General features: G+C 38.9%; 44 protein-coding genes. All 44 read right to left on the bottom strand.

Annotated features, from left to right (window positions below):
• On the bottom strand, positions 1-299 hold a 299-nt coding region (locus tag PHO70_07260; protein MDD5432763.1), incomplete at its 3' end, for an NADH-quinone oxidoreductase subunit C.
• On the bottom strand, positions 296-751 hold the full coding sequence (gene nuoB / locus PHO70_07255; GenBank protein MDD5432762.1) for an NADH-quinone oxidoreductase subunit NuoB: 456 nt from the start codon (positions 749-751) through the stop codon (positions 296-298). The genes nuoB and PHO70_07260, both read right to left, overlap by 4 nt.
• A gap of 5 nt (positions 752-756) precedes the next feature.
• Positions 757-1089: a hypothetical protein gene (locus PHO70_07250; protein ID MDD5432761.1), complete on the bottom strand. Its 333-nt coding sequence runs from the start codon at positions 1087-1089 to the stop codon at positions 757-759.
• Between the two features lie 3 nt (positions 1090-1092).
• Entirely contained in the window at positions 1093-1410 is a 318-nt protein-coding gene (locus PHO70_07245) for an NADH-quinone oxidoreductase subunit K (GenBank protein ID MDD5432760.1), read from the bottom strand.
• The gene (locus PHO70_07240; GenBank protein MDD5432759.1) at positions 1410-1898 is read right to left on the bottom strand and encodes an NADH-quinone oxidoreductase subunit J; all 489 of its coding nucleotides are present in this window, start codon (positions 1896-1898) and stop codon (positions 1410-1412) included. Before PHO70_07240 ends, PHO70_07245 begins: the two co-directional genes overlap by 1 nt.
• Position 1899: 1 nt before the next feature.
• Positions 1900-3333 carry a proton-conducting transporter membrane subunit gene (locus PHO70_07235; protein ID MDD5432758.1) on the bottom strand — a complete coding sequence of 478 codons (1434 nt, stop codon included), beginning with the start codon at positions 3331-3333 and terminating at the stop codon, positions 1900-1902.
• A gap of 22 nt (positions 3334-3355) precedes the next feature.
• The gene (locus PHO70_07230) at positions 3356-5194 is read right to left on the bottom strand and encodes a proton-conducting transporter membrane subunit (protein MDD5432757.1); all 1839 of its coding nucleotides are present in this window, start codon (positions 5192-5194) and stop codon (positions 3356-3358) included.
• Complete coding sequence (locus PHO70_07225; GenBank protein MDD5432756.1) at positions 5191-6636, bottom strand: NADH-quinone oxidoreductase subunit L; 1446 nt, start codon at positions 6634-6636, stop codon at positions 5191-5193. Before PHO70_07225 ends, PHO70_07230 begins: the two co-directional genes overlap by 4 nt.
• Positions 6637-6785: 149 nt before the next feature.
• Positions 6786-8978: a glutamine synthetase III gene (locus PHO70_07220; GenBank protein MDD5432755.1), complete on the bottom strand. Its 2193-nt coding sequence runs from the start codon at positions 8976-8978 to the stop codon at positions 6786-6788.
• Between the two features lie 11 nt (positions 8979-8989).
• Positions 8990-9736 carry a 2,3-diphosphoglycerate-dependent phosphoglycerate mutase gene (gene gpmA / locus PHO70_07215; GenBank protein MDD5432754.1) on the bottom strand — a complete coding sequence of 249 codons (747 nt, stop codon included), beginning with the start codon at positions 9734-9736 and terminating at the stop codon, positions 8990-8992.
• Positions 9737-9829: 93 nt separating this feature from the next.
• The gene (locus PHO70_07210; GenBank protein MDD5432753.1) at positions 9830-11509 is read right to left on the bottom strand and encodes an NAD+ synthase; all 1680 of its coding nucleotides are present in this window, start codon (positions 11507-11509) and stop codon (positions 9830-9832) included.
• Positions 11510-11526: 17 nt separating this feature from the next.
• Positions 11527-12249 carry a GAF and ANTAR domain-containing protein gene (locus PHO70_07205; protein MDD5432752.1) on the bottom strand — a complete coding sequence of 241 codons (723 nt, stop codon included), beginning with the start codon at positions 12247-12249 and terminating at the stop codon, positions 11527-11529.
• A 55-nt stretch (positions 12250-12304) separates the two neighbouring features.
• Positions 12305-13459 (bottom strand): aminotransferase class I/II-fold pyridoxal phosphate-dependent enzyme, encoded by a 1155-nt coding sequence (locus PHO70_07200; protein MDD5432751.1) that lies wholly within the window; start codon positions 13457-13459, stop codon positions 12305-12307.
• A gap of 6 nt (positions 13460-13465) precedes the next feature.
• Positions 13466-13951, bottom strand: coding sequence for an Lrp/AsnC family transcriptional regulator (locus PHO70_07195; GenBank protein ID MDD5432750.1), 486 nt, complete (start codon positions 13949-13951; stop codon positions 13466-13468).
• 28 nt (positions 13952-13979) lie between these two features.
• A complete protein-coding gene (locus tag PHO70_07190) occupies positions 13980-14375 on the bottom strand; it encodes a response regulator (protein ID MDD5432749.1) in 396 nt (131 codons plus the stop codon).
• A 251-nt stretch (positions 14376-14626) separates the two neighbouring features.
• Positions 14627-15961, bottom strand: a complete 1335-nt coding sequence (gdhA, locus tag PHO70_07185; protein ID MDD5432748.1) for an NADP-specific glutamate dehydrogenase — start codon at positions 15959-15961, stop codon at positions 14627-14629.
• A 25-nt stretch (positions 15962-15986) separates the two neighbouring features.
• A complete protein-coding gene (gene gltA / locus PHO70_07180) occupies positions 15987-17408 on the bottom strand; it encodes an NADPH-dependent glutamate synthase (GenBank protein MDD5432747.1) in 1422 nt (473 codons plus the stop codon).
• A 10-nt stretch (positions 17409-17418) separates the two neighbouring features.
• A complete protein-coding gene (locus PHO70_07175; GenBank protein MDD5432746.1) occupies positions 17419-18246 on the bottom strand; it encodes a sulfide/dihydroorotate dehydrogenase-like FAD/NAD-binding protein in 828 nt (275 codons plus the stop codon).
• 206 nt (positions 18247-18452) lie between these two features.
• Entirely contained in the window at positions 18453-19121 is a 669-nt protein-coding gene (gene phoU, locus PHO70_07170; protein MDD5432745.1) for a phosphate signaling complex protein PhoU, read from the bottom strand.
• A 14-nt stretch (positions 19122-19135) separates the two neighbouring features.
• Positions 19136-19891: a phosphate ABC transporter ATP-binding protein PstB gene (pstB, locus tag PHO70_07165; GenBank protein ID MDD5432744.1), complete on the bottom strand. Its 756-nt coding sequence runs from the start codon at positions 19889-19891 to the stop codon at positions 19136-19138.
• Positions 19884-20633 carry a phosphate ABC transporter ATP-binding protein gene (locus PHO70_07160; protein MDD5432743.1) on the bottom strand — a complete coding sequence of 250 codons (750 nt, stop codon included), beginning with the start codon at positions 20631-20633 and terminating at the stop codon, positions 19884-19886. Before PHO70_07160 ends, pstB begins: the two co-directional genes overlap by 8 nt.
• Positions 20634-20642: 9 nt before the next feature.
• Positions 20643-20900, bottom strand: a complete 258-nt coding sequence (locus PHO70_07155; GenBank protein MDD5432742.1) for a GIY-YIG nuclease family protein — start codon at positions 20898-20900, stop codon at positions 20643-20645.
• Between the two features lie 26 nt (positions 20901-20926).
• On the bottom strand, positions 20927-21775 hold the full coding sequence (pstA, locus tag PHO70_07150; protein ID MDD5432741.1) for a phosphate ABC transporter permease PstA: 849 nt from the start codon (positions 21773-21775) through the stop codon (positions 20927-20929).
• 3 nt (positions 21776-21778) lie between these two features.
• A complete protein-coding gene (gene pstC / locus PHO70_07145) occupies positions 21779-22642 on the bottom strand; it encodes a phosphate ABC transporter permease subunit PstC (GenBank protein MDD5432740.1) in 864 nt (287 codons plus the stop codon).
• Between the two features lie 6 nt (positions 22643-22648).
• The gene (locus tag PHO70_07140) at positions 22649-23500 is read right to left on the bottom strand and encodes a phosphate ABC transporter substrate-binding protein (protein MDD5432739.1); all 852 of its coding nucleotides are present in this window, start codon (positions 23498-23500) and stop codon (positions 22649-22651) included.
• Between the two features lie 86 nt (positions 23501-23586).
• Entirely contained in the window at positions 23587-24255 is a 669-nt protein-coding gene (locus PHO70_07135) for a DUF2490 domain-containing protein (protein MDD5432738.1), read from the bottom strand.
• Between the two features lie 66 nt (positions 24256-24321).
• The gene (locus PHO70_07130; protein MDD5432737.1) at positions 24322-24756 is read right to left on the bottom strand and encodes a response regulator; all 435 of its coding nucleotides are present in this window, start codon (positions 24754-24756) and stop codon (positions 24322-24324) included.
• Between the two features lie 32 nt (positions 24757-24788).
• On the bottom strand, positions 24789-24917 hold the full coding sequence (locus PHO70_07125) for a hypothetical protein (GenBank protein ID MDD5432736.1): 129 nt from the start codon (positions 24915-24917) through the stop codon (positions 24789-24791).
• An 81-nt stretch (positions 24918-24998) separates the two neighbouring features.
• The gene (locus PHO70_07120) at positions 24999-25370 is read right to left on the bottom strand and encodes a hypothetical protein (protein MDD5432735.1); all 372 of its coding nucleotides are present in this window, start codon (positions 25368-25370) and stop codon (positions 24999-25001) included.
• Positions 25371-25377: 7 nt separating this feature from the next.
• Positions 25378-25848, bottom strand: a complete 471-nt coding sequence (greA, locus tag PHO70_07115; GenBank protein MDD5432734.1) for a transcription elongation factor GreA — start codon at positions 25846-25848, stop codon at positions 25378-25380.
• A gap of 2 nt (positions 25849-25850) precedes the next feature.
• Positions 25851-27053: an ATP-binding protein gene (locus PHO70_07110; GenBank protein MDD5432733.1), complete on the bottom strand. Its 1203-nt coding sequence runs from the start codon at positions 27051-27053 to the stop codon at positions 25851-25853.
• A 2-nt stretch (positions 27054-27055) separates the two neighbouring features.
• Entirely contained in the window at positions 27056-27751 is a 696-nt protein-coding gene (locus PHO70_07105) for a response regulator transcription factor (protein MDD5432732.1), read from the bottom strand.
• On the bottom strand, positions 27748-28422 hold the full coding sequence (locus tag PHO70_07100) for a hypothetical protein (GenBank protein ID MDD5432731.1): 675 nt from the start codon (positions 28420-28422) through the stop codon (positions 27748-27750). Before PHO70_07100 ends, PHO70_07105 begins: the two co-directional genes overlap by 4 nt.
• Positions 28423-28424: 2 nt before the next feature.
• Positions 28425-30296, bottom strand: coding sequence for a tRNA uridine-5-carboxymethylaminomethyl(34) synthesis enzyme MnmG (gene mnmG / locus PHO70_07095; protein ID MDD5432730.1), 1872 nt, complete (start codon positions 30294-30296; stop codon positions 28425-28427).
• A gap of 10 nt (positions 30297-30306) precedes the next feature.
• Entirely contained in the window at positions 30307-31587 is a 1281-nt protein-coding gene (locus PHO70_07090; protein MDD5432729.1) for an alkaline phosphatase family protein, read from the bottom strand.
• 68 nt (positions 31588-31655) lie between these two features.
• Positions 31656-33950 carry a vitamin B12-dependent ribonucleotide reductase gene (locus PHO70_07085; GenBank protein ID MDD5432728.1) on the bottom strand — a complete coding sequence of 765 codons (2295 nt, stop codon included), beginning with the start codon at positions 33948-33950 and terminating at the stop codon, positions 31656-31658.
• 168 nt (positions 33951-34118) lie between these two features.
• Positions 34119-35141 (bottom strand): LacI family DNA-binding transcriptional regulator, encoded by a 1023-nt coding sequence (locus PHO70_07080; protein MDD5432727.1) that lies wholly within the window; start codon positions 35139-35141, stop codon positions 34119-34121.
• Positions 35142-35165: 24 nt separating this feature from the next.
• The gene (locus tag PHO70_07075; protein ID MDD5432726.1) at positions 35166-36326 is read right to left on the bottom strand and encodes a hypothetical protein; all 1161 of its coding nucleotides are present in this window, start codon (positions 36324-36326) and stop codon (positions 35166-35168) included.
• A 42-nt stretch (positions 36327-36368) separates the two neighbouring features.
• Complete coding sequence (locus PHO70_07070; GenBank protein MDD5432725.1) at positions 36369-37604, bottom strand: ROK family protein; 1236 nt, start codon at positions 37602-37604, stop codon at positions 36369-36371.
• A gap of 145 nt (positions 37605-37749) precedes the next feature.
• The gene (locus PHO70_07065; GenBank protein MDD5432724.1) at positions 37750-39378 is read right to left on the bottom strand and encodes a tetratricopeptide repeat protein; all 1629 of its coding nucleotides are present in this window, start codon (positions 39376-39378) and stop codon (positions 37750-37752) included.
• Positions 39375-40697, bottom strand: coding sequence for a hypothetical protein (locus tag PHO70_07060; GenBank protein ID MDD5432723.1), 1323 nt, complete (start codon positions 40695-40697; stop codon positions 39375-39377). Before PHO70_07060 ends, PHO70_07065 begins: the two co-directional genes overlap by 4 nt.
• Positions 40678-41847: a hypothetical protein gene (locus tag PHO70_07055; protein MDD5432722.1), complete on the bottom strand. Its 1170-nt coding sequence runs from the start codon at positions 41845-41847 to the stop codon at positions 40678-40680. The genes PHO70_07060 and PHO70_07055 overlap by 20 nt, the downstream gene beginning before the upstream one ends.
• 92 nt (positions 41848-41939) lie before the next feature.
• A complete protein-coding gene (locus PHO70_07050; GenBank protein MDD5432721.1) occupies positions 41940-44285 on the bottom strand; it encodes a glycoside hydrolase family 2 TIM barrel-domain containing protein in 2346 nt (781 codons plus the stop codon).
• 1 nt (position 44286) lies between these two features.
• Positions 44287-44907: MFS transporter (locus PHO70_07045; GenBank protein MDD5432720.1), on the bottom strand; the 621-nt coding region annotated here is incomplete at its 5' end.

Genomic DNA, 44907 nt, shown 5'->3' with positions numbered 1-44907 from the left:
TAAGAGATTACACTTTTTAAAATAGGCCTTTCTTTAGGAACACTGGTCTTTAAATTAATCAAAATACCCGTAGTATCGGCTAAATGATAGATAAAACTTAAAACCTCTCCTTCATCAAGCCCGGTAATAGTGCATAAATGCGAAAAGCCTAATTGTTTTGACAAAGTAACAAACACTTCCAGAAAATTCTCCTGTTTAACCTCTATACTAATCCGTCTTGGGCGGACTATCTTTGCGCAAGTTGCAAAATAATCAAATTTCTTTGTTAATTCCTCTATAATTTTTTCACATGGAGTCATTTTCCCTCCTGCTTTGATTCTTTTTCTTCCAAGCTCATCAATAATTTCACAACACCATCAATAATTGCCTTTGGGCTTGCTGGGCATCCGGGTATATACGCGGAAACCGGGATAGCAGCATTAATCCCGGACTTAACATTATAACAGCCCTGAAAAACTCCTCCTGAACAAGAACAAGTGCCCACCGCAACGACAAACTTTGGCTCAGACATCTGTTCGTAAATTCTAACCAATCTATCTTCAATCTGTTTTGTCACAGGGCCTGAACAAACAAGTATATCCGCGTGCCTCGGTGTTCCTTTCAATACAACGCCGAAACGCTCTAAATCGTAACGCGGAGTAAGTGCTGCAATAATCTCAATATCACAGGCATTACAAGCTCCGGTATTAAAATGCAATATCCACGGAGATTTAATCCTTGCCCAGTTGACTATTTTTTTCGCAAACCCCATAAAAGTTATCTCCTAAAAAGAATAGATAAACCGATAAAAGCCCCTAATATATACAAAGAAACCATGATAAATGTTCCAACGGTTGCCAGAGGAACAGTGGCAATAATCAATGTTGCTACATGGGCCAGCGTAAAAAAGAAAGCAAACGGAAAAACATTTGAATAATCAGGCTGCGCCATGTTGTCATAATTATTCTCACCGCAGGCATATGATTTCCCCGTGCCTTCCTTAACCTTCTTGACGCGAAAAGCCAAGCGCGATAATAACGCTGTAAAAATAACTATCACTAAAAAAAGTATTATAAAAGCGACCGGTGGACTAAGTAATATTCTATGCATAAATTAACCTTTTAATTGCCTTATTTTCCTAAGGTCCAATGAATTATGATGGCTGTGTATCCCCAAAACTATGCCAACCGCCACTGTTACCACTACCGCTTCAATAACAATAAGTGTAATTACCATGCTTTGAGCCAGGGCTTCATGCCCCGTAATATATCCTGCCACGATTATCAAAAGCGTAACTGCTTTAATTAAAATTTCTATGCCGATTAAAACCCTTATTAAATTATAAGTAACAAGAATGCAATAAATGCCAATTACAAAAAGCAAAATTGAAACAATCCCAAACATCCAGAATAAACTTAAATGAATGCCCATTATTTCTTAAGCCTTTCTTTAAATAAAATCACAACCCCAAAAACTCCGGTCAATAAGATTATAATCTGCCCCAATAAATCAATCGGCCTTGAATTCCAGATTACCAAACGGGCATCTTTGATTTTCTCGGGAGTTGGAAGTAAAATATCAAGTTTTACATTTATCAAAAGTAATACCACTCCCAATAAAACAACAATTATCGGCAGATACCAATACCTGGCAAATCTTATCTTCATATGCTGGATAGCCTCTTTCCTGGAAAGCGGCTGCGCCATACTGATAGTGCTTACAAATAAAACTGAAATTAATCCGGCACACACAGAAAGCTCAAAGACCGCGGCAAGCGGCGAATTGAGCCTAAATATGACAATAGTCAATAAAACACTAACCAAGGCAAGCCCTATGCCTGCACGGAGCAAACTTCTCGTCATAACCGTCCAGACTGCTGCCAATATCAATGCAACAAGAATAATCAAATTAATTTGCAATCTAACCTCCGAAAATATTGCCAACCGGCAATATAAAAGAATTTAAAACAAACGGAAAAAATAAACCAACGCCTATTACTATTAAAGAAAGCAACACTGCTGCAAATCCCAAGGCAAAACCCTGCTCTTTGATATTAGCAAATTCAACGCCCAATTTTCCAAAAAATACCCTTCTTTGCATGGAAAGAAAATAAGCCAGAGTAACAACGCTTGCTAAAACAGCAATTAACGCGTAAACACGCCTTCCCGACATCCATAACGCAACAATTATTACAAGCTTGCTCCAAAATCCCGACAGCGGAGGAACACCCGCGGTTGAAAGGCTTGCCAAACAAGAACTGACTCCCGTAAGAGGCATACGGGCTGACAACCCAGACATCTTATTCATATCCCTTAAGCCGGTTGCTGATTCTACGCTTGCCGCATTAACAAATAAAAGTGATTTAAAGATTGCGTGATTAAAAAGATGGAACGCTGCCCCTGCAACTCCCAACATCGTCCCGCTTCCCAAACCAAGGACAATGTAACCAACCTGGCTTATACTTGAATAGCTAAGCATTCTTTTAAAATCATTCTGCCCAAGAGCAGCAAAAGCACCAATGACAATTGTAAATGCCCCGACAAATAAAAGTACATTTCTAATAGGAGCTGTAAAACCTGTCACAGTAGTTACTATTCTTATCAGAGTATAAACTCCAACAGTTTTTGTAACTATCCCCGCAAGGAATATTGATACAGGTGCAGGTGCTGATGAATATGTATCAGGGACCCATCCGTGAAAAGGCATAAGCCCTGCCTTAATGAAAACTCCGCTTAAGAATAACCCTATCGCAAGCATCATAATATGGCTGTTTGGAGAGTTTTTAAGTCCGGCGCTTATTGCCGAATATTCAGTTGAGCCTGAAACAAGCAAAAATAATGCAATAGAAGAAAGCAAAAGCGTGGTTGCTATCGTTGAAAGGATAAGATACTTAAAAGCCCCCTCAAAAGCAAAGATATCTTTATGCAAGACAATCAGGATAAATGATGCAACAGCTGTAATCTCAAGAAAAACATACAGGGAGAAAATATCTTTTACCATTACAATACCGTTTAACCCGGCTAAAGCAATAATCAAAACATTGGTAAAATTAAAAAGCGCTCTCTCTTCCGGTATGAGGCGTTTAGCCGCAAGAAGAGAAACAAAAGAAACAATTCCGATACAAAGCAGCATCACCAAAGTCAAATTATCAACCAGAAGATTAAATTTTAAAAATGAGCTGAGTAATTCAAACTGTGCTGACGAAAAACGCAAAGCCGGAAAAAATACAAAAGCTATCTGGAATAAACAAAGTGACACCCCAAACAAGAATGCTAACTTCCTAAGAATTGATTTAAAAGGAAGGTTTAAGATTATAATACTAAGGAATGGAAGTAAAATTAATAATTGATGCATATGTTCTTTTTTTTTAGTTAAATTAACCCGAATACATTAAAAATATAATCACCAAAAACATCCCTACCATGGACCAAACAAGGTAAACCGAATAGTTGCCATTATGCTGGCGCCTGATTTCTTTACTTAAAGTATTAGATACGAACACCGTCAAGTTATCAACCAAAGCATCAAATAATCTGTCTATCCAAAAAGCTACCTTAGAAAAACTGCCCGTAATCTTTAATCCTATATCGTACGGATCAAAAAATCTTTTTTCCGCACGGTTATAAAAAATGGATAAAACAGGTGCATAATGAATGTGGTCTGCTGCTTTAAGAGCACTCCCTCCAGCCTTAACTCCAAAGATATGATTAAGAAAAGCAGCTATTAAAACTACAAAAGTAACTACAACAATCATTATGTTTGTAGGCATACCAGCAAAACTATGCCCTTCTAATCTTTCTACTCCTAATATCGGAGCAATTAATTTATTTATAGGAAACCAATTGCATACTCCGAAGAATATACAAAAAGACGCAATAACAATCATAGGGACAAGCATTCTTAAAGGAGCTTCTTTTACATTCTTATTATTTTCATTAAGTTTTCCTAAATATGCACTGTGCCCGAGCTTCAAGAATGAAGCTGCGGTAAGAAAAGAACCGAGAGCTGCTGCAATATAGAAAATCCAACCTCTTTCTAAAGCTCCGTCATAAATAAGCTCTTTTGAAAAGAAACCGTTAAATGGAGGAACTCCGGAGATTGAGGCTGCAGTAATTAAGAAACAAATAAATGTAAGGGGCATTTTTTTACCTAAGCCGCCGAGTTTATCAAGGATAGTAGTCCCGGCTTGTTTTTCTACTGAACCACCCGTAAGAAAAAGCCCGCTCTTATACATCGCGTGATTGATCATATGAAACAGCCCGCCGATAATCCCCGCGGGAACCGCAGTGCCTATTCCTAAAATCATATATCCAACCTGGCTGATGGCGTGATACGACAAAAGCCTTTTGTAATCCTTCTGAATTAAAGCCATCATTACCGCTAAAAGAATCGTAATTGCCCCTATCGTCATTAAAAGCGTGCTTACCCATGAAGAAGCATTTAATTGAAATAGATCAAGCGAGATACGTGCTAAAAGATAAATCCCTAAAAGCTTTTCCAAAGAAGCTGGCAGAAAAGCCATAAAAGGAAGAGGAGCGTCGTTTGCTGCATCAGGGATCCAAGAATGAAACGGCATTGATCCGGCCTTGGAGATTGCGCCAATCATAAGAAATATAAAAGCAATTGAACCTAAAGTATTTAATGGCAGGTTGATTTTTGACATGGTAAGCGTACCTGCAATAACCCCTGTAAGAATAATTCCGAACATCATACATAAATCGCAAACACCCATAATAATAAAAGCCTTGGTCGCGGTTTTAAATGAAGCCTTACCTCCTATCGCAATCATCCCAAAGAGCGTTAAGAGCAAACCTTCCCAGAAAAACAACAATATAATAAGGTTATCCGCCAGCACTGCGCCGTTTACAAAAGCAACAGTAATCAAAAGATAGGCGTAGAACTGCTTTAAACCTTCTCTTCCCAGCATAAAAACACTTGAATACAAGCTAACTAAGAAAGCAAAGCCTGCTACTGCCAAAATTATAAAAGCGCTAAAATGATAAAGCCTTAAGGAAAAATCAAATCCAGTTCCAAGCCACGGTAAAGAAAAAACGATGTTTTTATTAAATAAGAATATCGTTAATAACAAATTTGCTAATGTTATCAAAAGAGTAACGAATTCTTTTACCCCGCGCAGATTCTTTGGAAGGATAAAAATGAATAAACCTGCAATAAATGGAATTAATATAGGTAAAAGTAAGATATTTATTGTCATTTTACTAACCCTAACATCTGACGCGCCGCAAGAAGAGCAAAGTTATGCGGGTAGAATATTAAAATGCCGCCTAAAAGAGAAAGAAAACCTAATAATGCCACACAAAAAACCATCAACCTGCTCCCCTCTTTTACCCCCGGCAATTGCGCATCCCCTAAGAATACAAGATTAAAAACTCTTAAAAGATATAAAATAGTCAAAAATGCGCCGAACAAGAATACCCCTGAAATTATTAATTGCTTAGCCTGGATTGCCCCATCAAATACAAAATATTTACTAAAGAATCCTCCGAAAGGAGGAACACCCATTACTGAAAAAGCGCAAAACAAGAATGCAAAAGCGGTTATCGGCATTGTTTTAATTAACCCGCCAAGTTTAGTAATGTCTTTGGTCTTTGTATTCTGCTCAACAACGCCTGCACAAAGAAACAACCCTGCTTTTGAAATCCCGTGCATTAAAATATATAACAGCCCCCCGGCAACTCCAACGGTATTTCCCGTTGAAAGCCCAAAGAAAATAAAACCTATCTGGCTGATAGTTGAATAAGCGATAATCCTCTTTAAATCCGTTTCAACAAGAGCTGCCCCGGCTGAAACAAGCGTACTTATTGCCGCAATCACAGGCACTGCAACCGATAAAACCTGGTCAATTGGAAAAGTCACAATAAAAAGACGGGCAAATACATAAACACCGATTTTAACAAGCACTGCGGCGTGCAGTAAAGCTGTTACCGGAGAAGGAGCTACACCTGCGTCGGGAAGCCAGGTATGGAAAGGTAAGGTCGCCGACTTAGAGAAGATTCCGGCTAATATCATAACCATTGCTAAAGTTGAAATAGAATGCAGCTTACCAAAATCTTTTATCACAGAAAGTTCAAATGAACCGGTCTGCTGGAATATGCTGATAAACCCAAGCAACATAAGTAAAGCTCCGAAAACCGTTACAAGAAAAGCTTTGTCTGCCTTAATTACATGGGTCTTCTCTCTAAAGAAACCTATCAAGCGCCAGCTTGTGATACCGGTAATTTCCCAAAAAATATACAATAAGATTAAATTGGCAGAAAAAACCAACCCCATCATTGCCCCTAAGAATAAAACCACCATAGAGTAATACTCATTCTGGTTCTCATAGTGGCTGATATAGCCAAATGAAAACAAAACAATGATAGTACTGATAAATGAAGAAACCATGGCCATAAAAACAGCCAAGGCATCAGCTGTAAAACTGAAATTAAAACCTAAGGGTAACTGCTTAAAAACGGTGATTGTTTTTGATGATAAAACGTAGGGTAAGAGTGACAAAGACAGCAGGAATGATGCGGCGACAAACAAAAGCGCCAGAAAATTCCTCAAACGCAGAGAAACTTTACCGGCTAAAGGCAGAATAAATGCTCCTGCCACTGGAATAAATATAATATATAGAAGCGCTGATTCCGGTTTCATTTTATTAGTTTTATGCTGGCTCTTAACTAGTTTCTTTTCAGATAATTAAGAACTTACGGCTATAAATGAAAACTTCACTCTAATATAAGAGTGAAGTTGATTTAGTATACCAAAAAATAGGCCTATGTCAAGGGGTATTACCAGCTACATTATTTTACAAACAGCATTTCTCTATACTTTGGCAGGTCCCAATGCTCATCAGAGACCACGCATTCCAAAGCATCCGCGTGCTTCCTGATATGCTCCATTAATGGTTTAAGCTGGCCAAAATAGATTTTTGCGCGAGCTTTACCATCTAACTTCCCAGCCTTGCTAAGAAGCTTCATCATCTCTTTAGTATTACGCCTGACATAGTAAATTTTAGAAACTACATCGCTTAAATGCTCCTTCTGATCATTGAGCGCTGCTGCTTCAAACTTCAAACCAGCCTCTTTCTTTAAACGGGTAAGCCTGACTAAGTTACTGGCCAATAAGTTTTCGTACTCGCTGCCAGCGGGAACTATGCTTGCGTTAACCATTTCATTTAAAGTATTTGCTTCTATCTCTAAAACCAGATTATAGGTATGTACCCAGATATGATATCTTGCGACAAGTTCTTCCTTAGAGAAAACTTTATATTTCTCAAATAAGGCGATATTATTTTGTCTTGTCAGGGCTTCTAAAGACTCGGCAGTTGAAGCAACATTAGGAAGACCTCTCTTTTTAGCTTCTTTTACCCACTCCGGAGAATAGTTATTCCCTTCAAAACGGATATCTTTAGTTTCTTTAATAATTTTTGCAATTACCTGCAGCACTTTTGTATTAAAATCCTTGCCTGAACCATTTTTATTAATCATCTCCGCAACAAAATCTAAACTCTCAGCAATAATAGTATTAATTACTGCGATAGGTGTTGAAATATTCTGCGATGAACCGACTGCACGGAATTCAAACTTTGCTCCAGTAAAAGCAAAAGGCGAAGTACGGTTCCTATCAGTTGAATCTTTATTAAACTTAGGCAATCTTGCAATACCTAAATCAATAATATCGCGCTTTGAAACCTTGGTCTTTGCTCCTTTTTCTATTGTATCAAGAATAGAAGTAAGCTGATCACCTAAGAAAACACTCATAATCGCAGGAGGAGCTTCATTGGCGCCTAAACGATGTTCGTTTCCTGCCATAGCGACACTTGCTCTCAAAAGATCAGAATGTAGATACACTGCACGCAACACAGCAGCTAAAATAGCCAAGAACTGTAGATTATCTTCCGGAGTTTCCCCGGGGTTTAGTAAATTATTCCCTTTATCATCAGCTAATGACCAGTTAAGATGTTTCCCGCTTCCGTTAACTCCGGCAAAAGGTTTTTCATGCAAAAGACAAACCAAATTATGTTTAAGCGCTACTTTCTTCATCAAATCCATTAATAATTGGTTATGGTCAGCTGCGATATTAGATTCCTCAAAGATTGGAGCGAATTCATACTGATGAGGGGCTACTTCATTATGCCTTGTCATTACCGGGATACCTAATTTGTAGGCTTCTTCGGCAACTTCAAACATAAAATTAACTACGCGTTCTTTGATTGTGCCGAAATACTGATCTTCTAATTGCTGGCCCTTGGGGGATGGGGCACCGACTAAAGTACGCCCTGCCATAACCAAATCTTGACGTAAATTATAATAATGTTTATCAATCAAAAAATATTCCTGTTCCGGACCACAGGTAGAAAATACTTTTTTAATATCCTTATGGCCGAAAAGCTTTAACAAACCAACTGCTGCCTTATTTAGTGCTTCGTCAGAACGGATGAGTGGTAATTTCTTATCAAGAGCAGCACCATGATATGAGATAAAAATCGTAGGGATACAAAGTGTTTTACCTAATGTGCTTTCAATGATAAATGCGGGGCTTGAAGGATCCCATGCAGTGTATCCTCTTGCTTCGAATGTTGCACGGATACCACCTGAAGGAAAACTTGAAGCATCGGGCTCGCCTTGGATTAACTTCGACCCAGAAAACTTCTCAATCACCTTGCCATTATCTACAAAAGAAATGAAACTATCGTGCTTTTCTGCTGTTAACCCGGTCATCGGCTGGAACCAATGGGTGTAATATGTTGCGCCCTTAGACATCGCCCATTCTTTCATCGCATCGGCAATCTCATTTGCCTGCTGCAAACTGATAATAACACCTTCGGACATCCAGCGTTTAAAAGCCTGAAAAGTGGGTTTAGAGATATACTTTTGCATTGTAGACATGCTAAAAGTATTTTCGCCAAAATAGCTTGAGACTTTTTTAGGAGATTCTTTTTTGTTAAACTCAACTGCTTTAATTTCAAATAACAGCTCTTGTCTTAAGCCCATCTTGCCTCTCCTTATTTAGCTTTCCCCTGATTTGCAACTTTATCCATAGCTTTTTTTATCTCGTCCTGATCGCCTAAATAATAATGTTTAATCGGCTTTAAATTATCGTCCAGCTCGTACACAAGCGGGATCCCGGTTGGAATATTTAATTTTACAATTTCCTCATCAGAAACATTATCAAGGTATTTTACCAATGCGCGCAAACTATTGCCATGAGCTGCGATAATAACTCTCTTACCTTCTTTTATACTTGGTGCAATAACTTCATGCCAATAAGGCAGGAATCTGGCTACGGTATCTTTTAAACATTCTGTATAAGGAACATCTTTTTTATCTAACGACTTATACCTGGGGTCATGCCCGGGGAATCTTGGGTCCTTTGCTTCTAATGCCGGAGGCTGGATATCATAGCTTCTTCTCCAGATTAAAACCTGATCCTCGCCGTATTTTGCCGCCATCTCTGATTTATTCAAACCCTGAAGGCTGCCATAATGCCTTTCATTCAATCTCCAGGAATTATAAACGGGTATCCACATCAAATCCAATTCATCAAGAGCCATCCAAAGCGTCCTAATCGCCCTTTTTAATACAGAAGTATAGGCGATATCAAACACAAAACCTTCTTTTTTTAAAACTACGCCCGCGGCTTTGGCTTCTTCTTTGCCTTTATCGGAAAGATCTACGTCAGTCCAGCCGGTAAAACGGTTTTCTTTATTCCAGGTGCTTTCTCCATGCCTTAGAAGTACTATTTTTTTCATTTTAAACCTTTCTCAATTGATTTTTAATGCTTTTTTTTAACTAAACAAGTTTAGCACAACCACTCTATAATTCAATACAAATCAAAAACTGCTTTAACCTCTATACCTATTAGTAATCGGCATTCTCCTGTCCCTGCCAAACGCCTTAGGGGTGATTTTAATCCCCGGGGGAGATTGCCTGCGCTTATACTCACTATTGTCTACCATAAGCAGAACTTTAGAAACAACTTCTCTATCAAAACCTAAATTGACAATCTTTTCCAGCTCCTTATCTTCTTCCACATAAGCCTTTAAAATTGGATCCAATTCCTCGTATTTAGGAAGAGTATCGCTATCCTTCTGGTTTGGTTTAAGCTCTGCCGTAGGCTCTTTAGTAATCATGCGCTGCGGGATAACGTTGGAGTTTGTATTAATATATGCGGCTAATTTATAAACCAACGTCTTCGGCACATCTTTAATCACGGCAAAACCACCTGCCATATCTCCGTAAAGAGTGGCGTAACCGGTAGACATCTCTGACTTATTTCCAGTAGTTAATACAAGCCAGCCGAATTTATTAGAAAGCGCCATTAAGATATTCCCTCTTATGCGCGCCTGGAGATTCTCCTCTGCAATATTAGGATTTCTCCCTGCAAAATGCGGCTCTAAAATTAATAGGTATGTTTTATATACATCTTCTATAGGGATATCTAAGAATTTAATCCCCAAATTATCCGCTAATTGGACTGCGTCTTGCCTGGAATCCCCGGAAGAATAACGTGAAGGCATAAACACGCCTACCACATTATCTTTTCCCAAGGCTTCTTTTGCCAAAGCCGCAACAATCCCAGAATCAATACCGCCGCTTAAACCAATGACTACTTTTTTAAAACCATTTTTACAAACATAATCGCTTAAACCTAAAACTAAAGCCTTATAAACTTCCGGGACATAATCTAATGTTTTGACAATCTTGTTTTCAATACTCTTTTTATCTTTAAGTGGCAGTGCTGACTGCACAACAACAGCTTTTTTTGCATTATTAAGTTTTGTTTCAGGGACATTCAAATCCAAGACCAATAAATCCTCTTTAAAAGCCTCTGCCCTTGCAATCACCTTGCCCTGGCTACCTACTACCATGCTTTGCCCGTCAAAAACCAATTCATCCTGTGCGCCTACTAAATTATTATAGGCTAAAAAAACTTTATTCAAACGCGCCTGTTTCTTTACAATCTCTTCTCTTTCTTTTACTTTTCCTGCAGAAAACGGCGAAGCATTAATATTAAAAATAATCCCGGCTCCCGCTTTTGCCTGGGAAACTGTAGGGCCGCACATATGCCAGACATCCTCGCAGATGTTAACTCCAAAAACTACTTTTCCAATCCTAAACACCAAAGGCTTATCTCCCGCCTGAAAATAACGCCTCTCATCAAATACCCCATAATTAGGCAGAAGCATTTTATGATATACACCTTTGATTTTTCCTTCAGAAATTATTGCTGCAGCATTATAAAGGCCGTTTTTGCCTTTATCCACGAAACCAACAATCGCAGTCAATCCTTTTGTTCCAACGGCTATCTCTTTTAAAGCCGCTAAATTATCTCTTACAAACTTTTGCTTGTGTAATAGGTCTTCCGGAGGGTATCCTGTGACTGCTAATTCGGGGAAAGAAACAATATCAACTCCCAGCTTGACAGCTCTAGATAAATATTCTTTAATCTTTTCACAATTGCCAAAAAGATCCCCGACTGTGCTATTAATCTGGGCAAGGCCGATCCTTAAATTCGTATTCATTAAAACTCTCCAAACTGCTACTTCTTTTGCTCTCTTACATCCTTTGCCAGAATTATCGCCTCGGCAATCTCACGCATGGATTTACGCGAATCCATGCTTTGTTTCTGGATTAAACGAAAGGCCTCGGAAAATGAAATATTGGCTTCCTGCGCAAGTATATCTTTTGCCCTTTCAATGAGCTTACGGGTGGTTAACGCCTCTTCAGCGCTTACAGCCCTTAAATGCAATTCAGCGTTTTCTATAGCAACTGCCGCCTGGCTTGCCAAAGCAGTAAGCAAATCCAACTCATGTTTCGTAAACTTATGTTTTTTTGAAGTATAGCAATTAAGCACACCGATAACTCTTGATTTGACTGCCAAGGGCACGCTTGCCAAAGAACACAAACCTTCCTTTTTCGCAATATCGCGGTTTAGATAACGTTCATCTTCTTTAACATCCAAAATTGTCTCTGCTTTATTCTGCTTGGCAACTATCCCAGCAATACCTTCCCCCAACTTGATATTTGGTTTTTTGTTATATGCTTCCGAAATAGACTGAGTCGCCTTAATCACTAATTCTTTCTTCTGTGGATCAAGCAGCATAAGCGAGGAGATTTTAGAATCCATTATCTCAGCAGTAACCTGAACGATCAAACGCAAAAGCTCTTCAACATACAAGCCTGAAGTAATCAAGCTTGCTACTTTTGATAATGCATTAATCTGCTTAATATAAATATCGTAACTATCTTTCTTCTTAGCCATTTTATTATTCAAATGATTGTCTGCTTGGTACTTTGAGGGTTCACCTAAAAGCCGTCTACCTATTTTTAAGAAATAAGCTTATTCTACTTAAGGCTTCTTTTATACTTTCAAGGCTGGAAGCATAAGAAATTCTTACGTATCCTTCTCCACAACTGCCAAAAGCCGTCCCCGGGACAACTGCAACTTTCTGTTCTTTCAATAATTTCTGACAGAAATCAATTGAGCTTAACCCTGTATTTTTTATAGAAGCAAAGGCATAGAAAGCCCCTTGTGGCAGGCGGCATTTAAGGCCAATACGGTTTAACTCCTTGATGATAAACTCTCTTCTTCTTTTATATTCCAGTTTCATTTCTTCAACTGCACCCTTTCCAATCTCAAGCGCCTCACAAGCAGCCATCTGGCTTGTAATTGGGACGCACATAATCGTATATTGATGAATTTTAGTCATTGCAGCGATAATTTCAGACGGCCCGCATGCCCAGCCGATACGCCATCCGGTCATCGCATAACTTTTTGAGAAACCGTTAAGATAGATTGTATTTTCTTTTGCGCCTTTTAAAGTCGCAAAAGGAGTATGTGCAAAATCATAGGTTAGTTCATCATAACACTCGTCGGAAATACAAAGGACTTTGTGCTTTACTAAAACCTTATTGATTTCGCTTAACTCTTTTTTGTTATAAGAAACCCCTGTAGGATTAGCCGGATAATTAAAGATAATCGCCTTAGTTTTACTATCAATATGCTTTTCCAGTATTTTTGGCGTAAGCTTAAAGCCGTGAGGCGTTGTATCAATATATTCTGCAACTCCTCCTGCTAATTCTGCAACCGGGCCATAAGAAACATAGCTTGGGCAAAGCACTATTACCTTATCTCCCGGATTTATAATTGCCCTAAGTGCCAAATCCAAGCCTTCGCTTACCCCTACAGTAATAAGGATGTCATTATCAGCAGAATAATCCAGATTATGCTTCTGTTTAAGATTCCGGCTAAGCGTTAACCTTAATTTATACAAACCCTTGTTTGAAGTATAGGAAGTAAAGCCCTGCTCTAAAGAATAGATCCCTGCCTCCCGGATCTGCCAGGGGGTAACAAAATCCGGCTCACCTACCCCAAGAGAAACAACATCTTTCATACCGAGCACTAAATCAAAAAAAGCACGGATTCCCGATGGCTGCATTACCTGAACTTTTTTAGAAACGATGTTTTTCATCTTATATTAATATGATATTGCTATCCTCTTATTTTCTTCTTTATGTTTTAAGACTACCCCGTCTTCTTTATATTTCTTAAGCAAGAAATGTGTTGCCGTCCCTCTAATATTCTCTAAAGGCGACAATTTCTCGGCGACAAACCTTGCTACCGCATGCAAATCTTTTCCCTCCACAACCAAAAGCAAATCATACGTCCCGGAAACAAGATAACAGCTGGTAACCTCCGGGAAAGAATAAATCCGCTCAGCAATTTTTTCAAAACCTAAATCTTTTTGCGGAAGAATATTAACTTCGATAAGCGCCCTTACTTCAGTGCCTGAATTTTTCACCAAATCCTTATTAATCACTGCTTTATATTTTAATATAACGCCTTGCCTTTCATATTTTTTAATTGATTCTTTTACAGCTCCGGGCTTCTTCTTTAGCATTTTCGCAATATCTTCTGCGCTTGCCTTACCGTCTTTTTGCAAAATTTCCAGGATTTCATCCATTTTAAATTTTCCTCCGCTAATGTATTTATTATTTTATTTCCGGTTTCGGGCTGGCTCCAAAAAGTTTTTGCAGAATTAAATTGTTTAAGAAATCAGCGGTAAATGGTTTAACAATATAATCGTCAATGCCCATTGCCTTAGCCTTGCTGATAGCGTCATCATCATATAAACCGGTGACTATTATAACTTTGACCTTCTTATCAATTTCTCTGATCTTAGCAAGAACATCCAGGCCCGATATCTCACCTAAAATCATATCTAACAAAATAATATGCGGCTTCTCTTTTATCAGGTTCTTTAACGCTTCTTCTTGAGTTGTAGCTGTAAATACAATATGGTCTTTTTTAAGCAAAAAGGCCTTGGTCAATTCACAAATTTCTTCCTGATCATCAATTACAAGTATTTTGGCTTTTTTTGCTCTCATAAAATCAAAATTTGCAGTTAGACAAGCTGAAAACTTCTATTTTTATATAATATCATAATTAAAGAGGGGGTCAAGCGGATATTAAGTTTCTCTACCCAGCGCGGGTCCTGCCGCCGAGACAACCCCACCGTGCTCGCCCACTGCGCCGGTGGGGTTGCCCCGTCTCGGCGTCACCCCCGCTGGGATATAAACTTATGCAATAAAAAAGGCCCATCTCTATATAAGAGACGGGCCTTTTTACTGGTTTTAACTTATACTAACCCTTGAGCAAGCATTGCATCAGCTACTTTTACAAACCCTGCAATATTTGCACCTTTTACATAATTGACATATTTATCTTCTTTTCCATAGCGAACGCAATTTTCATGGATATTAATCATAATATCGTGAAGCCTTCTGTCAACTTCTTCACGCGTCCATGACAACCTCATGCTGTTCTGGCTCATTTCAAGCCCGGAAGTTGCTACCCCACCTGCATTTGCTGCTTTACCGGGAGCATAAAGAATCTTTGCATTCTGGAATACTTCTATACCCTCGGGAGTTGTAGGCATATTTGCGCCTTCACCAATAGCAATACAACCGTTCTTCACAAGTGTTTTAGCATCTTCCCCTGAGATCTCATTCTGAGTTGCTGATGGGAAAGCTACATCGCACTTAACCTGCCAAGGCCTTTTGCTCTCAAAATATTTACACTTAAATTCTTTTGAGCATTCTTTGATGCGGCCGCGGCGGACATTCTTCAAGTCAAGCACACATTTTAATTCTTTATGGTCAATCCCGTCTTCATCATAAATAAACCCGTCGGAATCAGACATGGTAACTACTTTTGCACCCAACTCAAGCAATTTCTCAACTGTATACTGGGCAACATTACCTGCTCCGGAAACTGCGCAGACTTTACCTTTAAGCGATTTACCTTGCGCCTTTAACATCTCTTCTACAAAATAAACACAGCCATAACCTGTTGCTTCTGGCCTTATAAGGCTTCCACCCCAACTTAAACCTTTACCGGTCAAAACTCCGGTAAATTCATTCTTCAGCTTTTTATATTGGCCGAACATAAACCCGATTTCACGCCCGCCAACTCCAATATCCCCTGCAGGAACATCTGTATCAGGGCCAATATACCTAAAAAGCTCACTCATAAAACTCTGGCAAAATTTCATTACTTCATTATCAGACTTTCCCTTTGGGTCAAAATCTGATCCGCCCTTGCCACCACCCATTGGAAGTGTCGTCAAACTATTTTTAAAAACCTGCTCAAAAGCAAGAAACTTTAAAATACTTAAATTCACGCTCGGATGAAATCTAATACCGCCTTTATATGGGCCAATAGCGCTATTCATCTCTATGCGATAACCTCTATTAATCTGGATCTCGCCTTTATCATCAAGCCATGGAACGCGAAACATTACAAGCCTCTCCGGCTCCACCATTCTTTCAAGAATCTTTGCTTCTTTATACTTTGGATTTTTATCAATAAAAGGTCCGATTGACTCTACAACTTCGCTTACTGCCTGATGAAACTCCGGCTGTCCCGGATTTTTGCTAATCACCTCTTCCATTATCCCGCTAACTTTCTTCATCTTTGTTCCTCCTGTAAGTTATTTTTTACAATTTTAATAAATAATCAACAATAGCGACTGACGCTCTCTTAGCCATCCCCATCGCCTCAATTACTGTTCCCTCCCCTCCAACAATATCTCCTCCGGCAAAAACTCCCTTAATAGAAGTTGCCATGGTCTCTGGATTAACCGTTACATCGCCGTACTTATCCGTAGTTAACTCCGGAGTAACACTAGTAAGTATTTTGTTTGCGCCTAATCCTATTGCCACCACCGCTTCATCGCAATCAACTTCAAAAGAACTATTTGGAATAACTTCCGGCCTGCGCCTACCGCTGGCATCCGGCTCTCCAAGTTTGCATCTTGATGCGCGCATTTTTTTGACAAAACCTTTTTCATCTCCAACAAATTCTTCCGGTTTGACCAAAAGATCAAATTTAACACCCTCTTCTTTTGCATGCTCAATTTCAAGCCTGCGTGCCGGCATCTCCACTTCAGTCCGCCTATACACGATTGTAGTATCAGGCTTAATCCCATTCATATTTTGCAATCTTATAGCGACACGGGCAGCATCCATCGCCGTATTTCCTCCTCCGATAACAACTATATGCTTACCGATTGTAACCGGCGTATGATACTCTGGGAATTTCTCCGCTGACATAAGATTGACTCTGGTTAAGAATTCATTAGCAGAATAAATATTACACAAATTCTCCCCCGGAATTCCCATAAAAGATGGGATACCTGCACCAAGGCCTAAGAAAATCGCAGAATAGCCTTCTTTAAACAGCTCATCAATTGTTTTTGCTTTTCCAACTATATAATTAGTATTTATCTCAACACCAAGTTTTTTTAATGAATTGATTTCGGAATCAAGAATGTTTCTTGGAAGCCTGAAAGGCGGGATGCCATAACGCAAAACTCCGCCTGTTTTATGCAGGCCTTCAAAAATAACTACCTTTATGCCGCGCCTTGCAAGCTCTCCTGCACAACATAAACCTGCCGGGCCGGAGCCTACAACAGCAACTTTCATTTTTGATAACTTAGCGTCATTATCTGCTTTTACCTGGAGAGATTTTTTTGCTCCATGGTCTCCAACGAATCTTTCAAGAAAATGGATATTTATCGCTTCCTTAGAAGCAAAGGGTTCGCCTTTTTTTGTAAATACGCACACCCTGCGGCACTGATATTCAGCAGGACAGACCCTTCCGCAGATAGAAGGAAAATTATTTTTCTCTCTAATAGTAAAATATGCCCCATCATAATCTTTTTCAGTTATCTTTTTTATAAATCCCTTGATATTAATACCAACAGGGCAGCCTGAAATACACTTCGGCTCTTTACATTGAATACAGCGGCTTGCCTCTTCAAGGGCATTCTCTTCTGAAAAACCTAAGACTACTTCTTCAAAACTCTTCGCTCTTATTGCGCTATCTTGTTCCTTAACGCTTACCGGTTGCTTTTTCATAATTTATCCGTTATAACTTTTTAAGTTGGCAAATATGTTTTTCTTTTTCGTTATAAACACTATTACGCTTCTGGAGTTCCTGCCAATCAACTTCACTTGCCTCAAATTCAGGGCCATCAACACAGCTAAACTTAACTTTTCCTCCTACGCTTACCCTGCAGCAGCCGCACATACCGGTCCCATCAACCATAAGTGCATTCAAGGAAACTAAAGTATGTACGCCAAAAGGCTTTGTTACCATGGAAACTGCTTTCATCATAGGAATGGGGCCAACAGCATAAACCAAATCTTGTTTTGATTTTTCCAGTAATTCTTTGAGTGCTTCGGTTACAAATCCTTTACGGCCATAGGAGCCATCGTCTGTCATAACAATCAATTCATCGCACGCTTCTTTTAACTCTCTCTCAAGAATCAATAGTTCTTTTGAACGAGATCCTATAATAGCTGTAACAAAATTCCCTGCTTGCTTCATTGCCTTGGCTACAGGATAAATTTCGGCAATACCAACTCCGCCCCCTACTAATATAACCTTGCCATATTTCTTAATCTCAGTTGGATGCCCTAATGGCCCGACTATTGAATATAATGATTCGCCCTCAGCAGCTCTTGCTAAAAGTTTTGTAGTAAAACCTGCTTCTTGAGCGATAATTGTAATTGTGCCTTTAACGATGTCAGTATTAACAATAGTTAGAGGGATCCTTTCCCCTTCTTCTTTGACCATCAAAACAACAAATTGCCCTGCTTTGGCTTTGCGGGCGATATCCGGGGCCAGTATTATGAGCTTTACTACACGAACCCCCTGATTTTCCGTTAAAACTTCCTTATTTAATACTTTCATGCGATTATTCTCCGCTATTATTTACGCGCTTTTGAATATCTTTTAGGCTAAGCGTGCCTAATTTTTAGGCACACATAAGAAAAAAAATAGACGTCCTCTAAGAATTTCATATGGACGTCTTTGTCTCATACTTAAGCAAACTTTATTGAATGTGACTTATTCTATATTTGTTTAGTTTCCCTGTCAATAATTATTTTCTTGCAAATCTATTCCAACTCTTCAGGATGGTGCTTCACAACTTTTGCTTCTACCATATAGATCACATCTTCCGCTATATTTGTCGTATGGTCGCAGATACGCTCTAAGTACCGGGCGATAAGCAATAAAGATACTGCACGGTCAGCGGTTGAGGCATCGCGGGCCATGTAATCATTCACCAGCTCACTCTGTACCAAATCGCGCAATTTATCCGCCTCGGAATCTGATAAAACAACTTTTCTTGCCAACGCAACATCCTTATTGACAAAAGCATTAATGGCATCATTAACCATTCTTTGAGCGATGGCAGATAATTTAGGTATATCAATAAGAGGCTTTAATAATGGTTTATCCACTAACTCCAATACCCTCTCTGAAATGTCAACTGCAATATCCGCGATACGTTCCAATTCCGCGTTTATCTTCATTCCCGTTGTAATAAAACGCAAATCCCCTGCCATAGGCTGGTAACGCGCGATTAAATCAATGCACCTCTCATCAATTGATAACTCCAACTCATCAATGTTATTATCAGCATCTATTACTTCTTGCGCTTGAGCCCTATTTCGGTCTTTCAGTGCTTCGATTGATTTAAAGATTGATTCCTGCGTTAAAACTCCCATTTTAAGAATTTCTTTGTGTAATTCTTTTAATTCTTCGTCTATGTGCCTTTGCATTTCATTCCTCCGGATTAACCGTATCTTCCAGTTATATAATCTTCTGTTCTTTTATCTATTGGTGCAGTAAATATTTGATGCGTTTGGCCAAATTCTATTAACTCGCCTAAAAGCATAAAACCTGTATCATCGGAAACGCGTGCTGCCTGCTGCATGTTATGCGTAACTATTATTATAGTATAATTATTCTTAAGCTCACGCATTAATTCTTCAATCCTGGATGTCGCCTGCGGGTCTAAAGTTGAGCATGGCTCATCCATTAGAAGCACATCCGGCTTAACCGCAATCAATCTTGCGATACAAAGCCTTTGTTTTTGTTCCAGAGAAAGGCTTAAAGCAGATTTTTTTAATTTATCTTTTAATTCATCCCATAATAAAACCGATTTTAAGCTCTCCTCTACTATTTCATCAAGCTTACTTCGGCTTGTCATATTTACATGGACTCTTTCACCGAAAACAATATTTTCGTAAATTGATAACGGGAACGGATTAGGCCTTTGAAAAACCATTCCGACTTTTTTTCTTAATACCACTAAATCAGCTTTATTATCAAGAATGTTTTCGCCATCAACCAGAACTTCGCCTGCAGTGCGCACTCCTTCAACCAAATCATTCATGCGGTTAAAAACACGCAGCAATGTTGACTTCCCGCATCCAGATGGCCCGATAATCGCGGTAATCTTTTTCTCTCCAAAAGAAGTATTTACTTCTTTTAAAGCCTGAAAATTGCCATACCACAAATCTAATTTATTAACTTTTATTTTATCCATATTTCCCACTAATATACCCATCCGTGCGTTTATCGGTAGGTGCGGTAAAGATTTTATCTGTCTTATCAAGCTCAACAAGCTCACCGCTGAGGAAAAACGCGGTTTTATCTCCTACGCGGGCTGCCTGCTTAACATTATTTGTAACCAGAATTATTGTATAAGTTTTCTTTAATTTAAGCATTGCTTCTTCAACTTTTGCGGTTGAAATAGGATCAAGGCCGGAACACGGCTCATCAAATAAAATTACCTGCGGCTCAACTGCAAGGGTGCGCGCGATACACAATCGCTGCTGCTGGCCACCGGATAATTTAAAAGCTGAGGAATCCATCCTATCTTTTACTTCTTCCCAGAGATAAGCCTTCTTTAGGGATTCTTCAACTCTATTTTCAATTATTTTTTTATTCTTCTCCCCAATCATCCTTACGCCATAGGCAACATTTTCAAATATTGACAGCGGTAAAGGCAGAGGAAGGGCAAAAACCATGCCAATTTTTCTGCGCAGTAATTCCACATCTATTTTTTTAATATCTTTCCTATCAAATTCAACAAAACCAGTCATTCTAAAACTTGGCTGCAAATCATTTAAGCGGTTAAGCATCCTTAAAAAAGTAGTCTTCCCGCTATTTGACGGGCCAATTATGCTTAATATTTCATGGGCGTTAACTTCCATGTTTACCTGTTTCAAAATATGGGCTTGCCCAAACCAGATATTAAGATTATTTATATTAAATATTACCCCCACACCAACTCCTTAAATCACAATACTTTCATTAATTCTCTTTCTTAACTGAATAAAAGCTCGCGATCTTAATTTTAAATTATGCTCTCTTTTTCTTGCATCTTTCTCTGATTTATAAGCTTCGTAGTAGACTAGGCCAAAAGGCTTTCTAGACTTTGTAGAGAATACTAACCCGCTATTGTGTTCATTTAATCTCCTGTCCAAGTCATTAGTAGAGCCAATATAAAAATTTTCATCTTTCTTGCTTTTTAGAATATATACATAAAACATACTTTCATTGGAGTTGGTGTGGGGGATTACCATTTCTTTCTCTTCCTGAATTTAGACCTAATGATTATGGCAACCAGATTCATAAATAAAACCATCACCAACAAAACCAGGGCTGTCCCGTAACGAATCTTCTCGTCAACATTAGGCACCTGTGTGGAAATAACATAAAGGTGATACGGCAAAGCCATTGCCTGATCAAAAATGGACTGGGGAAGCCGCGGTAGGTAAAAAGCCGCGACAGTAAAAAGAATAGGCGCTGTCTCTCCTGCTGCCCTTCCTAAACCTAAAATTGTTCCGGTTAGTATCCCGGGGATTGCATTAGGAAGGACAATATGCCTTATCGTCTGCCACTTACTTGCGCCCAAAGATAAACTAACTTCTCTAAACGATTGTGGAACACTCTCCAAGGCCTCCCGCGACGTAGTAATAATTATAGGAAGAATCATAATTCCTAAAGTAAGAGAACCGGAAAGGATTGAAGCGCCGAACTTAAGAAACACCACAAATAAAGCCAAGCCAAAAAGACCGTACACAACAGAAGGAACTCCTGCCAAGTTAACTATCGCAAGCCTGATTATCCTTGTTAAGAAATTATCTTTTGAATATTCGCTTAGGTATATTGCCGCAAGCAAACCAATAGGAAGAGCAAAAATAATCGCGCCCATTACAAGATAAACTGTGCCAACGATTGCCGGGAATATCCCGCCTGAACGCATCCCTTGACGAGGTATGTCAGTTAGAAATTGCCAATTTATCGCAGGAAGGCCTTTTTGAAAAATAACTACAACAATTAATCCAACCGGAACAACTATTAAAAGAGTTGCAAGGAGTAAAAAGAAAAAAGCGATATTTTGTGTCCTGTGCGGATTACGCATATTTTATTGTTTCTTGTGCAGAAATAAATCTGCCGTTACGTTAATTGCAAAACTTATGATAAATAAAACTATACCTATTGCAAAGAGTGCAAAAAAATGCTCACTTCCTACTACTGCCTCTCCCATCTCTGCAGCGATAGTAGCAGTTAATGTCCGGACAGGCTGTAGAATGCTTGTCGGAATCACGGCAGAGTTACCAGTAATCATCATAACTGCCATAGTCTCTCCGATTACCCTTCCAATTCCAAGCATAACTGCAGCTACTATACCAGAGGACGCTGCCGGAAGCATTACCCGCCAGATTGTCTGCCAGTGGGTTGCCCCTAACGCAAATGCACCTTCTTTGTAATTCTTGGGGACCGAATAAAGTGCGTCTTCCGCAATTGAAACAATAGTCGGCATAGCCATAAAAGCAAGCATAATCGAACCTGATAAAGCAGTTAATCCGGTGGGGAGTTTAAAAATATTCTTTACCATTGGGACAAGCGTTATCATACCGATAAAACCCAAAACAACACTTGGGATGGCAGCCAATAATTCAATCCCTGTTTTAAGTAAATCCTTAATTTTGGAAGGCGCAACTTCCGCGATATAAAGAGCACAGGCAACTCCAATAGGAATAGAGATAATCGCGGCTCCAAAAGTAACTAAGAGTGAGCCTAAAATAAGAGGGAAAATCCCTAATTGGGGAGGCTCGGATATTGGATACCAACTCCTGCCAAAAATAAATTTTAAAGGGGTTTCAATTTTAAAAAGCGCTAAACCCTCTTTTAGCAGGAATAAAAAAATTAACACAACAAAGAATATTGAAGCTAACCCGCAAATTTGGATTAGCTTCTCTATAATAAACTCTTTAAATTTTCGCATGTGCTCCTATTTCACCGGCACAAAATCCGTCTTTACTACAATATCCTGCCCTTCTTTGGAAAGCGTAAAATCAACAAAATCCTTCACAATGCCTTTCGGTTCACCATTTGTATACAGTAAAAGTGGCCTTGAAATCGGATACTTCCCATTTATAACATTTTCTATTGTCGGAAAAATATATTCGCTTTTTTCATCCTTGGCTACTGAAATAGCTTTTTGTTTTGCAGAAATATAACCCATGCCATAATAGCCGATTGCAGAAGGATTTGTCGCGACTTCATCAGCAATGGCTTGGGAGGAGGATAAAAGCAATGCTGAAGGAGCAAACTCTTCTTTGCCGTTAGGATCCCCTTTTCTTAATACGTGTTCTTTAAAATAAACATGGGTTCCGGAATTAACTTCCCGGGACAAAATAACAATTCTTTCATCCTTTCCGCCAAACTCTTTCCAATTGTTGATCTTTCCTGTAAAAATTCCTGCCAGCTGGCCGGTGGTGAGCTTAGAAATTGGATTCTTTGGATTAACAACAACAGCCAATCCATCTAAAGCAACTTTAACTTCAAAGGGATCGACATTCTTTTGCTTTGCCAAAGCTATTTCTTTTTCTTTTATATTCCTTGAACTCATTGCGATATCACATGTCCCGCTGATAAGGCTGGAAAAACCAGTCCCTGAACCTCCTCCGGTTACAGCTATAAAATTAGCGGCATTCTTTTCCATATACTTTTCCGCCCAAGCCTGCCCGAGGTTAACCATAGTATCAGAACCTTTAACTTGGATTGAATTACTTTCTTTGGCGGCAAATGCAGAACTAAACATAAGCACCGAAATCAAAACTAATAATCCTTTTTTTAACATTTTCGCTCCTTATCTATTTGCTTTAATTAATAGTACAATAACTATATTATATTTAGATTAAATTAATGTAAAATGTATGTTAAATCTTAGAATGAGACTTTTAGCTTGGTCCCTAACACATTCGCATCAGCCCATATCCCGGTCCCGGAAGCTTTAGAGCTTTGGAGCATATAATAAATCTCACCTTTTAAATTCTTAGTTAAAGTAAAACCTAACCCTGAATAAAATCTATTTTTGTTCAAATCTATGCCGTTTAAATTCAAGAATATTTCATCAGCAAAATACGGCTGGATTTCAAACTTTGTAAACTTCCAAGGAAGTTTTACGTTAAATTTATTCCGGTATCTCCAGGAATCCTCCTGCCAATCATAATGCCGGTATTCAAGGCGGTTGCGGTCGTCAAACGTAAAACCTGCCAAAGCCCATTTTATAGTAGCGTTGATATGCGGCTCGTTTTCTTCCTTAAAATCCGATCCTTTCTTTTCATATATCTGCCTGTAGTTTAAGCCTAAATCCAGCCATTTCTGTGCAGCATAGACTATCCCTACATCATAATGTTGGTAATAAAGATTGCCTCCGTCATCTCCTAAACGAAGCTCTTCTTCCATGGTCGCCTTAAATTTGTTATTAATTTTCCATTCCTGTTGTTCAGTATGCCAAACTTGAAAATCCCCATCATCAAAAGCATAGGCGTTACTTAAAAAACCAACTGCCAGTAATCCTGAAATTAAGATTTCAAAAATATGTGTTTTCACTTTCTTTCTCCCTATTTTAAGATTCATTTATCATATTATTACATAAAATCCCCTATTCAAAACAAATTAATTATGCATTTTTCTTCCTCCTTTCGCTATTTTCTCTACAATAAATTCCCTGTTTTGCATACTTTCCGCTTCTTTTGTAATCTGTTTCAGATCACCCATATTAAACGGCTTTGTTAAATAACAATTAGCTCCTAGGATATGAGCGTATAGCTTATCCTGATTGCTGTTCTTTGCGCTTACAACAATGATAAAAGTTTTAAAGGCGGATTTGTTTTCTTTAATTTTCTTACAGATATCAAAACCGTCAATTCCCGGAAGCATAAGATCAAGAATCACAATATTAAAAAACTCCTGATTTAACATTTTAAGCGCATTAAACCCGTCAAAAACCTGAGTAACAACAAATTCCTCTTTCTTCAAGTTATATGAGATTAACTCACTAATGTCTTTATCGTCTTCCACTACCAAAACTTTGCTTTCGTTTTCTATCATTTCAATCTCTCCTTTTTCTTAAAAATCATACTTTAGGCGTATTGGCCATAGTAAATATCCAATACGCTCAATTCATCATCAATTACCGTCTTCAAATAATTTAAGATTGAAGCGAAAAATTTGGATATTTTCTTTAGCCTATTTCTATTTTTCTTTATCATGGCTAAAGTATAAAATAAGGGGATTAAATCCGGATGAACGAAATGTAAAATGTGGGTTAAGTCTATTAAGAGAAGGGTCTGCTATTTCTTTGAGGCTATTACTTGCTCGTAGAAATCTCTTTGCAGGCTGAGTACGTTTCCAGTGTCGTTAGAAATTGCAACAGGTATAAAATTAATATCGTTATCTTTTAGAAAAGCATTTAAAGGGCGGGTCCTGTAAAACAAAAACTCTATTACATGGTTACCTAACGAATACACTTCAATTCTTGAAGGAGTATTCATAGTCTTTATTAAATCAACCTTACTCATGCCGATTGAAACTTTGGAAAGGTTCTTTGTATTGCTTGAAGCTATATTCTTTGATTTAACATATTCAACATTGTTTAAAAGCACTGTCCAAGAAACTAGCCCTGCCAAAAACAAAACAACTAGTATCAATATTAATTTTTTCATACGCTCCTCACCTTGAAATTTTTAATATTTTATACTTTAATATTCCTGCTGGAATCTTGATTTCAACAACTTCGTTTTCCTTATGATTTAAAAGCCCGCTGCCTACCGGAGAAGTAACGGAGATCTTATTTTGAGAATAATCCGCCTCCACCTCTGAAACAAGGGTATATTCAAGCTCTTCATCCGTATCCATATCTTTAAGCTTAACTGTTGCGCCAATCAGGACTTCATCGCTAGGAATGTTTTCATCATCGATAATACGTGCTCCGGCTATTTTAGATTCCAATTCTGCAATTTGTTTCTCGTTATGAGCTTGGGCATCTTTTGCCGCATCATAATCCGCGTTCTCCGAGATATCTCCATGCTCTCTTGCTTTGCCAATCGCCTTAGAGATCTCTTTTCTTTTTACCTTCTTTAAATGCTCTAATTCCTCTGCTAACTTCTGATAACCTTTTTTTGTTAAGTAAATTTCATTCATATTTATCCTCTTAATAAAGTAAACCAGAATTTTGAACCGGAGCCTTCAACACTCTCCACCCCGGCCTCTCCTCCATGCAACTCAATAATATGCTTAACAATGGATAAACCTAACCCTGTACCGCCTAATTCTCTTGAACGCGCCTTGTCTACCCTATAAAACCGTTCAAAAATCCTTAACAGGTCTTTTCTTGGGATTCCAACACCTGAATCTTCTACAATCACTTTTAGTTTATCTTTCATCTCTTCGCAATAAATACGCACAAACCCATTTTCTTTGTTAAATTTAACAGCATTATCAATAAGATTAGTAAATACCTGCCCTATTTTTCCTTTATCCCCGACAACCAATACATCAGAAGGCAATTCATTTTTAACCTCAATGTTCTTCTTTTTTGCCTTGGATTTAAAACTCAGCAACATCTCTTCAGAAATTTCTTTTAGATTAATATTTTCTTTATTTATAGATGCTTCTTTTGACTCAACATACGACAAATCCAATAAATCATTTACCAAATTATCCAACCTTTGTGCATGGTTTTGAATAATCTTCAGGAAATTAAGATTGTTTTCTTTATCATCTATTGCCCCTTCCAAAAGGGTTTCCACAAAACCCTTAATAGAGGTAAGCGGTGTTTTTAATTCATGGGAGACGTTGGCTACAAAATCACGGCGCATTGTCTCTAATTTGCGCATTTCTGTAACATCGTGAATAACCAGAAGGCATCCACTGGCAATGTTTTTTTCAAAGATTGGAGATGCATTAACCTGAAACACCCTCTGCTCAGGCCAAACCACATTTAACTCTTTTAAGACAACTTTCCCGTTCTTTAAAACATCAGCTGCTATCTCTGAAAGGCCGTTATTACGAAAAGCCTCTAATAATAACCGGCCAACAACCTCAGCCGAAGGGACATTAAATATTCTCTTAGCGCTTGGGTTCAATGACTTGATCCTTGAATCATTATCAACCACAACAACCCCTTCAACCATATTATTAAGTATGGTTAAAGCCTGCTGCTTTTCTTTTTCAAGTAAATTAATTTTTTCTTCAAGCGCCGAAACAGCCTTGTTTATCGCCTCGGCAAGCTCGGTTATCTTACCGGATGACAGAATATGCGTTCTTCGCCCGGGTTCACCCGAACCAATATTATTTAAAACAGTAATTATTTCATCAATTTGTTTGTCTTTAGCGGAAAATAACATTTTTATTCTTCTGCCTCGAACCTATATCCGTAATTTTTCACAGTAACAATACGCTCTGCCTCGCTCTTTAATTTCTTGCGCAGTGTCCTTATGTGCACGTCCACTGTCCGAGTTTGAATCTCCATCGCATGGTCAAATCCCCAGATATTATCCAACAGAAAATCCCTTGAAAGCACCCTTCCCTTAGCCTTAATTAACGTAGTTAATAACTCAAATTCTTTTGATGTAAGCTCAACAGGCTTTTCTTTAACCATGACCGAAATCTTAGAATAATCAATTGTTAAATCTCCAATTTTAGTTATAACAGGCGCTTTATCTTTTTCTTTGCTTCTCCGAAGCACTGCCTTTACCCGCGCAATCAGCTCTTTTGGGCTAAACGGCTTGGTTACATAATCGTCGGCCCCCAATTCAAGGCCGACAATTTTATCCGATTCCTGGCTTTTTGCAGTAAGCATAATAATAGGTATAACTGCGGTCTTATCTTCTTTTTTAAGGCTCTTACACACCTCAAGCCCGTCAATCCCGGGAAGCATAAGATCCAAAAGAATTAAATCCGGATGCTCTTTATTCGCCAAATCCAAAGCATCCTCCCCATCGCGACAGGAGATAGTCCTAAAACCTTCCTTTTGAAGATTGTAATCTAGCATTTTATTGATATCTTTTTCATCTTCAACAATCAGGATTTTTTCTTTTGTCATTTCTTTTTACCTTTGCATAAATTAACACACACCCCACAGATAAATTGGTCAACGAGGCGCTGTTTTTGGAATTCCTTTAATTTTTCAAAACATAACAGATGTTCAAATTCAGCAGGTTTATCCTTTATCGCCTGAGCCGGACAGGCATTCATACACAATCTGCATTCTCCACAGCCAAATTCTACCGGTTTATCTGTTTTTAACGGCATATCGGTAAGAATTGTCACCAACCTAAACTGGCTTCCCAAATCTTTGTTCACCAAAAGATTATTTCTTCCAATCCATCCAAGGCCGGCTTCAACAGCCAGTTTTTTATGAGATAAATGCGCTGTCTGTTTCTGCCAGTCAACAATCTGCGAAGCAGGAATTGGTATTGCGGTAAAACCTTTCTTCTGTAAATAACTACAAATCTTTAATGCTGTCTGATCAATAAAGGTATTTACTGTGCGGTAATGATGGAAATAAAGCCTTGTAGGCGCATTATCAAGCTCTTTAAGTACGCCTTTGGACAAACGCACTGCAAGGCAAATCGCCCTGTCAATTTTTTCTAAAGCACTCTCGGAAATGAAAAATTCTTTTTTTAATCCAGTTATGTCGGCAACACCGAATAAATCAAATCCCTGCGTAAGGCAATATTTCTTTAAGGTTAAATAATTTTTACTTTTGTCCATAGTTAGGCATGTGAAATCTTCTTTAAATAAATCATAAGAAGTGAAATCGCAACCGGAGTAACCCCTGAAATCCTTGAGGCCTGCCCCAGATTAATCGGCTTAAATCTAATCAGCTTTTCTTTTATTTCCCGGGATAAACCGGAAATTTGAGAATAATCCAAATCGAGCGGCAGTTTAATTTTTTCCAGATTCTTAAACCTTTCCACATCCTTAAGCTGCCTCTGGATAAACCCAGCATATTTTACCTCAATTTCAACCTCCCGCAAAGCACTTTCCGGGAAATCTAATTTAACTCCTGAAAGCTCTGTTAAATTATTTAAATTTATCTGCGGCCTTCTTAAAAGTTCTTCCAGAGAAATGGATTTTTTAAGCGCAGAGAAATTAAATTCCTTAAGCTTATCATTTACTTCTTTTGACGGCTTAACAAATGTTTTCTTTAAAAATTCCCCTGCTTCTTTAATTGCTTCTATTTTTTTACTAAGCCTGTTGAAATCTTCTTTTTTAACCAAACCTAAATCATGCCCGATTTTGCCAAGGCGTAAATCCGCGTTGTCTTGACGGATAACCAAACGGTATTCAACACGCGAAGTAAACATCCTATATGGCTCGGGCGTTCCTTTTGTAGTTAAGTCGTCAATTAGAACTCCGATGTAGCTGCTTGAGCGGTCCAAAACAAGCTCATCTTTATTTTTTATCCGCTTTCCAGCGTTAATCCCCGCGATTAACCCCTGAGCCGCCGCCTCTTCATATCCGGTTGTCCCGTTAATCTGCCCTGCTAAATACAGACCCTTAATTATTTTTGCCTCAAGCGTCGGGAATAACTGTGTTGGCTCAACTACCATATGCTCTATACCATAGCCAAAACGGATTATTTTTGCATTCTCAAGGCCGGCGATAGAATGGATCAGATCTAATTGCACGTCCTCGGGAAGGCTCGTTGATATCCCATTTGGATAGATCTCATCAGTTCCTAAACCTTGCGGTTCCAAAAATATCTGGTGCCTCTCTCTATCCGAGAATTTTACAATTTTATCTTCAATAGAAGGGCAATACCTGACACCTGTAGATTTGATAATCCCCGCATAAAGCGGAGAACGCTTAAGGTTATCCAGAATAATTTTATGCGTTATTTTATTAGTATAAGTAATATGGCAAGGGATTTGTTTTTGTTCAATCTTTCTGGTAGAAAAAGAAAATGGCTGCGGCGGATTATCTCCCTCTTGCACGATAAGCTTAGAAAAATCTATTGTATTCTTATCAAGCCGTGGGCAGGTTCCGGTTTTAAACCTGAGCAGATTAAAGCCTAATTCTTTTAGGTTATCTGCAAGGCCAATAGAAGCTTTCTCATTGATCCTTCCTCCGCTATGATGATTAAGCCCAACATGGATTAAGCCGTCCAAAAAAGTCCCGGGGCAGATTATTACTGCTTTCGCAGAAATCTCTTCGGGCTTATCAGTAACAACGCCTATTACTTTTGGGCCATCAACAAGAAGCTTTTTAACTTCAACTTCTTTAACAAATAAATTCTCCTGAGCATTTACAACATCGCACATATATTTGTTATAAAACGCCATATCTATCTGCGCGCGGGAGGATTGCACTGCCGGACCCTTGGAAGCATTAAGGATTCTAAATTGAATGCCGCAGGTATCAGCTGCTTTTGCCATTTCACCACCCAAGGCATCAACCTCTCTTACCAACTGCGCTTTCCCAACGCCGCCGATAGCAGGATTGCAACTCATAAGGCCAATACTCTTTTTATCCAAAGTAAGCATGAGAGTTTTACAACCCATGCGGCTGGCTGCAAGAGACGCTTCAATGCCGGCATGGCCAGCACCGATAACTATAATATCGTATTTATCCATAATAGTTATAAATATACTCTTATTTAGCTAATTTTACAAGTAATGGCAGGAGGCTATTTCCTAAAACCTTACCTAATGACCCTTTGTCTGCGGAGCGCTCGGAGAAACTGCTAATTTTATCAGGCTTATTATTTCCTCCGGAAATAAGCAGAGGCACAGGGCCGCTGGAATGAGTGGAAGTTGCGCAAACCGTAGAGTGATCCGCGGTAACCGCTACAACAGTTTCTTTCATGTTTAAGCTTGAGAGAAGGCTGCCAAAGTAAAATTTATCTATTAATTCAATAATCTCTATCTTCTTTTTAAAATCTCCATCGTGGCTTGGTTCATCCGGGCCCTTTATATGCACATAAAGGCAATCAAATTTATCAATCGCATCTAACGCTATTTTTGCCCAGACAGCATAATCCACATCCAAGTGCCCTGTTTTATTCGGCACCTCAATTATCTCCATCCCTGTTAATAAAGCAATCCCCCGCTCAACCGGCATTTCAACAAAAGCTCCAAAGCTTAAACGATAAAGCGACTGAACATTTGGAAATTTAGGAAGAGAGCTTCCCGCATCTCTTGATAAGATTGCATTCGCGGCAAGCTTTCCCTCAGAAATACGTTTTTTGTTTATATATGATTCACTTAAAACTTTTAGAGACTTCTGGGTAAACTCATTTAAAATAAGCGCTGTCTCTTTCGCATCAAAAGAATTTTCATGCCCGCGCATAGGGACTGACTGAAGCAAATAATTATCACACCTTTCTCTTGTTACTCCAAAAATCCCATGCCTCCCATAGGCAGAATCAGTATTAGTAATCCAAGGGGATAATTTATTATGCATTGGACGAAGCACCAAAACACCCCTGTGCCCGACTGTATTTACAAATTCAAAGGTAGCGCTTGAAAGCGAAATCTTAGAATTGATTTCTTTGGCAAAGCCATCTGTCTCTTCCTGAGTAAGAGTCCTTCCTACTCTGCGGTCGGAAATAGTTTTCCCGTCTTCCCCAAGGCTTGCAAAATTTACCCTTAATGCAACATTGCCTTCGCTAACCGTAATACCTTCCGCAAAAGCCTCTAATGGCCCACGGCCGGTATAATACTTCTTTACGTCGTAACCCAAAAGACTGATTACCGCGGTATCGGATTCCGGGACTATTCCTTTACCCACAGGATAGACTAACCCAACCTTGCCTTCTTTGGCAAGGCTATCCATATGAGGCGTAAGAGCCGCCTCAAGAGGAGTTTTATTGTTTAACTCCTTTATCGGATTATCTCCCAACCCATCCAAAACTATATAAATTATTTTTTTCATAAAAGTAAACGGGGCCAGATTTAATTTACGTTAAAATCTGACCCCGAATCTCGAATCTAAAATTCAATTTAGCACTTAGAGAAGCCGCAGGCATGGCATTTGACACAGCCTTCTTCATGACGAAGCGCGCCCCCGCAATCAGGGCAAACACCTACTATCTCTGCATTATCAACAAAATCAGATAAGGCGTTCTCATCATCACTAGAATGCTTCATTGCCAATTCCGCTACTTCTAAATTAGCTTTAACAGTTTGATTATTTACCAGCCTTCTTTCAATAACCCGGGCAATTGCGTCGGCACAAGAAAATATCCGCTGTCCCTTCTCCCATGAAGGGCTGGGGCATCTAATATTACGCAGCTGCTCAATAATAGACTTAACTTCCACTCCTGCGCGAAAAGCCAAAGAAACAAGCCTGCCAACTGCCTCTAACTGCGATCCGGCACAGCCACCGGCTTTTCCCATCTGGGTAAATAATTCAAATGGTTTGCCCTCTTCATCAACGTTTATTGTTACATAAAGATTCCCGCATCCGGTTGCAACCTTAGTAGTTGTCCCGATAATTACCTCGGGACGAGGCCGGGGAGCAATCTCTTTCTTTGACTCTGCAGCTACTGCTTTTTCTTTTGATTCAACCGGTTTACCGACATTTAAAACCTGCTCTTCACGGCTGCCATCGCGGTAAATAGTAATCCCTTTGCAATCCAAATCATACGCTAATAAATACGCCTTCCTGACATCTTCAATGCTCGCATCATGCGGAAAATTTATGGTTTTTGATGTCGCGTTATGGACATATTTCTGAAAGGCAGCCTGCATACGCACGTGCCATTCAGGAGAAATATCATGTGACGTAACAAATACCTTACGCACGTCTTCGGGAATTTCTTTAATATTCTGGATAGAGGCATTTTCCGCAATCTTTTCCATGAGTTGGCGGCTATAGAAATTTCTTTCCTTCGCTACTTCTTCAAACAATGGCTCAACCTCTACCAACTTATCATTATCCATTACGTTGCGATAATAGGAAATGGCAAAGAGCGGCTCAATACCTGAAGAGCAAGGGCCTGCGATTATGCTGATTGTCCCCGTCGGAGCGATAGTCGTAAGAGTGGCGTTTCGCATCCTTGTTGAACCATCTTTTTTATCATAGATGCTTCCCTTAAAAGCAGGGAAAACTCCTTTTTCCTTCCCGAGCTCTAAAGATTTTTTGTTCGCTTCATTTAAGATAAATGACATTACTTTTTCGGCAAGGCTAACTGCTTCTTCGCTATTGTAAGGAATCTTTAGGCGGATTAAAAGGCTTGCCCAACCCATAACTCCTAAGCCGACTTTTCTGGTTAATTTTGTTGCTTTCTCAATCTGCTCAAGGGGAAACCTGTTCACATCAATAAGATTATCCAGAAAGTGAACTGCCAAACGGGTGACATTTCTTAAGTTATCCCAGTCAATCTCAAGCTTTCCGTTCGTTAACTTACACATCTGATCAAGATTAATTGATCCTAAGTCGCAGCTCTCATAAGGAAGAAGCGGCTGCTCCCCGCAAGGGTTGGTACTTTCAATCTTGCCTAAGTTCGGCGTTGGATTATACTCATTAACCCTATCAATAAATATAATTCCCGGCTCTCCATTCTTATAAGCTTGTTTTACAATTAAATTAAAAACTTCTTTTGTATTAAGACGTACCACGGGTTTCTTGGTATGTGGGTCAATAACATCATAGTCTTCGCCGTTTTTTAATTTCTTCATAAATTCATCGGTCATCGCGACGGAGATGTTAAAGTTTGTAATATGCTTGTTATTTTCTTTGCAGGTGATAAACTCCATAATATCAGGATGGTCAACTCTTAATATCCCCATATTTGCGCCTCTGCGCGTTCCGCCCTGCTTTACCGCTTCGGTTGCTGCGTCATAAACGCGCATAAAAGAAATCGGCCCTGAAGCTATTCCCCCGGTAGTTTTTACAACCGCGTTCTTTGGGCGTAACCTTGAGAAAGAAAAACCAGTGCCGCCCCCGGATTTATGGATGAGGCTTGTTACTTTAAGAGTTTCAAAAATGGATTCCATTGAATCATCAATAGGAAGAGTAAAGCATGCGGAAAGTTGCCCCAAATCTTTTCCCGCATTCATCAGGCAGGGAGAATTTGGAAGGAATTCCAAATTGCTCATAATCTTGTAAAAGGCGCTTGTTAAATCATTAATTTCTTTATCGCTCTTGCCATATTGTTTATCGGCTAAGGCGATTGCGCCTGCGACTCTCTGGAATAATTCTTCCGGAGTCTCTACTACTTTTCCCTGTTCATCTTTCTTAAGGTATCTTCTCTCCAAAACCTTCAAAGCATTCTCTGACAGTTTAGGCGCCATTTTTTCCTCGCAAGATAAAAAGGTTTAAAATATTGTATGCAAAAAAGTATATCATCATCTAATTTCCTTGTCAACAAAAAATACAATATATTGTGTTATTTGGTTTAAAGGCATACTACTTATTGTGCTCCGACTAGAAAAGCGAAAGAACGAAAGAATTTGTTACTTTTATTTAAGCGGTTTGCAGGAATCTCTTATTACCAACTCTGTTGGCAGGGCTATTTTTTTGACCTGCGCGCCTTCACCTGCACTCATAAGGCGGTTTAATTCTTTGATGCTTTCTTCTGCCATCTTAATTAATGGCTGCCTGACAGTAGTTAAGGCAACCGGACCGTAAAGCCCGGAAGGATTATCATCAAAACCTACAATAGATAAGTCTTTAGGAATATCTTTGCCTAATTCTCTTGCTACAGCCATTACTTCCAAAGCCATAGAGTCTGACGCAACAAAAACCGCAGTAGGAGGATTGGGCATTTTTACTAATTGTTCCGCCGAAGCCCTTGCTTGCCCGCGCGAATAATCAGTTTTAAAAACATACTTCTCGTCTAAAGCAATATTATTTTTTTTTAAAGCTAATTTGTAACCTTCAAAACGAGAGAATGCTGCCTGCGTACTTAAATCACCGGTAATATGCGCAATTCTTTTGTGGCCCAAACTAATTAAATAATTTACCGCGTTCTCAGCCCCGCCGGTATTATCAATAGTAATACAACTGACATTTAAATCTTCAATATAATTATTAATCACAACACAAGGGATTCCAGCGCTAAGAGCGTCTTCCAATTGATGGCGATTGCCGATTATATCCGCAAAAACTATTCCTCCAACTCCCCGCAGATTTAAAACAGAACGGCTATCAGTTAAATGCAATAACAAATCAAGTTTCAAAGCCTCGCAAAGAGTACCGACTCCACGGATAAGCTCAAGGGCATAAAACGAATAGAATACTCCTTCGTAACGAGGGATGATTAAAGCAACAACGCTGCTTTTCCCTGTAGCAAGGCGCTGGGCAAAAACTGAAGGCTGGTATTTAAGTTGTTTTATTGCGCTTAAGACTTTTGAACGGTTTTTATCCTTAACAGACGCAGATTTATTAATTACGCGAGAGACTGTGGTGATTGATACGCCGCTAAGCTTAGCAACATCTTCAATAGAGATAGTCTTGGAAGGGCTTTTCTTGGTGCGAGTCATTTAAATAAATTTATGAATAAAAGATTACCTGATAGTATCGTCTTTTTTGATTGGCATGTCTTTTCTTTCTTTCTTGATATCGCATGCCGAAACACTCTTGCTCGTCTTTATTACCTCTATCGTGCCTATCCGCTCATCCTGCCTATAAACATAGAAGGTATCCCCTGCCCTTGCTCCAGCTTCTTCGCCCAAATCAACAACAACAAACTTATTATCTCTGTTAACTGCAAGTACTCTTCCGATTACGCTGGTATCCTGATGAGAGGAGCTTGATTTATCAGAATAAGGCCTGACAACAATCGGAGACAATTCCACATTCTCATCTTTATCAGCTGCTGGCTTAGGAGAAGAGGCGAGTTTATTATTACGGATAGCGTCAATTTCATCCTTAAGATCATTCACCTGAGAAAGCCTGTCAGTAAGCATTGTTTCCATCTCATTGAGCCTGCGCTCAATACCGGCTTTATCCTCTTGAAGCGTTTGAACCTTGCGCTCAAGAGTAATCTTACGGCTATTTAAACTCTTTAATTGCCTTGAGAGGATAGTATTCTCATTTCTTAAAGACTTAAATGTGGATTGAATCTGAATTTTATCATTTCTTTCTCTGACTAATTCCTGGCTGATGCTATCCATTATCTTCTGATTGTAATCCAATTGCCTGCTTAAGTCTTCTTTTTCCCGCTTTAATGTATTCAAATCCAAATCCATTGAGGTTTTTTCCCTCAACAATTGCTCATTATTAATCTGCATCGTTTTTAATTCATTACGTATATTGGATAACTGAAATTCCAAATCAGTTTTATTCTTTAAAATCCCTGCCCAATACGCATCCGAAGTAACAGGAATCTGCGAAACTTCCTGTATTTGTTGAGCCTGGCGTTCTTTTAATTTCAGCATAAGCTCGTCTTTTGCTTTAGCTAACATCTCCAGCTGTTTTTCTAATTCCTGCCTGTCTTCAAGAGCTTTGTTCAGGTCTCCCTTGATAGCAGTTGATTCATTTTCCGCCTTACGTAGTTTGTTTTCAAGCCCGGTTAGTTGTTCTTCTTTACTGGCAAGATTTTTCTCCAACTCATCTTTCTGCTGGATAATTTGCTGCTTTGAAGTTAAGGTTGAAACAAAAAGAAAAAGAAAAACTAAAGATAAACCGATAAGGCCAACAAGAATATATTTAATCTTTTGCTCCATGCTCTCCCCCCTTAAATGACGAGACTAACCTTCAAGACCCATTTACCATAATTGAGCAAAAACTTTTTGCATCACTAAACTTGATGCACCTAAAGCAACCGCATTTTCTCGCAGTTGAGAATACGCAATCTTCAAATTATCAGTTGCCTCTCTGAAAGCCCATTCCCTTACTGTCACATTAACCTTATTTAAAAAGACATCCCCTGCTTCTTCAAACCCTCCCCCGATAATGACAACCTGAGGATTAAGCAAATTTACTAAAGAAGCAACTTTAATCCCGAGCCTTTCTCCTGCATCTTCCAGCGCCGAAAGAGCCAATTCGTCTTTTGCCCGGGCAGCAATGAAAACACTTTTTAAGTCTACATTTTCAATCGTACTTGATGTAAGGTTGAAAAAAAGCTCTGCCTTTTGTTTATCGCTGGCTAGTTTTTCTTTTATATCGGAGACAATCCCTAAATCAACTTCCCAACGCTTAGCAAAACAAGGCTTTCCGGCCTTGCAATTAAAATAATCGTCGCGCTTATAATTATAAATAGATGTTTCTCCGGCATAACCCTGAGAACCACGATAGATCTTTCCATCAATCATAATCCCGCAGCCGACTCCTGAGAACATATAAATAATATTTTTTGCCCCATACTCTAAATCCATCCAATGCTCGCCAAAACAAGCTGCTGTGGCATCATTCTCAATTAAAACAGGCAGGTTAAATTCTTTCTCTAATAAGTCTCTTAGTGGAAGGTCAACAGAAGAATATGTGTAATAGTTATCCATCTTTTGCGGCCAATGGATAGAACCATTTTCTTTATTTATTAGACCGGCAATCCCGATTCCAATGCCTCTAATATTAGGAGTAAAATCCTTTGAGCGCCTTAAGATTTCACGGACAATCTGCAAGAGTGACTCGGAGACATCCCTGACGGAAGCTTTTGGGCGGGCGATTTGAGTCTTGGTGATAATGTTCCCTTTAAGATCAACCAAAAGGCCAACCATATTCATCAAATTCAAACCAACGCCAATCACAAACCCGGACTGCGGATTTAAATCTAATAAAAGCGGCCTTCTTCCACCTTCGGAAACATCAAATTCTTTTTCATAGACGAGATTACGCTTTATAAATTCATCAATATAATTTGAGATAGTAACAACATTTGTCCCTATCTGCTTTGAAATATCAGGCCGGCTGATGGGCCCGTGTTTTCTTAAAATCTCCAAAATATCAATATTACGCTTTTCTTTCTCGCTGAGTTCTTCTTTTTGAAAATCCAATGATTTCATTTTGCTTATTTCTTCCCTAATAATATATTAGAAAAACATGAAACTGCACTTAATAAAATGATTAATTATCATATTATTTATACTACTAAAAAAATTATAAGTCAAGTTATTTTAAGGAGTAATGGCGTGTGGAGTTTAAAGAGGATTAATAAATGTCTGCAAAATCAATATTGTAATCAATTACTCCCGAGGGGGATGTTTCAACCAAACAAACGACCTTAGTTCCTGCTCCGGGATAAGCAATATCCAATGAAGAGCTATTATTTGCCGGTTTCGCTCCAGCCAAATCTCCGGCCCATACATATTGTATCTCAACTTGCATACAACCACTTTCTGGTGTATAGGCTGCTGACTTTATACTTACGCTCTGGCCGGGCTTAGCCTCAGAAGGGCTAACCTTTAAGCCTAATCTCTTCATATCAAGCGCGGGATTATTTTTATTTAACGCGGCATCCAAGAAAACCTTTTGATTATTTTCCATGGGCTTTCCTTGTTCAATTTCAGATAATCTTTCTTTAGCCAAATTGACAGTTTCCGCAAAATCATCTCCTGCTTTCTCCAAAAGATTATTATAATATTCTTTCGCCTTGTCCAGATCTTCCCCCCACTGGCTTAAGAGGCCTAATTGATATAAACTTGAAATGGCCTGAGGGCTGACTTTTTCTTTTTTTGCTAAATTCTCAAAATACTCTTTGCTCTTTTCAATATCCTTTAGGACATAAGCATAAATTATCCCGACTTTAAAAGCAGCTTTGTCAAAATTAACATCATCTTTGAAACGATTTAAGAACTCAATATATACATTTTTTGCGCCTTCAAATTCTTTCGCTTTCTCTAAATTAAACGCCCTTAAGTACATTGTTTCCTGATTAAAGAAATTCTTTCCAAAGGCATCTTCTGCTTTTTTAAAAATGGATTCGGCATATATTGGGTCGTTATTTCCAGAATCTTTATAAGAAAATAGTTTCGCAAGCTCTAACAATGAATTCTTTAGCTGCGTTTTTGACATTGACTTTGTAATTCTCTCAACATAAGAATCATAAACAGCCTCTGACAGCTCTAAATTCCCTTCATTAAAGAAACCAAAAGCTATATCCTTAAGTTCTTTTTCTTTCACTTGAGAAGCAGAAATTTTCTCAACATAGATTTTATAGACTTGCCTTGATTTATTTTTTTCATCTGCAGCTAAAAGCTTATCAGCAACTTCTTTTAAAGTCTTCGTATCAGTAGTATCCTTTCCAAACTCTAAAACCGAATTCATTAAATCAGCCAGAGACTGTTCAACAAAAGCATCCTGCTGTTGGCGATGAAACTCCCAAAGGATAAGGCGGCTTAGAATATTTACTGAATTCTGAGGAGTAGTTGCATCAATGGCTTTCTGAGCATAATCAATAATATCTTTCCTATATTCTTCTACTTTAGAGAAATATTCATTCCAATCCTGCTTCTCTTCCAAAGCCACAATATGCTCAAAGCGGGAAAGTGCAATATAATAATTTGCGTAAGGGGCTATAGCGTCTTTCTTTGCAATCAGAGATTTTAAGAAATCTACAAATTCAGAATACTTGCCTTCCTTTATATATATATTCTTCAACTCCTCAAGTTTTGGGAAACAACTATCAATTTCTTTTGCGTCCATAATCTGCTTTGTTAATTCCACCACATTATTACTTACAGCTGTCTCCTCTGCAAAACAGGTATTGCTAAGAAAACAAAAAGTTAAAATTAAGACTACTTTACTAACCCGTGTTTTTAAAATTTGTTTTGTAATCATTTCTTTTTCGCCTTTTTAATATCTATATTTGGTTTTTTCCAGAATTCTCTAATCACATAATAAGCTTTTCTTGGGATTCTTTTGTTTAACCCGTTTTCCATTTCAGTAGACAATGCTACAATTCCAAACCATTCTTCATTCATATTCTTATTGCCTTCAGCTTTAATATCAAAATAATAATTCCCATTGTTCCAATTTGATTCGGTATCTTGAACCTTCCAACTATCAGAACTACTTTCATCATGCTTCCACCATTCATCTATCCACTCAAACATTGTTCCACCGATACAGTTCCCTTCCCCTTCTTTTTTATTGCTGTTTAAGTTTTCGTAAATCTGCCGCCATTGCGATTCAAGAAAAAAAGCCTGCATATTCTGGTCTTCCTTCTTTAAATAAGCATCGTAACAATCAGCGCCAAATTCAGCAAAAAAAACTGGCCGGTCAAACACCGATTTCAAAGACTTGAAAAGATTACCAAAAGTCCTCCCGCGGTAAATAATGCAACCTACGATATCTATGTCCGGACAGTATAGGTTTGCACTTTCAAGGCCGACTAATTCACCGTTGCCAATTGCAACAGGATGTTTTGTATCAATCTGATGGATCTCTTTTGCTATATCATTGACAAAAGAATAATAAATTTTTGCGCGTAATAAATTCTTTTTCTGAGGATCCGGCTCTTTATCTATATCCTCACTCGTCCACGGATTTACTCTGCCTAAACAAGAATAATTATTTTCATTTCCTAAGATCCACAAGAGGACTCCCGGCTCATCTTTCAGTTGGTTGACCATATCAACAGCTTCTCTTTTGACTTTATCCTGAAAGATTTTATCTGCATAAAAAGGGCAGGGGTATTGCCAAAAACCAAGCCAGCTGCCCATAATTGTCCTAATCCCATAAAGCTCATAAAAATCACGTATGACTGCTCTAACCTCTTCTATATTTTCATGCGACTGATAAAGACGAATTGTATTTATCCCCATTTCTTTCATTAGTTTTCCATCAGCTATCCATGGTTTATTTGGATCAGACCACCAATCATATTCATGATTTTGGCCAATGGGGATTGGATTATAACAAACTCCTTTAATAATATATGGTTTACCGCTTACGATTAATTCATACCGGCTGTTCTTGAATTTTTTTACATAGACAGAGGCCTTTTGTTTCGCAGCCATTGCAGGGAGAGGAAAAAGAAAAGACACAAGAAGACAAGACACAAGAGCACAAGTTTTAAGCTTGTGCCCTCGTGCCTTGTCAGACTTGCAACCTGAAACTTGCAAATTGAAACTTTTATTATTCGTATTTAATTTCATCAAGATAAAATACTGCACCCTCAGGATTTACATCAAGGTTGCTTGACCATGCAAAACCACCAATGATATAAGACATATCCTTACCTTTTAAATCAATGGTGTATTGTGTCCATTCTTTATTCAATATTACCGGCCCGATAGCAGCAGAATCAGAATCGGAATATTCTCCCATGATGCCGCCAATCTTGAACTCTTCAATCCTCTCTCCGCCTTTTTCGCCGCGTGCCCAAAAAGTAACCTTGGTGGCTTTTGAAAGGTCAAACCCGGCATCAACAGTCCCCCAATTGTTCGCTGGATTCTGCCAATAAACCCCAACCCAACGGGATCCTTGAGTAGCCTTGTTATTATAAACTACCTTTATACAGGTATCTCCCAAATATGGGTCTTCTTTTGACCGAGCATCTAACTTTACATCACTGTAATCACCCATATAACCAGACGCTATGAAATGATTCTTAGACGAAGATCCATCTAGATAAACATAGAATGGCACTTCTTCCTGCTTTTTGCTCTCTGGCTTCATTGATGCGTCAGCCTGATACTTTATGTCATCAATATAAAAAACAGCCCCATCTGGATTAAGGTCAGCGTTTGTAACCCAGCCGAAACCACCGCTAATATAGGAAAGGTCCTTACCTGCTAAATTAATTGTATATTCTTTCCAAGTATCAGTTAACTCAACCGGCCCCATCTCAATTGTTGAAGAATCTGGATACTGGCCTTTAACACCACCGATAACAAATTTCTGGATTAATTCGCCGCCTTTTGCACCCCTTGCCCAAAAAGTAATCTTGGTCATGCCGGTTAAATCAAACCCGCCTTTTTTAGAACCCCAGTTATTTGCCGGATTTTGCCAATAAACACCTGCCCAACCTTGTCCTTGTGCTTTTTTAGCAGAATAAGTAAATTCAAGGCAAGTTGTCCCGCCGTGGGGATTTGTTGTTGCTTGATCGTTCATTTTGATATCCCCCGTATCCCCCATCCAACCTGAAGGGATAAAGTGATTATCAGGAGACTTCTTGTCCGTGTAAACATTAAATACTTTTTCCTGCGTAGCCGCAGCCGGAGCTGCTGTTTCTTCTGCGATAGTCAGCCCTGTAAACGCGAAAACACAGATAGCAGCCATCACCATAGCAATTACTCGCTTCATCTTGATTCCTCCTTTTTCTATTTTAAAATTAACATTGAGTTGCCAATCTTTAAATTTGATTTTTTTAATTTGTGTTCCTCCTTTCTGTTTCGTTATCTCCATAATTTTTTATACATATAATAAGATTTCCTGAGTTGCCTTAAGAAAGGGCTAAATTTACCATCACCCTGGCCTGAAACACCAAGCCATTCCTCATGCATATATCCGTCGGGAAACGGCCCTTTCCACAAACCTTTCATATCATGCTGTGCCGGCTCATATCCCTTCCACCATTCATCCAGCCATTCAAAATGAACGCCGCCTATGGAATTGCCTACGCCTCTGTTAAATACCGCATTTCCTTCTATATCTTCCCAGCTATTCTGCAAATACTCTGCTTGTAATTCTTCTGCAACCTCTAAAGAAGAATCTTGGGCATACGCAGGACAGCCGTATTCAGTAATCAAAACTGGAATATCAGCTTCCTCTTTCACCTGTCTCCAGATAGAGCCAAATCCATATTCTCCTCTATAAGCATTCGTACCGAATATATCTACCTCAGGGGCATTCTTTGCAAATCTATCTAAGAAAAGAATGTCCCCGTTACCAATTGCAACAGGATGGTCAGGATCAATTGATTTTATCATAATGGCTGCTTCGTTAGCGAATTTAAAGAATGCTTCCGGCTCCTTATCTGCATTACAGGCATAGCCGTAAACATTCTCATTGCCTAAGAGCCAGAACAAAATATACGGTTCATCTTTAAATTCCTCTACCATTTCTTTGACTGACTCAAGCATTTTCTTTTTATGCTCTTCATTATTATAATCTGTCCCCGGATTCCATGAGGCGCCCGAACCAATAGCGTATTTGCCGAAGAAATCCCCCATGATAACCATAATCCCGTACTCTTCATAAAGCTCGCGCAATAATTCTTTATTAACCGCAAATGGCTGATGATAAAGCCTTATAGTATTAACACCCATATCCTTCATTAACTTAAAATCGCCAACTGCAGGCTCATTTTTATCCTGTATATTATTCCCATTTTTATCAACGAAGGAATCATATGGGCCATCAATCTTTCCGTTACAATTAAAATCATCCTCCATCCAATTAGTCTGTGTGCCATCATCTGGAGATTGCCCAACTTTAGTCGGGGTATAAGTTATTCCTTTAACCATGTAAGGCTTATCATTAACCAACAATTCCCAATCGCCAGTTTCATACTGCACAAGCCTCACCTTACCCTTACCACGGCGTTTCTTAATACTCAAAAAGTCTTTTGAAGGGCGAGGCTTTAGTTTTTCCAACGGGCTTATCTTAACGAACTTCCCCGGGTTTGTAACCACGATATCATTGGCGACATCCATATCGTAGCCGTTTATTATCCTTATATTAGCATCAATCAAACGATAACCGATACCGGGATTCTTGCGCAAAAGAAAGTCTATCTTTGCAATAGCAGCTTGCCCTATATACCAAGGAGTATGCCAATAAGTCCAGCCGTAAGTGCCCGGAAAATTTACCACTATTGCATAATAACATTTAATCGCTTCTTCAATTAACCCTGCCTTTTCCAAAACGAGCCCTGTATAAAAAAGTTTAACTCCCTGAGGCTCAGAAGCAGTAGCCCATTTTAAAAACGCTGCCTCTAAATCAGGAGACTGCAGAAAATCCCAATGGCTGCCTTCAAGCCGTTTTTCCTTCAAAGCTTTTTTATATTCCGGATCCCAGCGTATAGACGTCGTATTCGGGTAGATCCCTTCTCCGACAGCGCTACTCAAACCTTCCTGATCTTTAATCACATATTTATAATCTTTTGTGCCGACATTTTGGAACTCTCCGTATTTCTCATAATCAACAATCTCTTCTTTGCCTGAATCATACAAAATAACTTTTGTCGCAAGCTGGCTTACTTTAGGTTTTGGCAACTCCTGCGGCTTAACCTTTTCTCCTTCAAACTGCGCTAAGCTTTCTTTGGAAGTTTTTGCTACTATCCAAAACCAACCACGCTGATCCCAAGCCTGAGCATAAGGATATTTTCCGATAATCAATTTAAAAGTTTTAATAGCATCTTCATTCTTGCCTTGCTTGCGAAAAGACTCTGCCTGAATAAAATATGCGGTTGCCACATCATTTAACGGCCCAACAGCCTCAATATCTTTTCTGCCGCGGGGAAACTCTTTTAAACCGGCCTGCATTTTATCCGCTTCTGCCTTATAAAGATCAATGCACTCCTGTGTATATTTAAAGGTTGCCTCAATATCACCATTGCCATGCGCTTCCCAAGCTTTATTAATTAATTCTGTAGAAGAGGGCTTCTCTTGAGCAAATGCATAAGGCACAAGAGCACAAGAGCACAAGAGCACAAGTAAAAGCAAAAACAATTTTTTGTCTTTTCCTTGTGGCTTGTGACTTGAAACTTGTGACTTGAAACCTGAAACCTGCATCATCATCCTATTCCCTTCTATCGCCTTTACGCCTGTCTGCTTCTACCTGCTTCTCCTGGCTTCTTCTTTCCCCTCTTCGCCTCTCTACTTGCGCACGAATCTCATAAGCCCTGGATTCTGAAATATCAAAAGTCATAATAATAAAAATAGCAATTAAAGTAGTTACTATCGGGATACCAATATCGCAAAGCCGCATATACAACAAAGCCTTCGGAGTCTGATTTGCGGCTAATACTATATTAAAACCAGTCACATTAAGCAAGATTCCTGCAAGAACAGATGCACCTGCCTGCCCGAGCTTTTGTATCCACCAGTAAATACCGCTGAACATCCCTTCTCTACGAGTCCCGCAGTTCAACTCGTCTAAATCACATACATCAGCGACCATGGACGGAACCATGGTAAAGAGCGCCCCCAAATGGAATGCCAGAAATGGAACAGCAATCATCAGTAAATAGGGATGCTGAGGATTATATCCTACCCATTTTAAAGCGTAACCGACAATAGCAAGGCACATGGCAAGTAAAAATGTCTTGCGCTTTCCAAGCTTTGTGGAAATCCAAGTAGTTAAAGAAATTGCAATTAAAGTACAAACAGAGCTTGCCGTCCCAAACCAACCAAGTAATGT

Source organism: Candidatus Omnitrophota bacterium (assembly GCA_028715415.1).
Classification (GTDB): Bacteria; Omnitrophota; Gorgyraeia; order Gygaellales; family Profunditerraquicolaceae; genus JAQURX01.
This window is presented reverse-complemented; position numbering and strand designations above follow the sequence as displayed.

Bases quoted from the DNA above. Each gene is read 5' to 3' on its own strand.
- PHO70_07210 (MDD5432753.1), bottom strand. From the start codon at position 11,509: ATGAATACGAATTTAAGGATCGGCCTTGCCCAGATTAATAGCACAGTC.
- PHO70_07220 (MDD5432755.1), bottom strand. From the start codon at position 8,978: ATGGGCTTAAGACAAGAGCTGTTATTTGAAATTAAAGCAGTTGAGTTT.
- PHO70_07060 (MDD5432723.1), bottom strand. From the start codon at position 40,697: ATGAAATTAAATACGAATAATAAAAGTTTCAATTTGCAAGTTTCAGGT.
- PHO70_07235 (MDD5432758.1), bottom strand. From the start codon at position 3,333: ATGCATCAATTATTAATTTTACTTCCATTCCTTAGTATTATAATCTTA.
- PHO70_07175 (MDD5432746.1), bottom strand. From the start codon at position 18,246: ATGAAAGTATTAAATAAGGAAGTTTTAACGGAAAATCAGGGGGTTCGT.
- gdhA (MDD5432748.1), bottom strand. From the start codon at position 15,961: ATGAAGAAAGTTAGCGGGATAATGGAAGAGGTGATTAGCAAAAATCCG.
- pstB (MDD5432744.1), bottom strand. From the start codon at position 19,891: ATGGATAAAATAAAAGTTAATAAATTAGATTTGTGGTATGGCAATTTT.
- gltA (MDD5432747.1), bottom strand. From the start codon at position 17,408: ATGAAAAAGCAACCGGTAAGCGTTAAGGAACAAGATAGCGCAATAAGA.
- PHO70_07245 (MDD5432760.1), bottom strand. From the start codon at position 1,410: ATGGGCATTCATTTAAGTTTATTCTGGATGTTTGGGATTGTTTCAATT.
- PHO70_07090 (MDD5432729.1), bottom strand. From the start codon at position 31,587: ATGAAAAAAATAATTTATATAGTTTTGGATGGGTTGGGAGATAATCCG.
- PHO70_07200 (MDD5432751.1), bottom strand. From the start codon at position 13,459: ATGAAAAACATCGTTTCTAAAAAAGTTCAGGTAATGCAGCCATCGGGA.
- PHO70_07125 (MDD5432736.1), bottom strand. From the start codon at position 24,917: ATGATAAAGAAAAATAGAAATAGGCTAAAGAAAATATCCAAATTTTTC.
- PHO70_07100 (MDD5432731.1), bottom strand. From the start codon at position 28,422: ATGGACAAAAGTAAAAATTATTTAACCTTAAAGAAATATTGCCTTACG.
- greA (MDD5432734.1), bottom strand. From the start codon at position 25,848: ATGAATGAAATTTACTTAACAAAAAAAGGTTATCAGAAGTTAGCAGAG.
- nuoB (MDD5432762.1), bottom strand. From the start codon at position 751: ATGGGGTTTGCGAAAAAAATAGTCAACTGGGCAAGGATTAAATCTCCG.
- PHO70_07250 (MDD5432761.1), bottom strand. From the start codon at position 1,089: ATGCATAGAATATTACTTAGTCCACCGGTCGCTTTTATAATACTTTTT.
- pstA (MDD5432741.1), bottom strand. From the start codon at position 21,775: ATGCGTAATCCGCACAGGACACAAAATATCGCTTTTTTCTTTTTACTC.
- PHO70_07190 (MDD5432749.1), bottom strand. From the start codon at position 14,375: ATGAGAGCAAAAAAAGCCAAAATACTTGTAATTGATGATCAGGAAGAA.
- PHO70_07155 (MDD5432742.1), bottom strand. From the start codon at position 20,900: ATGTTTTATGTATATATTCTAAAAAGCAAGAAAGATGAAAATTTTTAT.
- pstC (MDD5432740.1), bottom strand. From the start codon at position 22,642: ATGCGAAAATTTAAAGAGTTTATTATAGAGAAGCTAATCCAAATTTGC.
- PHO70_07230 (MDD5432757.1), bottom strand. From the start codon at position 5,194: ATGACAATAAATATCTTACTTTTACCTATATTAATTCCATTTATTGCA.
- PHO70_07110 (MDD5432733.1), bottom strand. From the start codon at position 27,053: ATGTTATTTTCCGCTAAAGACAAACAAATTGATGAAATAATTACTGTT.
- phoU (MDD5432745.1), bottom strand. From the start codon at position 19,121: ATGCAAAGGCACATAGACGAAGAATTAAAAGAATTACACAAAGAAATT.
- gpmA (MDD5432754.1), bottom strand. From the start codon at position 9,736: ATGAAAAAAATAGTACTTCTAAGGCATGGAGAAAGCACCTGGAATAAA.
- PHO70_07105 (MDD5432732.1), bottom strand. From the start codon at position 27,751: ATGACAAAAGAAAAAATCCTGATTGTTGAAGATGAAAAAGATATCAAT.
- PHO70_07065 (MDD5432724.1), bottom strand. From the start codon at position 39,378: ATGATTACAAAACAAATTTTAAAAACACGGGTTAGTAAAGTAGTCTTA.
- PHO70_07085 (MDD5432728.1), bottom strand. From the start codon at position 33,950: ATGGCGCCTAAACTGTCAGAGAATGCTTTGAAGGTTTTGGAGAGAAGA.
- PHO70_07055 (MDD5432722.1), bottom strand. From the start codon at position 41,847: ATGAAGCGAGTAATTGCTATGGTGATGGCTGCTATCTGTGTTTTCGCG.
- PHO70_07130 (MDD5432737.1), bottom strand. From the start codon at position 24,756: ATGATAGAAAACGAAAGCAAAGTTTTGGTAGTGGAAGACGATAAAGAC.
- PHO70_07070 (MDD5432725.1), bottom strand. From the start codon at position 37,604: ATGAAATCATTGGATTTTCAAAAAGAAGAACTCAGCGAGAAAGAAAAG.
- PHO70_07080 (MDD5432727.1), bottom strand. From the start codon at position 35,141: ATGACTCGCACCAAGAAAAGCCCTTCCAAGACTATCTCTATTGAAGAT.
- PHO70_07120 (MDD5432735.1), bottom strand. From the start codon at position 25,370: ATGAAAAAATTAATATTGATACTAGTTGTTTTGTTTTTGGCAGGGCTA.
- PHO70_07195 (MDD5432750.1), bottom strand. From the start codon at position 13,951: ATGGATGAAATCCTGGAAATTTTGCAAAAAGACGGTAAGGCAAGCGCA.
- PHO70_07205 (MDD5432752.1), bottom strand. From the start codon at position 12,249: ATGGCTAAGAAGAAAGATAGTTACGATATTTATATTAAGCAGATTAAT.
- PHO70_07140 (MDD5432739.1), bottom strand. From the start codon at position 23,500: ATGTTAAAAAAAGGATTATTAGTTTTGATTTCGGTGCTTATGTTTAGT.
- PHO70_07225 (MDD5432756.1), bottom strand. From the start codon at position 6,636: ATGAAACCGGAATCAGCGCTTCTATATATTATATTTATTCCAGTGGCA.
- PHO70_07050 (MDD5432721.1), bottom strand. From the start codon at position 44,285: ATGATGATGCAGGTTTCAGGTTTCAAGTCACAAGTTTCAAGTCACAAG.
- PHO70_07075 (MDD5432726.1), bottom strand. From the start codon at position 36,326: ATGGAGCAAAAGATTAAATATATTCTTGTTGGCCTTATCGGTTTATCT.